Below are 56,714 nucleotides of genomic sequence, written 5' to 3'. Positions count from 1 at the left end.
CGGGTATCCACAACGGCGTCGTGCGCCAGGAGCTGAAGGTCTACCGGCTTGAGCTGCAGCGGCCGCTGTTCATCAAGCCGGGCCAGCAGGAGCAGGTCTTCCACCATGGAACCCATCCGCTTGGCTTCGCTCTCGATCCTCCCCATGGCCATGGCGACGTCTTCTTCGGTGGAGAGGGCGCCATGCCGGTAGAGCTCGGAGAAGCCTCGGATCGTCACCAGGGGAGTGCGGAGTTCGTGGGAAGCGTCAGCTGCGAAGCGGCGCATCCTGCCTTCGGATGCAGCGCGCGCAGCAAAGGAGGCTTCAATGTGGGCGAGCATGGCGTTGAGGGAACCGCCGAGGCGCCCGACCTCGGTGTGGGGGTTGTCCACTTCCACGCGACGGGACAGATCACCGGCCGCAATGGCCGCTGCGGTCTTTTCCACTTTCGCCAGGGGCCGGAAGGATCGCGCCACCGTCCAGGTGGCGATGAAGAAGGCCAGGACCAGGGTCAGGAGGCCAACGCCCACCACCACCAGAACAGCATGCTCCATGACTTTGTCCACGGGTGTCAGGGGCAGCCCGATGATGACCACGCCGTTTTGCCCGTTGGCAACAACGCCCACGGCGACAACCCGCCAGTTTGTCCCGGCAGTGCCCTTGACCTGGAACGGCGCATTGGCGCGCTGCTTTGCCTCCAGCGGGGTGATGTTGGCGATAGCGGGCCGGTCGCTCTGGCTGCCGCCGAACGGATACGGCGCGAGGTCCGGGACGTACAGCGTCAGTGAATAGTCCGTGGGAACAGCAGTGTCCGCAGGCGCAGCGCTGTTGGGTTCGGTCAGCCTGTCAAAGGACTGGCGGTCCTGGGCCAGGGCCACGGCGGCCTTGAGCTTGTCATCGACCTGGCCCTGCAGATAGCTCTTAACGAGCGTCAGGGTGCCCGCACCGGTTGCCGCCAGGGCAAGCAGGAGCAGGCACATGATGATGGCAACCAGCTGCGACCGCAGTGATGCCGACTTCCAGCGTTGCAGCAAGGTCAGCGCTTCTCTGCCGTCCGCAGCACGTAGCCCACGCCGCGCTTGGTCTGGATGAGGGCTGCGGCATCGGGGTCGATGTCCACCTTGCGTCGGAGATAGGAAATGTAGGACTCCACGATCGAGGCATCGCCGTTGAAGTCGTACTCCCACACGTGGTCCAGGATCTGGGCTTTGGACAACACACGGTTGGGGTTGAGCATGAGGTAACGGAGGAGCTTGAACTCCGTGGGGGAGAGCTCGATGACCGTGCCGGCACGGCGTACTTCGTGTGCGTCGTCGTCGAGTTCGAGGTCGTCAACGCGGATCACCGCGTCGTCGTCCTCAAGTGGCTGGGTGCGTCGAAGAACGGCCCGGATGCGTGCCACGACCTCGTCCAGGCTGAACGGCTTGGTGACGTAGTCATCGCCGCCCACTGTGAGGCCCGTGACCTTGTCCTCGGTATCGTCCTTGGCGGTCAGGAAGAGGACGGGGAAATGCTTGCCGGCTGCACGGAGGCGTCGCGTGACGGTGAAACCGTCCATGTCGGGAAGCATGACGTCCAGGACTGCCAGGTCCGGAGCATGAAGGTCGGCTGCTGCGAGGGCTTCGCGACCGTTGGCTGCGGCCACCACCTCGAAACCGGCGAAACGCAGCGACGTGGACAGAAGCTCGCGGATGTTGGGTTCGTCGTCAACCACGAGGAGCTTGGCTTCAGGACCGTTCTTTTTCATGACACCCATAGTGCTCCCAGAAACTGTGAGTTATCTGGATGCTGCATGTGAGGCTACTGCGTGCCGCCGCTACGCCGGACCTGCTTAAGCCCCCAGGACCAAGCCGAGTCCCAGCGCAACCATGGTCACGGCGATTCCACCGTCCAAAAACCGCCAGGACAATGGACGGGCAAAGAATCCGCGAAGGAAACGGGCACCGAACCCCAACGAACAGAACCACAGGATGCTGCCCACCATGGCTCCGGCTCCGAACCACCACTGCAACGGGCTCCCTTGGGCGCTGGCCAGGGAACCGAGGAGCGCGATGTCCAGGTAGACATGCGGGTTGAGCCAGGTGAGAGCCAGCACCGTGGTGACCGCTGCGGCAACACCTCCTTTGCCGCGGGGAGTCTCCGGCCCATTACCTTCCGTCAAGGACTGCGGGCGCATGGCGCGCCTGGCCGCCATGAGGCCGTAGGTCACCAAAAACGCGGCGCCCACATAGCGGAGGACGACGACGGCGGCAGGGGCTGCCGTAATGAGGGCACCGGTGCCAAGGACTCCGGCAGCGATGAGGACGGCGTCGGAGAGTGCGCACACCGCGACGATGGGCACAATGTGTTCGCCGCGGATGCCCTGACGGAGGACGAAAGCGTTCTGCGCACCGATGGCAACGATGAGGGCCAAGCCTGTAGCCAGGCCGAGGCCTGCTGAATGAAGGAAATCAAGGGAAGTCACTCTTCGAAATTACGGAGCCCCGCAGCTTTAGGCCAGCTAAAGATTTTCATCCCGCGTAAGCTGAGCTAATGGCACAATTCTCTTCCGAGCAGTTGCAGACGTTCGCCTCCGTCCTCTCCGAAGGCACTCTTGAGGCCGCCGCGCGCTTGCTGCACATCACGCCGTCGGCTGTGTCCCAACGGCTCAAAGCGCTGGAACAATCAACGGGCCGTGTCCTCCTGCAACGCAGCAACCCGGCACTGGCGACCGAGGCAGGAGAAGTGGTGCTTCGGCTGGCCAGGCAGATGGCCCAACTGGAAGCTGATGCTGCCAAAGAACTGGGCTTGCACGGGGACAGGCCCAGGCTGGCCGTGCCGATCGTGGTCAACGCCGACTCCTTGGCAGTGTGGTTCCTCAAGGCCCTGGCACAGGTTCCCGGCAACCTCAACGTGACGTTCGACCTCCACCGCGACGACGAACAACACTCCACGTCCCTGTTGCGGTCCGGAACCGTCATGGCGGCCGTCACAGCAACCCCGGACCCTGTCCAGGGTTGCCGGGTGGAAAGCCTTGGCACCATGCGGTATCTCCCGGTTGCGGCACCACACTTTGTGGACCGTTGGTTCCCTGACTTCCCCGAAGGGCTCGTTGGCGCGGCGCTCAATGCTGCTCCTACCGTGGACTTCGACCGCAAAGACACCTACCAATGGGCGTTCGTGCGGTCCCGCCTCCAAGCCGAGGGGAAATCCCTCCCTGAGAGGAAAGGCCCGCGCCACTATGTGCCGGCGTCTCAGGACTTTGGCGACGCCATCCGGCTGGGACTTGGCTGGGGCCTCATCCCCGAAGTTCAGTGCGGTCCGGACATCGCAGACGGACGACTTATCGAGTTGGCCCCGGCGCAGCCTTTCGACGTGCCGCTTTATTGGCAGCGCTGGCGTACAGCATCGTCGGTACTGGACACGCTCAGTGAGACCGTCCGTGAGGTGTCCGCGCAGTATCTGAGGGCACCGTGACGGGCTGAAAACCGAACACGCCCACCGATGCTTCCAAAAATGTCAGTGCCCGGTTCCACACTTAAACCATGGCAAACACAGCAGCTCCCGTCAGCATGTACCAGCACCAGAACTCCGAGGTCGAGTTCCATGTCACCTATCTGGACACGGACACAGGCCGGGTTCGCCGCGAAGACTTCCACGACCTCGCGTCGGCCGAACGTTTCGCCAGCGCCCAGCTCCGCGACGCCGACGCCTGGGCGGTGGTGGACCAGGTGAGCTCCACGTCCACGGACCGGATGGTTGCCTGATTCCAGGCCTATTCCGGTCGATTTCCCGCGTGGCCGCCGTGAACGAACGGGGATGACACGCCTTCGTATTTGAGCATCATCATCATGCCCTCCGCTGCATGATCGAGGTTGTGGCAATGATCCATCCAGATGCCCGGGTTGTCGGCGTGGAGCAGCACTTCCCAGACTTCGCCGGGCAGCACGTCCACGGTGTCAAGGACCAACGGTGACCCGTGCGGAGCCACGCCGTTCCTGCTGAGAACTTGAACGTGGTGGCCGTGTGGATGCATGGGATGGGGCTCGGCGGTCCGGTTCACCACTGTCATTTTCACCGTATCGCCCTCCGCCACCTCGATTGACGGAACAAGCGGGTAGGCGGCCCCGTTCACGGTGAATGCGTAGCGGGGCACTCCATCCACAAAACGGAACTGCCGGTCCAGCACCACTACCTCCTCCCTCGTGACAGGCATCGAGGCCGGCAGGGTTTCCCCTGAGGGCGCCTTGCCAATGGACCCAGCGGACGTTGGTTCGCCGTAGTCCAGCACGTCCAGCACAGGCATGGAGGCAAAAACGCCGGAGCTTGCCTTGCCGCCGGCCCCCGGGGTGGATCCCGGCGGCGCGATGACCACCACGGCATCGGCGGCGGCGTCCGAGCGCAGGGTCACAGGGGCGTCCGGCATGGTGAACGCGAGGTCCATCCGCCCGCCGGCTCCCAGCCGCACGAGCTTCCCCAAGACGTCCTGAGGTTCGTTGACGTCCGTGCCGTCCACGGCCACAGCTCTAAAGGAGGTACCTTCCAGCAAGTAACGCTGCGGCAAGGAGTCAGTGTTGACCAGCCGCACCCGCACGCTGGTGCCTGGGGCGTCCTGGTATCCACTGCTGCGGTCTGAGGAGCCCAGCAACCCCAGACCGCCGAGGTCGTGCCCCGCCACCACAAGGTCCGTGCCTGCACGGACTTCAACGGGATGGTGCACGACGAATGCGCCGTAGAGGCCCTTGCGGACCCCTTCGGCCGAATCCTGATGCGTGTGGTACCAGTAAGTACCAGTTTGTGCCGCCGTGAAGCGGTACGTCACGGACTGCCCCGGCATCACAGCGTCCTGCGTGGCCCCGGCGACTCCGTCCATGGCGTTGGGAACGTCGTATCCATGCCAATGCAGCGTCACGCCGGCGGCCACGTCCCGGTTCTTGAGAACCACCTCCACTACGTCGCCCAGCGTTGCTTCGATCGTTGGCCCGGGAAGGCTCCCGAAGGTCCACGCTTCCGTGGTCCGGCCGGACGGCAACGTTACTTGTTCAACGCGGGCGGTCAGTTCATAGTGCCGGACCACAGCGTCGGCGGGGGTGCTCCCCACCAGGCTGGTCACCGGCGTCGTGTCCGTCACCGTGCCGGTGCCGGCACCGTGGTGCCGTCCGACGGCGGCCGCGATCACCGCGCCGTTTCCGGAGCGGCTCCCAAGCCAGGCAAAAACCCCGGAACCGACTACCGTGCACACCATAAGCGCCGCCACGGCAGCAGCCGGTCGCCTGGCGCGGGGGCGGCCGGAAGCTGCAGGCTGTGCAAGGACGATCCCAGCAATCAGGACCGTCCCGGCCACCATGAACAGAAGCACTGCGACGCTCCAGGGCGTAGGGAACGGGCCCAGGACCAGGACCAATGCCAGTGAGGCCACGGCCGCCGCGGCTGCGGCCACCAGAGACATCACCGCCGTCCGTCGGGTTCGGCCAAGAGGCCATGGGGAGGTCCAGGAAAGTTTGGCGCCGGTGTTCCGCCTCCTCAGCAAGAACGGAACACCGGCCATCGCGGCCCAAGCCGCGGGGATGGCGGTCAGAGGCAGGTTGATGGTGATGCGTTCGCTGGCAAACCACCAACTGCCGGCCACCAAAGCGGGAAGCAGGGCATAGCGTGCCGCCGTCAAGGCGACGGCGGCACCCACCAACAACAACGCCAGATCGGTTCCGCGGCGCGGTCCTGGCTTGCGGTCAGTGCTCGAAACTACGGTCATCCATGCGGCAGCGATCCACGCTGCTGCCGCCAGGACGGACAACACCAAATCCAGCGCAAGCAGCTGCGAGGTATTCACAGCTGCCCGTGTTCAGGCTGTCCTGGGCGTGGCAGAAGCATCCGAAGCCTTGGGCGGTAGCGGCTGGGGATTGAGGGCCGCGGCGCGGGTACGGGTAAAGAGCCAATAGGACATGAAGATGATCAACAGCCCGGTCAGGGGGTGGATGGAAGCTACCCACGAACCAGAAGGCGTGATGAAGTCTTCCGAAGAGCCGGTTAGCATGCCGCCAATGATGAAGATGAACAACTGGACCCAGGAGAGCAGGAAGATTCCGGCGGCCAGCCAGATCGTCCGGGCACCCATCCTGGCAATGGCGGCCACAATGGCGGCGAGCAGTGCCGAGTAGCGCAGGACATACTGGCCGTTCATCACGTGGAAGACGCCCGCTTCACGCTGGGCTTCAATGGTGTTCTGGAAGTGGAAGTATCCTGCGAAAAACAGCTGTGCGAGTGCTGACAACAGGACGATTGCGGAAATGACCAAGAGGGCTTTGCGCATGGGGAATCCTCTGGGAAATAATCTCGGATTCTTCTAGGCCTGTGAACCGTCGGCGCCCTGGCTGCGGGCTTCCCCCACGGCCGGCGGCTGGCCGCCGGACTGCCTGGACCAGGGGCAGCCGCATCGGGCGGAGAGCTTCACTAGGAATCGTAAATTCGTTGGAGGGCAATAGCAAGGGTCCGCAGGTGCATTCCCCCGGCCAATCTACTGCTCCTGCCCTACGTCCTTGCCGATGTCCTTGGCATCCATGATGCGGTAGGCGTAACCCTGTTCGGCCAGGAACCGCTGGCGCTTGGCGGCAAAGTCCTGATCCAGGGTGTCCCTGGCGACCAAGGAGTAGAACCTGGCCGCGCGGCCGTCCTGCTTTGGCCTGAGCAGTCGGCCCAGCCGCTGGGCCTCTTCCTGGCGAGAGCCGAAGGAACCTGACACCTGGATGGCTACGGATGCTTCGGGGAGGTCGATGGAAAAGTTGGCCACCTTGGACACCACGAGAGTCTGGATCTCGCCTTTGCGGAACGCGTCAAAGAGCTTCTGCCGGGCCTTGACGCTGGTTTCGCCCTTGATGAGGGGTGCGTCCAAGCGCTCTGCAATTTCGTCCAGCTGGTCAATGTACTGTCCGATCACCAGCAATTGCTCGCCTTTGTGGACGGCAACCAGCTCTTCCACCAGCTTGGTCTTGGTCTCGGACGTTGCACAGAGGCGGTACTTGTCGGCGTCATCGGCCATCGCGTACGCCACGCGTTCGTCCCGGGGCAGGTCCACGCGGACTTCGACGCAGTCCGCGGGCGCGATGTAGCCCTGGGCTTCGATGTCCTTCCAGGGAGCGTCGTAGCGCTTGGGTCCAATGAGGCTGAAGACCTCGCCCTCCCGGCCGTCCTCACGGACAAGCGTTGCGGTGAGGCCAAGCCTGCGCCGGGCCTGCAGATCCGCTGTCATGCGGAAGATCGGGGCAGGCAACAGATGGACTTCGTCATAGATGATAAGTCCCCAGTCGTGCCCGTCCACGAGTTCCAGGTGCGGATACAGGCCGCCACGCTTGGTTGTCAGGACCTGGTAGGTGGCGATGGTGACCGGCCGGACTTCCTTGACGGAACCGGAGTACTCGCCGATTTCATCCTCCGTCAGGGAGGTCCTCTTGAGGAGCTCGTCCTTCCACTGCCGGGCGGAAACAGTGTTGGTCACCAGGATCAGGGTGGTGGTGGAGGACGTCGCCATTGCCGCCGCCCCCACCAGCGTTTTGCCCGCACCGCAAGGAAGGACGACGACGCCGCTGCCGCCGGCCCAGAAGTTCTCCGTGGCCAGCTTCTGGTACGGCCGCAGTTGCCAGCCGCTTTCGTCAAGCATGATGAGGTGCGGTTGCCCATCGACGTACCCGGCCAGGTCTTCTGCAGGCCAGCCGAGCTTGAGCAGCAGTTGCTTCAGTTGCCCCCGCTGGGAGGAGTGCACCACCACGGTTTCGCCGTCGATCCGCGGCCCGAGCAGGGGAGCAATCTTCTTTGCCCTGATGACTTCCTCCAGCACGGGGTAGTCATCGGTGCGCATCACCAGGCCGTGCTGGGGGTCCTTCTCCAACCGCAGGCGTCCGTAGCGGGACATGGTCTCTTCGATGTCGATCAGCAGGGCGTGCGGCACGGGGAACCGTGAGTACTTCAGAAGGGTGTCCAGCACTTGCTCGGCGTCCAGCCCCGCGGCGCGGGCATTCCATAAGCCCAACGGCGTGAGCCGGTAGCTGTGCATGTGTTCGGGGGCGCGCTCCAGTTCGGCGAAGGCGGCAATGGCATGCCGGGCTTCGGTGGCGAGCTCGTGGTCGACTTCCAACAGTATGGTCTTGTCACTTTGTACGATCAGCGGACCGTCGTTCACAGCCTGATCCTCACGTTCACAGTTGAATCCTCACTTGGGCACCCAGTGGGCGCGGTTTGGCGACCAGCGCTGTTGTCATGAACGCAGTTCTCCGGCGGGTTCCACATCGATGATCCGATGGATGGACAACACCCGTTCAGTGTCCTTGGCGGGGTCGAACACCCGTACGCGTCCACCGGAGACGGATACAGGAACAACCGTTTCGGTGTTCGCATTCCCCAGGCTGTCCACCACGTTCATGGTGACGGCCTGCTTGAGCCGGATGGCAGTCTGCAGGGTCTCAAGCCCCAGCTGAGTGGATGCTTCGCCCGTTGCCTCGGCCGGGACGGCACGATGCTGCCGAAGAACCACAAGCTGCGCCTCGACGTCGTCGTCCGGCGGAGCCGTCCGGGGCGCCGTATAGACAGGCCGCGCGCTCCCCGGCACCGCTGTGGTCCGTTTGAAACGAACGACGGCGGGTTCGGCGTCCTGCACGGCGGGTGAGAGGCCCAGCTCGCGCAGGACACGGGCCGTTTCCCGGGGGCTGGCCGATGACGTGAGCACGGTAGGGGCAATGCGCACCAGGCTCAAAACGGAGGTCCGGGCTTCCTCCAGGAGCTCGGAAATGGCAGATTCATCGTCGCTTTGAATGAAGCTGGCACTGGTCCCGACGCGTAGCCGGCCATGCCGGGACGCAGTGTCCTGGATGAGGTACGCCAGAGGCTGGGGCACGTCCGTCGCCGAGTGCTCACGGAGGAAGGCCAGCAGCGATTCCGCATCCTGTCCGGCGTCGAGGGCCCTGCGGATGGTGGTGGCGGAGAACCGGTAGATCGACGCCGGACCCTGCCCTTCGGCGTCGGCCATCAGCTGCAGCGTCCCGCTCAGCTCCGGCGCCAGGTAACCTGGGGCGACGGCTGTCAGGTCAGCCTGCAGCAGGATGTGGTTCACAGCGGCCGGGAGGTGTTCGCCAAGGATGGTCATGGCTGTTTCCGGCTGGGAAGCGGCGATGGCAGAGCCCAGCTGGGTCAGTGCGCCGGAACCCATCAGGCCCAGCAATGCTGCCTCTTCGAGAATGCCGCGCACCAGGGAGCTGAAGCGCCGCGACATCCTCGGCTGGGCCCATTCGGCCCGCTGCAGGACTGCCCTGGCATCGAGCACAGGAGCCTTGCCGTCCGGAGCTGCCGCCTCGACTGTCAGCTCGTTAAGAATCTCAAGGACTCTTCGCCGGACCACCGGGGCATCGGGCCGCTGCGCCTCGGCAGACAAAGCGTTGATGGTGGTGCCGGCAGCGCCATGATGGGCAGCAGAGGACGAAGGACCCGTGAGCGGCTGCCCTACCAACGACGGGGCGCGCTCGCTGGCCAGCCAGGCATTGACCAGCCACAACCACTGCTCCTGCCGGGGCAAGGTGAGCCATTCCAGGGATGGCGGCTGGATCCAGGTGGAACTGTCCACATCGAGCCGCAGGAGACCGGACAAAGCACAAATCTCGAGCAGGACCGCGGTCTCGTGCACTCCCAGGCGGACCGACTCAGCAAGGCGCCTCAGCTCCCTCACGCCGACCCCGCCGCTCCTGAGCGTGGACAGGGGCTGCTCGCGAACCGCGAACAGGAGCTCATTGGTCAAGCGCAACGTTTCGGCGATGGCGCCCATGGCGGCATTGCGGCGTAGCGCCGCGCTGGTGTGGCCCAGTTCCGGTACCGGCGGCGACAAAGTGAAATCGTCAATGATCGCACCGCCGCGCAACGCAAGACCCACGCTGTGGGGCAGCTCCACGTGGCCGGCATCCAGGGGCACCAGCAGGCCGCGAGCCAACAGCCAATCGATAGGCCCGACGTCGTGGCTTTCGTGACTCACGGACGCCCGCCGTTGGGCCTGGGGTACTGCGCCCATGGCCCAGCTGCCGAACTTGTCCAACAGACCAACCGTCCGCTCCGGAGCGGTGGACAGGATGGCGCGGAGGTTCTCCGGAGTGGAGGTCCAGCGTTGGAGTGCCAGTGCGGCATCCATGGGCGTGCTGGCCGGATGGATTCCGGCACCGCTCTGGTGCAGTTCGGCCACCAGGTGGACTACCCGCTGGGCGAATGCCGGCTGCGTGCGGACAAGTTCCGTGTAGCTCCTGCCCAGCCCAGCCGGGTAGATACCGATCACGTCCTTGAGGCTGCCCACCGGGAGATAGAAGCGTTGTCGCGAGGTGGCTGGTGGCGAGCCTTGGGGTGGGTCCGCCCGGTGGATCAGGGCCAGCTCCTGCAGCTTGGCGAGGATCGGGTCCAGGGCAGAAAGAGTGGACCCGGCAATGACCTTCTTCAAACCGGCCGCCGAGATGCTGTGCCCGGTGTCTGCATTCGTGCACAGGTGCAGGGTTTCGAGAACCTGCATTTCCGGCTTGTTCAGCCGTTCCAGCGCCCGCTGGACGCTGACCCGGGCGCTTGCCCGTGCAGCCAACGCGGCGAAGTCCGGCGCCATGGGGGAGATGAGGTCCGGTCGCGCGGCAAACAAAGCCCGCAGCGAGTTGTCGCTGCGCGCTTCCAGTTCCTTGCTGAGCGCGCGAATAAGGGACATCAATCCAACGTTACCGCCCCCGGGCCGCTCCTGCCCGTCCCCGGCAGGATGGTGCTACTGCCGGCGGCGTTGACGGACGGAGTCGAGCACCAGGACCACCGCGAGCAGGAAGGCCACAGGCAAGCCGTAGAGGGCAGCGGACGTAACCCAGACGGGCGCGGCGCCGCCGTTGTAGGCCACCGCGATGACTGCGGCCACAGCGGCCAGGGAAAGGACGGTGATGGCAGCGGCGACCATGATGAGGGGGCGGCGGTAACCCGGGGAAGTCATGGCATCAACGCTAGCAGCAGCCTGACGGGAGTGGACGGGTCGCGCACATGACGCAGTACGTTGCCGGTGCAGGGCGGGACAAAGCGGGAATAGGGGGTCCGGCAGGATAACCTTGAAGGAACAGACCAACACGGACCGGGTTGTCACCCTCGATCCCGCAGCTATCTGCGGATGCGGTAGCGGCCCGGCGTGTCTCCCACGCAAGAACGAAGAAGGTTGATTACGTGCCTACCGGCAAGGTCAAGTGGTATGACAAGGAAAAGGGCTTCGGCTTCCTCGCGGCTGAAGACGGCCAGGAAGTCTTCCTGCCCAAGACGTCCCTGCCCGCGGGTGTAACCGAGCTGAAGGCCGGTACCCGGGTGGAGTTCGGCGTGGCGGACGGTCGCCGCGGTGCACAGGCACTGGGCCTTCGCGTGCTGGAAAAGACCCCGTCCATCGCCAAGGCCAAGCGCATGAACGCCAAGGACCTTGCCCCGATGGTGCAGGACCTGGTCACCGTCCTGGACAACCTGTCCGGTTCCCTGTCTTCGGGCAAGTACCCCGATGGCAACAAGGCCAAGGCCATCAGCATGGCGCTGCGCAAGGTTGCCGACGAGCTGGAAGCCTAGGACTGCCATGACCTCGGAATCCGCACAGGAAACTACGCCGGCCACGGATGCCCTGGGTAACACCGGGGCTGGTCCTCGTGGTGCCCGCACTCCTGCCACCGGCGAAGCTTCCTCGCGGAAGCCTGCGGCCGCCAAGCCACGCGCCGGTCTGCCCATCTGGCGCACCGGCAAGCCGGATGCATTCCTGGCTGCCGCCGTCGATACTGCCCGAAAGGCAGTAGAGGGCATCGCAAATCCGGGGGAGGTGGGGGCACACCTGGGCGCCAAGTCGGAAGGCGACCGGATAGTCACCCACCTGTTCGAGTCCAAACTCGCTGGCTATGGTGGCTGGCAGTGGTATGCCGTGGTGACGCGTAACTCGCGCTCCAAGATCGTCACGGTGAGCGAGCTCGGCCTGCTGCCGTCCGAGGATTCCATCCTGGCTCCGGAATGGGTGCCGTGGGCCAAGCGCGTCCGCCCCGAGGACGAAACTCCGTTGGTTGAGGAAACCGAGGGTGACGTCTCAGAGGAGTCCGTGCAGGCTGCCGAGGACGAGGCCATCGGCCCCTCCGAAAACGAGGACGACGACGAACCGGAAGACTCCGAGGCAGAGGACGCGGCCGGGGACACTGACGAAGCCGGGGCTGAATAGGCACTGCGGAAACACTTCGCCGCCGCCGGAAGTTTCGGCGTCGAAAGCGGCTTGGCCGCGCCGGCATTAAACGAGGGAGCCGCCCGGGAATAACCCGGGCGGCTCCGTCCAACTCAGCGGGTTACTTCTTCAGTTCACCCACGACGTAGTCGATGCTGGCCAGGAGGGCGGACACATCGTCCGGTTCGATGGCCACAAACGTGGCGATGCGCAGCTGGTTGCGGCCGAGCTTGCGGTAGGGCTCGGTGTCCACCACGCCGTTGGCCCGCAGGACCTTGGCGATGGTGGCGGCGTCGATCGAGTCGTCGAAGTCGATGGTCGCAATGACGTTGGAACGGTCCTCAGCCTTGGCGACGAACGGCGTGGCGTACTCGGATGCTTCGGCCCAGGAGTAGATGCGGCTGGCTGAATCGGCCGTGCGCTTGCTGGCGAAGTCCAAACCACCGTTGCTGTTCAGCCACTGCACCTGCGCGTCCAGGGTCACCAGAGTGGACAGGGACGGGGTGTTGTACGTCTGGTTCAGCTTGGAGTTGTCGATGGCGGTCTGCAGGTTCAGGAAGTCCGGAATCCAGCGGTCGCTTGCGTTGATGCGGGCGGCGCGCTCCAGCGCGGCGGGGGAGAACAGACCAAGCCACAGTCCGCCGTCGGACGCGAAGTTCTTCTGCGGTGCGAAGTAGTAAACGTCCGCCTCCGCTACATCCACGTCCAGGCCGCCGGCGGCGGAGGTCGCGTCCACCAGGACGAGCGAACCTTCGTCGGCGCCCGCGACGCGCTTTACGGGAGCGGCGACGCCGGTGGAGGTTTCGTTCTGCGGCCAGGCGTAGGTGTCGACTCCTGCTTCTGCCTGTGCCACGGGGCGGGTGCCCGGTTCTGCCTTGAGGACGGACGAGGCATCAAGGAACGGAGCCTTGTTGGTGGCGGCAGCAAACTTGGAACCGAATTCGCCGAAGGAGAGGTGCTGGGCCTTCTTCTCCACCAGGCCGAATGCGGCGACGTCCCAGAATGCGGTGGAACCGCCGACGCCGAGCACGACTTCATAGCCCTCAGGAGCACGGAAGAACTGGCTCAGGCCCTCGCGGACGGAACCCACCAGGTTCTTGACCGGGGCCTGGCGGTGGGAGGTGCCAAGGATGGTCCTGGAAGCAGCAGACAAGGCCTCGACTTGCTCCGGGCGGACCTTGGACGGTCCGGCACCGAAGCGGCCGTCCTTGGGCAGCAGGTCGGCGGGAATGGTGATGCTGTTGTCGCTCACGGTGGCTCCAATGTGTATCGGTCAAAGATGGGAGGTGGCAGGTGGCATCAACTGCCCCTTCGACTCCCCAATTCTGCCTGACGAGGCGTGCGCGCAGGAACCTGCGGTTGTCATAGTCCGCCACGTGGAACGCGGACCGACCGGATGCGACTGGAATGCGACAGGGACACCGCGGAAAATTATCCGGAGTAATTCCAAATAAGCTAAGCTGGGAGCTGGCGTTCATGGGCGGCGGTGGCACCGCTTGCCCCGGCATGGGACGCGGTACGGTGGAGATTACGCAAGAAAACTGCGTTCGAGGAGAGCTGAGCTGGATGACGGATCTGATCGATACCACTGAGATGTATCTTCGGACCATTTTGGAGCTTGAAGAAGAAAACATTGTGGCGCTCAGGGCCCGTATTGCCGAACGGCTGCGGCACTCCGGCCCCACAGTCTCGCAGACCATCGGCCGCATGGAGCGCGATGGCCTGGTGATCGTCTCGAACGACCGCCACCTGGAACTGACCGAGGTTGGACGTAAACGCGCCACCGAAGTCATGCGCAAGCACCGTTTGGCCGAGCGTCTCCTGGCCGATGTCATCGGTCTCGACTGGGCCTACGTGCACGATGAAGCGTGCCGCTGGGAGCACGTGATGAGCGAACGCGTCGAACGCCGCCTCTACGAACTCCTTGAACACCCCACCGAGTCTCCTTATGGCAATCCGATTCCCGGACTGGAAGCGCTGGGCGGCCTGACCGGCCAGCAGTTCCCCAGGATCGACGTCAACCTCCTCCAGGCCATGGACGGTTACGCTTCGGATTCACGCGTGGTCATCACGAGGCTGGCCGAGCCCATCCAGGTTGAGCCCGAACTCCTGACCCAGTTGGACGAGGGCGGGATCCGTCCCGGAGCGCCGGTGTCCCTTGAGCGGGTTGGCGAATACATCTCGGTCCGTGTGCCCGGTATCGAAGGCGCCTTGGAGCTTCCGCCGGAAGTTGCCGCGCACGTCTTCGTCTCCCTCAACTGACCAGCCGCCTCCCGGCGTCGAAAATTCACGTGTCAAACCTCACTTTCGCGCTGCCCGCGCGCGTGTGACCTGCACTTTTTTGGAAAGAGTGATAAGGGGCCGCCGCCGCGGGCGCGTTTTCTGTTGATAACGAATTTATTACCGAGGGTCTTAATCCCCTATAGTTATCTACTAGCGCTGATACCAAAGCGTTACCTGATCCGGAGCCGAGCTCTGCCAGCGGATTGGGTGAACCACCACCACTGGCAGAGGCGGGGGAACCACAAGCGGCTGTCTAAAGAAGCAGCCTTGGGGTGAAGTCCGCAGCAGAAGTGCCCACTTACGCAAGTCTCCCTTGGGATACCTGTGTGCCGTGAGTGCTTTGTGCGGACCGGGTCTTTGAACTCTCTGACCCGAATCCGACAGCTAACTTCGCAGGCTTTTGAGAGAGGAACAGAGTTTGACATCGCAGAACGTCAGGGGCCGCCGCCGCGCGTCCGGCCCCGCTACTGAGCTGCGGCCAGCCCGCGTTGTATCGGAGATCCGGCCGCGCGACACCGAACGCCAGGTGCGCCGCCGTAAGAGCCCGATGCGCCAGGTTGCCGACTTTGCCGCAGCAAGTGGCGTCGGGCAGAAGGCCGGAGTTGCGCTTGCCGCCACCGGCCTTGTCCTGACTGTCGGGCTGCCGGCTACCAGCCCCGTCATGGCCACCTCGGAATCGGGCCAGACCGAATCCGCCCTCGCCGTTGGCGGGCCCGTGGGAAGCCAGCCCGAGGTTTCCGCGGCCGCATCGGCCAAAATCGACTTCAGCCGCGCGGCCGTCGCCACCGCCGCCGACCCCGATGGAAAGCTGAAGCAACTACTCAGCGCCCAGTCCGCCGGCAGCATCCAGCGGGCTTCTTCCCTGGGAACCCTGGGCAGCCCCCTTGACTCCCTGGTCACGGCATCGCCCTTCGGTTACCGCGTCAGCCCCCTGACCGGTGGCACGGGTGACTTCCACCGCGGGCAGGACTTCGTGGCCCAGTGCGGCACGGCCGTTCATGCTGCAGCCGCAGGCAAAGTGACCTTTGCCGGATGGCACGAATACGGCGGAGGCAACCGCGTTGTGGTGGACCACGGGAATGGCCTGGAGACCACGTACAACCACCTGTCCTCGTTCAACGTCCAGGTGGGCCAGACGGTCAACCGTGGCGACACCGTCGCCCTCAGCGGCACCACAGGCGCCTCCACCGGCTGCCACCTCCACTTCGAGGTCCAGGTCAACGGCGAAGTCGTCGACCCCATGGGCTGGCTCTAAGCCACCTGATGGTCTTCTCTCGCATTGATGACACCTCTCGTGACCTGAATGTGACATTCGCTTTCAATTGTTATAACGTTCAGAGCGCATCGGCTTTTTAGGGGGCCGATGCACTTGAGTGGATTGCCTAGCTCTGCCACCACTCGGGGTCCGTTCGCAAAAATCGTCTGGCAGGGGCGGGGGAACCACTTTTGGTCTTCGAATGAAGGCCTTGGGGTTAAGTCGCAAAGCTTCCCAGGAAGCAAAGCGGCCGGATGACTCCCATCCGAATCCGACAGCTCACCTCGCAGGCATTGGGAGAGGCTACCTACGTGTCATCACGCACTACCCCTGCGCGCCACCGCGCTGAAACGGTTCGTTCGAACCCGTTGAACACTCTTTCGAAGGCTGTTTCATCCAACGCCGGTACCGTAGGCCGCCAGGCCGCCGTGCTGGCAGCAGCCTCAGGCCTCGTCCTTACTGTCGGGCTGCCGGCCAATGCCGCTGACACCGACGTCACCACCTCGGAAGTTTCCAGCACCCAGCAGCTGGCTGCCACCGCAGTGGTCACTGCAGAGCCGACAGCCACCGTTTCCTTCGAGAGCCCGGTCGTGGCCACCAAGGAAGCCCCCAAGGTCGTCCAGCGGGCAGCCCAGGTAACCGAGCGCACCACCGAGGACGCCACGGCAGTCACGGCCAAGTCCTCCGAAACCAAGGATTCTGCTGCAAGCGCGGCCGCTTCAGGGCTTGCCGCCATCGCCTACACCGGAATCGGCTCCCCGTACGTGTGGGGCGGCACCACCCCCAACGGTTGGGACTGCTCCGGCTTCACCCAGTGGGTCTACGCGCAGGCCGGCATCAGCATTCCCCGCGTGAACGCGTGGACGGCAATGAAGCCCACCAGCACGCCCCAGCCCGGTGACCTCGTCATGCAGAACGGCGGAGCCCACGTGGGCATCTACGTCGGCAACGGCATGATGATCAGCGCTTTGAACCCCAGCCAGGGCACCCTGCTGCATTCCGTGGCTTCCACGGGCACGTCTTCGTTCTTCACCCTCCGCTAAAGAAACCGATTCGGGGCTGGCTGACGTACCCCTGCCAGCCGGCCCACTACCCGCAGGTACCCCAACTGCCTGCGGATACGAAAGAGAAAAACAATGACCAGTGCAAACAAAGTTGCACGGCACCGCGCTGAGGCCCCCAAGACCAGCTCGCTTGCCGTGATCGCCAAGGCCGTCAGCGTCAACGCCGGTGGCGTCGGCCGCCAGGCGGCAGTCATCGCCGCAGCTTCAGGTTTGGTCCTGACCAGCGGTATCGCTGCCAACGCTGCAGAATCGAACGTGGACCGCGAGTCGACGGCGACCGCCGCGCTCGACGTCCAGTCGGTAGCCCAGGCCACGATTGCCGCAGACTCCACGGTCGCCATTTCCTATGAGCGCCCTGTTGTCACCACTGTTGAAGCTCCCGCTCCCGTAGTGGAAGAGGCTCCGGCAAAGGTTGAGGCCAAGGCGTCCACGGCCACGGCCACCAACGCCACGCTGGCAGTCAACGCCGCAACCCCGGCCCCTGCCGCTCCAGCAGCCTCCAGCGGACTTGGCGCAGCCATTGCTGCCGCCGCTTACGCGCAGCTCGGTGTGACGCAGGACTGCACCATGCTGGTCACCAACTCCCTTGCTGCTGTTGGCATCCACTTCCACGACTGGCCGGCCGGCTACCTCTCCCTGGGCCGCACCGTCAGCGCAGCGGAAGCACAGCCAGGCGACCTCGCCTACTACGCCAACGGCGGTCTGGCCGGACAGGCCCACATCGCTGTTTACGTCGGCAACGGCATGGCAGTCCACGGTGGATGGAACGGATCCACCACGGCACTGTTCAGCGTCAACGTCGGCTCCGGACCGGTTTTCATCCGCGTCAACGGCTAGTCATTGACTTCCAGAAACACCCCGCAGGCAGTTGCCGGCGGGGTGTTCTGCTTTAACCGCGCATGAATTTTTGCAGACACTGTGAGCGAATCGACAAATAAATTCGTTGATACGGCATATAAGTGCTTACCCTTGTGTTGTCGATCCACAGCCCGTACATGCAGAGGGCAGCCGGCCCTCGTGCCCCTGACGGGTGCGGCCGTGAAGAGGTACGTGCATGCGCACACTCGTTCTGAATGCTGGATATGAACCGCTGGCGGTTATTACCTTCCGCCGGGCGCTGGTCCTTGTGCTCACTGGGAAAGCTAGCGTAGTGGCCGAAGGCGACGAGCCTGTCGTCGGGCCACAGGAGATTCTTGGACGCCCCTCCGTGATCCTCCTTAACCGCTACATCCGTCCCAAGTACAACAGGATCACTGCCGTGAGCCGCCGTGGGGTTCTTCGCCGCGACGGCCACCGTTGCGCCTATTGCGGGAAAACAGCCCACACCATAGACCACGTCCACCCCAAATCCAGGGGAGGCGCGGATTCCTGGGAAAACCTGGTTGCGGCGTGCTTGAAATGCAATAACGCCAAGAGCGACCACACACTGGCCGAAATGGGATGGAAACTCCGTTTCAAACCCGGTGTGCCCCAGGGGACCATGTGGCAGATCAAAGAACTCGAGAAACCTGCGCCGGACTGGGACCCGTTCCTGTTGCCGGAATCCGCTGCCTGATCGATTTCTGCTGAGCTACGGCCGTCCGGGTACTCTGGGCGGATGGAGTTCAACGCCGTGATTCTGGCGGGTGGCAGGGCCACCCGCCTCGGCGGCGTGCCCAAGCCGTCATTGAAGTACGACGGCGGCACCCTCCTCTCGCGTGCCCTCCAGACAGTGCGGGGTGCCACCGCCGTGGTTGTGGTGGGCCCCGACGTTGACGGTGACCCCCTGCCGGAACCGGTCTTGGTCGCGCGCGAGGAGCCCGCCTTTGCCGGGCCGGCGGCGGCGATTGCTGCAGGATTGGCCGCCTTGAAAACAAGGCCGCCCTCTGAATGGACACTGGTTCTGGCCTGCGACATGCCCAAAGCCTCGGAGGGGCTCGCCCGGCTATTCGAGGCACTTGAAGCGAATTCCTCGGTAGAAGGGGTGATGGCGGTATCCGTTGATGGCCGAAAGCAGCCCCTGTTGGGGGTCTACAGTACGGCTGCCCTGGAACGGGAAGTGGACGCGGCCTCGCACGGTCCGGGGTTAACGGACTCACCAGTGTTCAAGCTGCTTGCTAGGCTGAACCTGCTGGACGTCGGCGTCCCGGCAGGGTCCACGGATGACGTGGATACGTGGGAAGACGCGGCGGCCCTGGGTATTGACTATGAGTTGGAGGCGAACGTGAAGAGCCAGGAAGAGACCCTCGAGGATTGGTGCCGCACGTTGCTGCAGGCTTTTGAGCTCGAGGGCGTGGAAGTGGACATCAACGAGGTACTGGCTGTGGCCGGAGTGGCCGCGCATTCCGTGGTCCGCCCGGCAGCCCCGCTCACTACCTTCATCGCCGGTTATGCCGCCGGCATGGCCCGTGGCATCGGCCAGGCCAGCGACGACGCCTCCATGAACGCAGCCTTGGACTTGGCCCGGAAAATAGCCAAGGAGTACTCGGAGACCGGGACTGACGCAGAATGACGGAGGCCCCGCGCGAGGGCCATCATGCGGCACACACATGGCAGGAAGCCCGGCAGCGCGCGTTCGACGTTGCCACGCCCATACCGGCGGGTCCGGTCCCGCTGAAGGCCGCGCTTGGCCGGACCTTGGCTGCAGACGCCTTGGCCGTTCAGGACATGCCGCATTACGCTTCCTCTGCCATGGACGGCTGGGCAGTCAACGGAAGCGGCCCATGGATCCTCAGCGGGCCCGGCCAGCGACTGGCGCCCCATCAGGCGAGCCCGATCTTCACCGGCGGCCTGATACCTCCCGGCGCCAAGGCTGTGCTGCGCAGCGAAAGTGGCGTCATCACCACGGACGACGACGGCCTGCCGCTTCTCGCGCTCGGCGGAACCGCCAAGCCGGGTGAGCCGCGCAACGGCCAACATATCCGTAAAGCGGCGGAAGAGGCCGCAGTGGGGGAGGTCCTGCTTAAGGCCGGAACCGTGGTAAATCCGGCACACATTGCCCTGGCTGCCCTCGCAGGCCTGGACCACCTGGACGCTGTGGGCAAACCCCTGGTCCGGTTCCTCTTGACCGGATCCGAGGTAGTGGAGCGCGGGGTTCCACAGGCTGGGCAAGTACGTGACACCTTCGGACCGCAATTGGGCCCAGTGGTTGAACTCCTGGGCGGCATAGCGGGGGAGCAGCTCCGGGTAGGCGACAGCTACGAGGAGTGGCTGGCCGCGCTCCAAGACACGGAACCGGCGCCTGGCGAACCGGACGCAGAAGCGGAGCCGCCTGCCGACGTCGTTATTACCACCGGGGGGACCGGCCGCTCCGGTACGGACCATTTCCGGAAGGCGGTGGCCGAACTTGGCGGCCGGCTGCTGATCGACGGCATCGCGATGCGGCCGGGGCACCCAGCCGTATTGGCAGAGTTGCCGGATGGCCGTTTCGTGGTGGGACTGCCGGGCAACCCGTTGGCGGCCATGATGGCCTTGTTCACCATCGGGGCACCTTTGCTTGCGGCGCTGGGGCACCGGCAGCTGGGCGAGGTGGGAGAGGTTCCCTGTGGCACCACCATCGACACGGAGCCCGGACGGACGCGGCTGATGCCGTTCAAGCTGGTGTACGGCCTGGCATCGCCGGCCCAGCATACGGGACCGGGCATGATGCGTGGGCTCGCCGGTGCGGACGGAGTGATGGTGGTTCCGCCGCATGGAGTCCAGCTGGGTGAACCTGTCCAGGCTTTCCCCTTGCCCTGGGGGAGGGCGTTGCCCGTGCCCAAATCCCCCGAGGACAAGCCCCGGAAAACGGCCGCGCGCCCGCAGCGGAAGCCGTCGTCGGGACCTGTGGACTGGAGCGGACTGGACGCCTGAGCGCGAGGCGGCTGCAGTGTTACTTGTGGCGAAAACCAGCGGCTGCAAGGTGCAATGATGGACTCATGAACAGGCATGCTCCCGAACAGGACATCAATGAAGATGACCTGCAGATCCACCCGCCCAAACGAGCCGCGGCAGGAGTCAAAGCCGTCACAGTGGCCCTCGAACGCGGATACGCCCAAGCCGGAGTAGCCCGCACTGTCCGTTCCATGCTGAGGGTCAACCAGCGTGATGGTTTCGACTGCCCGGGCTGCGCGTGGCCGGAGTCCATCACCGGACGGCGGAGCCCCGCGGAGTTCTGCGAGAACGGTGCCAAGGCCATCGCCGAAGAAAGCACTACGCGCACTGTTGGCTCACAATTTTGGGCCGACCACTCCATCGCCGAGCTTGAAGGCAAAACTGAATACTGGCTGGGAAGCCAGGGCCGCATCTCGGAGCCCGTGGTGATCCGGCCCGGGGACACGCACTATTCACCGATCAGCTGGACGGAAGCTTTCGCGCTGATCGGGGAACACATCAACGCCTCCACCCCGGATAAGTGCGTGTTCTACACCTCGGGCCGGACAGCCAACGAGACCGCCTTCATGTACCAGCTGTTCGCGCGCAGCCTGGGCACCAACAACCTGCCGGACTGTTCCAACATGTGCCATGAGTCCTCGGGAAGTGCGCTGAACCCCACCATCGGAATCGGCAAGGGCACCGTTTCCCTTGAGGACATCCACCACTCCCAGCTGGTGCTGGTGGTAGGCCAGAACCCGGGAACCAACCATCCGCGCATGTTGTCCGCCCTGCGCGACTGCAAAAACAACGGCGGCAAGGTGGTGGCCGTCAATCCTCTCCCTGAAGCGGGACTGCTGAACTTCAAGGACCCCCAGTCGCTCAATGGCGTGATCGGTGGCGGGACCACCATCGCCGACGAGTTCCTGCAGATCAAGGTCGGAGGTGACCTGGCGCTGTTCCAGGCACTTGGCCACCTGCTCCTGGAGGAAGAGAAACTCAACCCGGGGACCGTCGTCGACCATTCCTTTATCGAAAGCCAGACCGAAGGCTTTGACGCCTACCGGCAAGCGCGTTCGGTGCTGGACTGGGAGCAAACGGAACGGGCAACGGGCCTGTCGCGTGCAGAGATCACCAAGGTGGGCTCCATGATGGCGGCCTCCAAGGCCACCATCATCTGCTGGGCTCTCGGATTGACGCAGCAGCCGCACTCGGTGGACACACTCCGGGAGATCATCAACCTGCTGTTGCTGCAGGGCAACTTCGGCAAGCGCGGCGCCGGGGCTTGTCCGGTCCGGGGCCACTCGAATGTCCAGGGTGACCGGACCATGGGTATCTGGGAAAAGCCCAAGGAATCCTTCCTTGCCGCACTGGACAGGGAATTCGGCTTCTCCATGCCGCGGGACCACGGCTACGACTCAGTGGAAACCCAGCACGCCCTGGAAAAGGGCGAGGTGGATGTCTTTGTCTCCATGGGCGGAAACTTCGCAGCCGCAGGCTCGGATACTGCGGCGTTGGAAGAAGGCCTGAAAAAAGCGGGCCTGACCGTTCACATCTCCACCAAACCCAACCGTGCCCACATTGTCCATGGCAAGACCTCGCTGATCCTGCCAACCCTTGGCCGCACGGACATGGACGACAAACACCCCAAGGGCAAGCAGTTCCTCTCCGTGGAAGACTCCATGTCCGTCATCCACAAGACGCAGGGCCGGTTGGAACCGGTGTCCGAGCACCTGCTCAGTGAACCGGTGATCGTGGCCCGCATGGCGCAGGCAACCTTGGGCGGGAACCACAGCGTGGATTGGCGTGCCATGGCCGAGGATTATGACGTGATCCGGGACCACATTTCGCGCGTGATCCCCGGCTTTGAGGACTTCAACGCCCGCATCCGTACCAAGAACGGGTTCGTGCTGCCCAACCCGCCCCGGGATACCCGGACATTCGCCACGGACATCGGCAAGGGCCGCTTCTCCGTGCGGCCGCTGGAGTACCTGGAGGCTCCCGAGGGGCACCTGATCCTGCAGACGATGCGCAGCCATGACCAGTACAACACCACGTTCTACGGCTTGGATGACCGGTACCGGGGGGTCTCGGACGGACGTCGCGTCATTCTGGTCCACCCAGAGGACCTGACGGAACTCGGATTCCAGGATCGCGAACTGGTGGACGTTGTTTCCACGTTCTCCGGGTCGGAGCGGCGGGCCAACAAGTTCCGGCTTATCGGGTATCCAACGGCCAAGGGATGCGCCGCGGCGTACTTCCCCGAGGCAAATGCGTTGGTGCACCGGGAGCTCGTGGCCCGGGAGTCCAACACCCCCGGGTATAAGGCCATGACTGTTCGATTTGTGAGGCACGAGGAGGTCGGTTCCTGACATGGGACGTGTGACGCAGCGCCGCAAGGTGCACAAGTTTGTCCTGGATGGCTCGCCCCAGGCATTGGAGCATCCAGTCCGCTTCAAGGAAGACGTCCTGGCGGTGGAGGAGCCCCTGGAAATCCGGCTCGGCGACATGTCGTTTTCGGTGACCATGAGGACCCCGGGGGACGACTTTGACCTGGTGGCGGGGTTCCTTGTCTCTGAGGGCATCATCTGGGAGCCTTCCCAGCTGATTTCAGAGCGTTTTTGCTCGGGGGAGGACGAGAATGGGGTACAGACTTTCAACGTCGTGGATGCCCAGCTCCGCCCCGATGTCGTTCGCCCTGACACGGGCAGGAATGTCTACACCTCCAGTTCGTGCGGCATCTGTGGCACGGATTCCATCGAGGCCGTCCGTAAGTCGTCACACCACAGCCCCAACGAAGACGACGTCACCCTTCCCGTGGCTGCCCTCGCCGCGCTGCCTGACCGCCTCCGTGAGGCGCAGGCCGTCTTCGACAAGACCGGCGGTGTCCATGCTGCCGGACTTTTCAAAATTCACGACGACGGCAGCACCGAACTGCTCTGCCTCCGGGAAGACGTCGGCCGGCATAACGCGGTGGACAAGGTGGTGGGCTGGGCCTTGCGCTCCGGCAAGCTGCCCCTGCGCGGTACGGTACTCCAGGTTTCGGGGCGGGCATCTTTTGAGCTGGTGCAGAAAGCTGCCATGGCCGGAATCCCGGTGCTGGCTGCCGTCAGCGCGCCCTCCAGCCTGGCGGCAGAGCTGGCTGCGGAATCCGGCATCACGCTGGTTGGCTTCAGCCGGGGCGCGAGCCTGAATGTGTACGCCGGCCGCGAAAGGATCGTGGAGCAGGGGGCATAGTGTTGCTCGTGCAAGCGATATCCTCAGGTCACTTGGCTATTGACCGTGAACGCCGTAGATTTTATCCATCGATTGGAAACGCGGCGACAACCACGACGCCGTCCTCGCCCGGCACGCCGGCGCCCGGTCATCAAGCCTTGCCACCCAGTCACCGCCAAAAGGGGAATTAATTGCACGACGACCGCCGGATCACTGAACAGCGTCTCGATCGATTCGTTCGGGACCGCATTCTTCCGGCCATTTACGGCAGGGCAATACCGCTGCAACTGAGCAGTTGGGATGCTCCGGGCGAGCCCGTCCCTGCCGCAGAAGCGATGCGCCAGCTGTTCACTCCGCAGGAGCCGGGCGCGCCATGGGGCAAGGCATGGAGCACCAAGTGGTTGCGCCTGCAGGGTGAGGTTCCGCAGGACTGGGGCATGTCCGATTCCACGGCCGTGGAGATCATCGTGGACCTCGGTTTCAACAGCGACGTCCCCGGGTTCCAGTGCGAGGGAACCGCCTGGCGGGCCGATGGCAGCATCATCAAGGCTATTTCTCCCCGGAACTACCACGTCCCCCTCAAGCTTCTGGGTGGCGGGCTCTCGGTCGATTTCTATGTGGAGGCCGCGGCCAACCCGGATGTCGCGCAGGGCTGGTCCTTTGCCCCAACGCCGCTGGGGGACAAGGCTACTTCGGGAGACGAGCCGCGCTATCGCCTTGGCCGCATAGCCATTGCCGAACTGAACGAAACCGTCTGGGAGCTCAACCAGGACATCTGGACCCTCAGCGGCTTGATGCATGAACTGCCCATGGAACTGCCGCGGCGCCACGAGATTCTCCGTTCACTCGAGCGCATGCTGGACATCATGGACCCGGACGACGTCGCGGGAACCGCCGCCGCCGGCCGCGAAGCACTGCGGGAGGTCCTGGCCCGACCCGCGTACGCCTCCGCCCACGAACTCCTGGCTACAGGCCATGCCCACATCGATTCCGCCTGGCTCTGGCCGGTCCGTGAAACCATCCGCAAGTGCGCCAGGACCTTCTCCAACGTGGTGGCACTCATGGATGAGGACCCGGAGTTTGTCTTTTCTTGCTCTTCCGCGCAGCAAATGGCGTGGATGAAGGAATTCTTCCCGGAGCTTTTCGTCCGCATCCGGGAAAAGGTCAAGGCCGGCCAGTTCGTGCCCGTCGGCGGTATGTGGGTGGAATCGGACACCAACATGCCCGGCGGGGAAGCCATGGCACGCCAGTTCGTGGAAGGCAAGAGCTTCTTCCTCAAAGAGTTCGACATCGAATGCGAGGAAGCCTGGCTCCCGGATTCCTTCGGCTACTCGGGGGCCATCCCGCAGATCGTCAAGGAAGCCGGTTCGCGATGGTTCCTGACCCAGAAAATCTCGTGGAACAAAGTCAATCGCATGCCCCATCACACGTTCACGTGGGAGGGCATCGACGGCACCCGCTTGTTCACGCACTTCCCGCCGGTGGATACGTACAACGCTGAGCTTCACGGCCGGGAACTGGCGCATGCGGAGCGAAACTACCGCGATCACGGCCGGGGCACGATGTCGTTGGTGCCGTTCGGATATGGCGACGGCGGTGGCGGACCCACGCGCGAAATGGTGGCTGCCGCACACCGAACCGCAGACCTGGAAGGCTCGCCGAAGGTCCGTATGGGCACAGCCAGGGACTTTTTCACCAAGGCTGAGGCCGAGTACAGCAACCTTCCTGTCTGGGTGGGGGAGATGTACTTGGAGATGCACCGAGGGACATACACCAGCCAAGCCAAGACCAAGCAGGGAAACCGGCGCAGCGAGCACCTGCTGCGTGAGGCAGAGTTGTGGTGCTCCACTGCGGCGGTCCGCCTTGGCAGCGACTACACGTATCCCCGGGACGAATTGAAGCGGTTGTGGCAGCTGGTGCTCCTGCAGCAGTTCCATGACATCCTTCCGGGCAGTTCCATCGCGTGGGTCCACCAGGATGCCGAGCGGAACTACGAGGCAATCTCCCGCGAGCTCGAGCAGATCATTGCGCAGGCAGCACACGCGCTGGTGGGGGAGGGCAGTACCGAATTCCTCCTGAACGCCGCTCCGCATCAGCGCAGCGGGGTTCCTGCCTTGGGCGTCGCCGAGACCAGCCAGCCCGGGTCCGGCGTCCAGGTGGAGCACTCCGAAGGCGGTTTCGTGGTGGACAACGGACTGATCCGGGTTGTGGTGAATGCGAACGGCCTCCTGACCTCCGTTATGGACCACGCCAGCGGCAGGGAGGCTATCGCCCCCGGGCAGGCCGGCAACCTGCTTGAGCTGTTCCGTGACACTCCCAACGAGTGGGATGCCTGGGACATCGAGGAGTTCTACCGCCGCAACGTCACCCCGTTGACCGAAGCGGAAGCCATCGATCTCGAGCGGACCGCGGCCGGCGTCGTCGTGCTGATTAAGCGCACGGTGGGCGCATCGACCATCACCCAGCGCCTGACGCTCGACGCCGGAGCAACCTCCCTGGGGATCGCCACCACGGTCGATTGGCAGGAACGCGAGAAGATGCTCAAGATCGCCTTCCCGCTGGATGTCCGCGCCGACCGCTCCGCCTCGGAGACGCAGTTCGGCCACGTGTTCCGGCCCACCCACACCAATACGTCCTGGGAAGCGGCGAAGTTCGAAATCTGTGCCCACCGGTGGATCCACGTTGCTGAACCGGGCTACGGCGTAGCCATCAGCAACGCCTCCAGCTACGGACACGACGTCACCAGGGCGGTCCGCCAGGACGGTGGAACGACGACGACGGTCCGCACCTCGCTGCTGCGCTCGGCCCGTTTCCCGGATCCGGAAGCGGATCGGGGCGAACACACCCTGGAGTTGTCCATCAGGCCGGGGGCGGCGATAGCCGACGCCGTGGAGGAGGGGTACCGGACCAACCTCAAGCCGCGTTTTGTCTCCGGCGGGCACGGTGTCGATCCGTTGGTTTCGGTGTCCAACCCGGGAATTGTGGTGGAGGCTGTGAAACTGGCCGGAGACGGCTCCGGTGATGTTGTGGTGAGGCTCTACGAATCCCTGGGAGAGCGCTCAGCTGCCCTGGTGAAGCCCGGCTTTGACGCTACGGGTGCCACTGCTACGGACCTGTTGGAACGCGTCACGGAGACTCCCGGGGTCACCGTGCAGGACGATTCCACCGTCAGCCTGGTGCTCCGCCCGTTCCAGTTGGTTACGCTGCGCTTCGCGCGATAGCGCCAGGATACGGGCGGACGTCACCAGCTCAGACGTCGTGCTGGAGCCGCTTCACGAAGAGCTTGGTCCGCTCCTGCCGGGGCGCCCGCAGCACCTCGGCAGCCGGGCCCCGTTCGACCACAACGCCGCCATCCATGAAGATGACCTCGTCCGCCACGTGCTGGGCGAACGCGAGCTCGTGGGTCACGATCACCATGGTCCAGCCTTCTTCCGCCAGCTCCTTGATGACACCCAGGACATCGCCCACCAGCTCGGGATCCAGGGCTGATGTGGGCTCGTCGAACAACAGGAGCTGGGGTTTCAGGGCCAGCGCCCGGACGATGCCCACGCGCTGCTGTTGGCCGCCGGAGAGCTCGAAGGGATAAGCGTCGCGTTTGTCAGCCAGACCCACACGCTCCAGCAGGCGCTCGGCCTCGGCGATGGCTTCGGCCTTGGGGCGCTTCTGGACCTGAACAGGCCCCTCGATGATGTTCTTGAGCACCGTCATGTGCGGGAACAGGTTGTAGTGCTGGAAAACCATGGCGCTGCGGTCGCGCAGTGCGGCGATGTCCCTCTTGCCCACCTTGGTCCCGAAATTGATGGCAAGACCGCGTGAGGTATCGCTGCCCCCGAAGGTGACCGTACCGCCGTCGGGAATTTCCAAGCCGTTGAGCGAGCGCAGGACCGTGGTTTTTCCTGAGCCGGAGGGCCCGATCAGGGCCACTACTTGTCCACGGCGGATATCGATGTCGATGTCCCGCAAAACGGTGTTGCTGCCGAAGGACTTGGCGAGGTTCCGTGCCTCCAGGACCATGTTCGACGGATCAGTGGGCGACATAGCGGTCCAATCTCCTTTCCACCGCGGACTGCGCTGTGGAAAGGACCAGGCAGATGACCCAGTAGACCAGGGCTGCCTGCAGGTACAGGGCCATGAACTCCTGGCTGAAAGCAGCGATCTGCTGGGCATTCCGGAACAGTTCGGTGACCAGGATCAGTGATGCAAGGGACGTGTCCTTCACCAGTGAGATGAAGGTGTTGGACAACGGAGGAACGGAGACCCGGGCAGCCTGCGGGAGGATGATCCGCACCAGGGTCTGCCGGTTGGACATGCCGATGGTGTGCCCGGCTTCCCACTGCCCCTTGGGCACGGACAGGATGGCGGCCCGGATGATCTCAGCCGCGTAACCGCCCACGTTCAAGGAGAACGCGATGACCGCACTGGGCCAGGGATCAAGCTTTACTCCAACGCTGGGCAGGCCGTAGAAGATCACGAAAAGCTGCACCAACAGGGGAGTTCCGCGAATGATTGACACATAGAAACGGCCGATTCCCGAGAGCACGACGTTGGGACTCAACCGCAGCAAGGCCACGAACAAGGCAAGCACCAGCCCGAAGGCGAAGGACATCAGAGTGAGCGGAATGGTTCCGGTCACGGCCCCGGTGATGAGCGGCCCGAAGGAACTCCAGACGAGGTCCCAGTTCATCTATTTGGTGACGTCCGCGCCGAAGTACTTGTCCGAGATCTTCGCCAGCGTTCCGTCCGCACGGAGGTCTTCCAAAGCCTTGTCCACGGCCTTGGTGAGCTCAGTGGAGCCCTTGCGGAAGACCAACGCGCTTTCTGTCTTGTCCGGCGCCTCTGCCGCGACCTTCAGGCCCGAGTCGGGAGTGGTCTTGGCATAGTCCAGGTAGGTGAGTTTGTCGTTCACCGTGGCGTCGACGCGTCCCTGCTGGACCAAGGTGACGGACTGCGCCCAGCCTTCAACGGCCTGGACATTGGCGCCGGCTTCAACGGCCATCTTGTAGAAGTTGCTGGTCAGGGACTGCGCGGTGGTCTTGCCCTTGAGGTCGGCGAAGCTGTTGATGCTGGAGTTGTCCGACTTGGTGACCACTACGCCGGTGGAGATGGTGTAGGGGCTGGAGAACTCGTACTTGGCCTTGCGCTCATCGTTGATGGAGATCTGGTTGGCGATGGTGTCGAAGCGCTTGGAATCGAGGCCCGCGAAGATGCCGTCGAACTGGGTCTCCTGGAAGGACGCTTTGACGCCGAGCTTTTCGGCCACAGCCTTGGCGATCTCGACGTCGAATCCGGTGAGGTCGCCTGCGCCCTCGGCATGGAAGCTGAACGGGCGGTAGGTACCCTCGGTGGCGATGACCAATTCGCCCTTGGACTTCACGTCGGACAGGGACGTGTCCCCGCCGGACTGCGCCGGTGCTGATCCTCCGCCGCAGGCCGAAAGGGCAAGGGCAGCGGAAGCCAGGGTGGCGGCAAGGACGGATCGACGGGTGCGGAGGCTGTTCATGGAGCCATCTTAGTCACGCGAGGGGAACGGTTCTGCGGTGGACACCTATGCCGGGCGAATGTGGCGTTAAAAAGGCTGAGTGGGGGCGGTCCCCAACAGCCCGCCACCACTCATCCCCCCAATTGTGCTCACGTGGGCGCCACATCCACCGGAAACCCGTTCTCTGATTCCGGTGTCAGGCTGCAGCCGCATTCACACATTCATGATTGTGCCACGATCTAATGGTTTTGTGAAAGTCTTACGCCGAGAGACGTCGTTTGCGACGTGCGAAGGCCTTCGAGAACCAGATTCCGGCCAATCCGATGCACGTAGACAGAGCTGCAGAGTAGTTGATCAAGACGCGCAACCAGGCCTCCGAAAAGGGGATGAGCGGAAAGAGCTGGGACAGCAAAAGGAGCGACAAACCCAGGAGCAGCAAGCCCGAAGCCACGCGCAGAAGCACCGGGGCCTGGCTCACCACCGTGCGCCAAATGGCCGGTAGCAGGCAGGCGGCGACGAACCCCGGATAAAAGCGGCCCATGAACGCGTAGGCCTCCAAGGACGGTCCCCACACCAGCCCGCTCATTCCCGCCGACGAGCCACGCGTGTCCGTAATGAGGAAAAAGTAGATGGTCAGGGCACCCACAATCGCGGCCACGGTGATGCCAATCGGGCCACGGATGGCCCGCAGAGCGGACTCCGACCCGAAAGCCGTGGCGATCTTGATGCCCATGAAGAAGAACGTGGCATACAGCAGGAAGCGCAGGATCAGGTTGCCGATGTTCATCCCGCCCAACCAACCATCAATCACCAGGTAGGGAGCTTCGATGCTGATGAAGATACTGAGAGAGATCAACGAAAAAATGTAGAACACCACACGGTTCTCCCCGCGCAGCGCGCTGGGTATCCGTGCGACAGTGATCGCAAGGCAAACTACCAGCGTGACCCAGGGCAGGACAGCCGTCATCCGAGGTTCTCCCAAATTCTTTCAGTACGTTCGTGGTCTTGTTCCTGTCGGCGAAGAGTCTTGCCCAACGCCATAAGCCGTTCACCGGCAAGGGTCACCAGTGCACTTTGGCTCATCCGGTCCAAAGCGTCGCGGCGGGCATTGGGAGCCCATCCGGCCTCGGCTTCCGTGATGAGTCCCCCTGCCACCAAGCCTCCCGCCGGGCCGACGCCGGCCGCACGCGAGGTGGCGATCGCCAGTTCCGGTGGAAGCCGGTTGGCTGTCAGATGGGCGGAGAAATTCTGGGGAGCGATGCCCGTGGTGCCGCTGACCCGGTGCCGCAGCTCGCCGTCGTCGATCGCGTCCACCCAGTTGCGCACCGACGTAGGGTGCGGCGGTTCCGAAAGGGGAGCGGCGGGACCGGAACCGGGCTCGCTGCGTTCGACCACAGCGCGCAAAAGGTCGATGGTGGCGACCTGGCTCACCAGCTCGCAGGGGGTGGGTGGCACGGGGTCGCCGCGGAGATCGGAGTACAGGTCAAAGGTGGACAGTGCCTGCACGGGGTTGATGTTGAAGCCCCGGCTGATGCTCACCAGCGTGGATTCGGCCACCTTGCCGCGGACCAGTTGCTGGGCCAAGGTTGTCCTCTTGATGCCGGCGATCCTGCAAACGTCCGCCGTGCTGGCATCGGGCGCAACGCCATGAAGCCAGCGCTGGAACGCCTTGGACTGTAGGGGCATGGGGAACTCTCTGTGATGTAACGCGAAGCAAACCCGGCAAAGGCTGAAGTGGGAGTACAGATCGATTTTACGCGGTCGCCACATTGAATTATGCTGGTGATTGAACCCGCTGGTCCGAACACCCCCCAAGTCCGGACCGGCGGGTTTTTCCATGCCCGCGGGAATCGCGGCCGGATGATCCGCGTTCCTTTTGCTGGAGGATAGACAAATGACTGCAACCTTGGTGGCCAAGGAACTTGCCGGTGGTCATGGCCACCGCACACTCTTTTCCAAGCTGTCACTCACCGTGGCGCCGGGCGATGTGGTGGGCGTGGTGGGCGCGAACGGTGCAGGCAAATCAACGCTGCTTCGTCTCCTGGCCGGTGTGGACCAGCCGCAGGAAGGCAGCATCAGCCTGGCGCCCGCGGATGCTTTTGTGGGCTGGCTGCCGCAGGAACACGAGCGCACGGAGGGCGAGTCGATCGCGGGCTACATCGCACGCCGCACCGGCTGCGCCCAAGCCACCCTGGAGATGGAAACCACGGCCGAAGCGCTTGGCTCGGGGGCTCCCGGCGCTGATGACGCCTACTCCCTTGCCTTCGACCGCTGGATGGCCTCCGGTGCGGCGGACCTGGAGGACCGCATCCCCGCTGTCCTGGCGGACCTCGGGCTCGAGGTCGGCCCCGACGCCTTGATGACCGGCCTCTCGGGCGGGCAGGCGGCCCGGGTGGCACTCGCCGCGCTGCTGCTGAGCCGCTTCGATGTGGTGCTCCTTGATGAGCCCACCAACGACTTGGACCTCGATGGGCTGGCACGCCTCGAAGCCTTCGTCCAGGGTTTGCGTGGTGGGGTGGTCCTGGTGTCCCACGACCGCGAATTCCTGGCCCGCTGTGTCACGACAGTCGTGGAACTGGACCTCGCCCAAAACTCGGTGGCAGTCTACGACGGCGGATATGAATCCTTCCTCGAAGAGCGCACCGTGGCCAAGCGGCACGCCCGCGAGCGCTACGAAGAATACGCGAACACCAAGGCCGACCTCGTCTCCCGCGCCCGCACCCAGCGCGAGTGGAGCTCACAAGGTGTCCGAAACGCGATGAAGAAGAACCCGGACAACGACAAGATCCGTCGCGCCGCCAGTACCGAATCCTCCGAGAAGCAGGCGCAGAAGGTCCGCCAGATGGAGTCCCGCATCGCCCGGCTCACAGAGGTCGAAGAGCCCCGCAAGGAGTGGCAGCTCCAGTTCAGCATCGGCCAGGCACCCCGCTCAAGTGCCGTCGTCGCCACCTTGCGCGACGTCGTCGCCCGCCAAGGCGACTTCACGCTGGGGCCGGTCAACCTCCAACTCAACGGCGGGGAACGGATCGGCATCACCGGACCGAACGGCGCGGGCAAGTCCACGCTGCTGCGCCTGCTGCTGGGGACACAACAACCTGACGACGGCGAGGCCTCCATGGGTGCGTCCGTCGCCATCGGCGAAATCGACCAGGCACGCGGACTGCTCGACGGCGACCGGCAGCTCGGTGACGCCGTGGAGGCTGTCTTGGTTGACTGGAACAGCGCCGACGTCCGCACCCTGCTGGCCAAATTCGGCCTCAAGGCGGACCACACCTCCCGCACCGTGGATTCGCTGTCCCCGGGGGAGCGGACCCGTGCTGCGCTCGCCTTGCTGCAGGCCCGGGGCGTGAACCTGCTGGTCCTGGATGAGCCCACCAACCACTTGGACCTGCCCGCGATCGAACAGCTTGAAGAAGCGTTGGAGAGCTATGAAGGGGCGCTGCTGCTGGTCACCCACGACCGCCGCCTGCTGGAAAATGTCCGACTCGATTCACGGTGGCCTCTGGACAACGGACAAGTCCGGGAACTCCACCACACCCCAAGCCAGGAGAAGTAACGCATGAGCATGGACGGCGTGGCCTGGAGCTCGCTTTACAAAATCACCCGGGCACAGAGCGGCTCCAAGCCGTTCTCGAAGGAAACCCTGAAAAGGGTCCTGGCTTTTGCCGCCCCGCATAAGGGCAAACTCATTGCCTTCGTGATCGCGTCCATTGCCGGGGCTGTGCTGGCCGTGGCCACCCCGGTACTCGCCGGGCAGGTGGTGGATGCCATCATCGCCAATGCGGGTGTGGGACCGGTGGTCTGGTTGGCCGTGCTCATCGCCATTGTTGCCGTGGGTGAGGCCGGAGTGGGGCTGCTGACGCGCTGGCTCTCCTCCACGATCGGCGAGGGCGTCATCGTGGACTTGCGCACCCGCGTGTTCGACCACGTACAGCGCATGCCCATCGCGTTCTTCACCCGGACACGGACCGGTGCCTTGGTGAGCCGTTTGAACAATGACGTTATTGGCGCCCAGTCCGCGTTTGCCGGAACGCTGTCCGGGGTGGTCAGCAACGTTGTGGCCTTGGCGTTGACCCTTGCCGTGATGCTCAATACTTCCTGGCTGGTCACCGTGCTCGCCATGGTGTTGCTGCCCATCTTCCTGATCCCGGCACGGCGCATGGGTTCAAAACTGGCCGATCTTCGACGCGAGGCCGCCGCCCACAATGCGGCCATGGGAACCCAGATGACGGAGCGATTCTCCGCTCCCGGCGCCACCTTGGTGAAGCTGTTCGGCCGGCCGGACGAGGAATCGCGGGAGTTCGCTGACCGGGCCGGACGCGTGCGTGACATCGGCATCCGGACTGCCATGCTCCAGTTCACGTTTGTCACGGCCCTGACCTTGGTTTCCGCCTTGGCGCTGGCACTCGTGTATGGCCTGGGCGGTTGGTTGGCCCTCAGCGGCCAGCTCGCCCCGGGCGACGTGGTGGTCCTGGCACTTCTGCTGACCCGCCTCTACGCTCCCTTGACCGCCCTGTCCAACGCGCGGGTGGAGGTCATGAGCGCGCTGGTCAGCTTCGAGCGCGTCTTCGAGATCCTGGACCTGAAGCCACTGATCACGCAGAAGCCGGACGCGGTTGAGGTTGCCCCCGGCCCTGTCGCGGTGGAGTTTGACGACGTTCGCTTCTCCTACCCCTCAGCGGACAAGGTCTCCCTGGCCTCCTTGGAGGACGTGTCCACCCTTGACACCCGCGGTGGCGAGGAAGTGCTGCACGGTGTCAGCTTCCGGGTTGAACCAGGCCAGACCGTGGCGTTGGTAGGGTCCTCCGGTGCCGGCAAGTCGACCATCGCCCAACTGTTGTCCCGCCTTTACGACGTCGATTCCGGAGCCGTGCGCCTCGGCGGCCACGGACCACGGACGGGCACCGACGTCCGGGACATCACCTTCGATTCGCTGCGTGACACCTTGGGCATGGTGACCCAGGACGGCCACCTTTTTCACGAAACCATCGCTTCGAACCTGCGCCTCGCCCGGCCGGATGCCACGGACGAGGACATGTGGGACGTGCTGCGCCGTGCACGCCTGGAGCCCATGATCCGGTCATTGCCCGACGGTCTGGAGACCGTGGTGGGCGAGCGCGGCTACCGGCTCTCCGGTGGCGAGCGCCAACGGCTCACCATCGCGCGTTTGCTCATCAAGCAGCCGCGCGTCGTGATCCTGGACGAGGCTACGGCAGCACTGGACTCCACCAACGAAGCCGCCGTGCAGGCGGCCTTGGGTGAGGCGCTCGAGGGGCGTACCGCCGTCGTGATTGCACACCGCTTGTCCACCGTCCGGGCCGCTGACGCGATCCTTGTGGTGGAGGATGGGCGGATCGTGGAGCGCGGCACCCATACGGCGCTGCTGGCGGCGGACGGCCGTTATGCGGAGCTGTACCGGACCCAGTTCGCCGAGGCTGCAGCTGTGGCCCAGGAAGCGGTCCCCGAGCTCTGACCCAACTGGGGGACAGCAAACGTTCCACTGGCACCTCAGTGGAGCGTTTGCTGTCCCCTAGTTGGGGGCCGCGAGTGCGGGGAGGACGTGGTCCGTGAGGAGCGGGGCCAAGTCGTCGGGCAGGGGAGCGCCGAGGTCGAGCCAGCGGATTTCGGCGATTTCCGCAGAGGGGTGCGCTTCCCACGTGCCCGGGGCCGTGAACACAGTGGCCTCGATGGTGGTCTCGTCCTCGTTGGCGGCAACGGCATGCCAGACGCCCAAGGGTTCCAGGTCCTGTGCGGCCACCTCGATGCCGACTTCCTCCAGCAACTCCCGGGACGCCGCCTCCGCAGCAGTCTCTCCGGTCTCGGGCTTTCCGCCGGGGTGCATGAACTTCTCCGTGCCGCGTTTTCGGACGGTGAGGAGCTGGCCGTCCTGGTTGTAGACGCAAACGGCGCTGACCACGATCACGTTCATGCATTTCTCCTCAGGTGCGATTCAAGCAGCAGGTCCTTCGCCGGCCCGCGGACGTCCCACGTGAAGCTGAACGCATCCGGGCCTTCCCACAGATAGTTGACGCGGTAATCGTCCGGATCGCACCAGTGCTTGTCCTGGTGGCCCTGCTCCGCGAAACTCATGACGTGGAATGGGCGGCCGTCGGGAAAGAACACGTCCATGGATTCCGGACTGCTGCCCGGCTTCAAGAGGTATTCGCGGAACGCAGGTCCAGAGTGGGTGGGCCAGTGCATGGTTCCGTCTTCGCGGTAGCCCAGCCCGCCGTCGGGGTTCTCTTGATAGCGCACGACGCCGGTGAAGGAACCTTTGGTGCCCGATGCGCGGTCCAGGAGGCTCCGCTCCACCACCCAGCTGCCTGCCAGGTAGGCCCGCAGGTCCGGGGTGGGCTGCTGAAGGTTCAAGTGCCCTCGATTGGAATCGAACCAACGACACCGGCTTTAGGAGAGCCGTGCTCTATCCACTGAGCTACGAGGGCCTGTGTCCACGGCTTGGAATCCCACTGCTGGAGCTCGAGGGCCCGGACACGACTACAAGCATACAAGCTGCCGGGCCGCCGCCCGAACACCGCTAGGCTGACGGTCATGAATGGCCACCAGATTGCACCCGTACAGGCCGGGGCCTTCCTCCCGGACCTGCGCAGCACCAGGGCGAACATCGGCGGATGGGCCCAGCTGAGCGTGGTTCAGTATTTCGTGGCGGAAGCTGCGGTGATCGAGGCCTGGGCCGGTCCGGAGCCCTACAGCAGGGCCACCGGATTCATCAGCGATCTGGGGGCTGTTTCCTGCGGTGTGTATGAGGACCGCGCCGTCTGTTCGCCCTTGAATTGGCTGATGAATGCCTCCTTTGTGGTCCAGGGCCTGGCCTTGGTCCTCGGCGCCCTTTTCCTGACGGCAGGGCTTTTGTGCGTCGCGGCGAGGCCGGGGATCCAGGCAAGGCGTTTCCGTGCGGCCGGGGACAGCTTGGCCCAGGCACGTGTGCTGACGGTGCCCTGGATTCTGGCTGTCGCTGTCCGGATCCTGACGGGAGTGGCGGGGCTGGGAACGGTGATTGTTGGCTTGGTACCCGAAGATGCGGGCTCTCCGTGGCATTTCGCCGGTGCCCTCATGTTCTTCATTGGCGGAGGGTTTGCCCTGCTGCTGCTGGCCATACTGTGGTTCCGGCAGACGCCGGTCAGCTGGTTCCTCGCTGCCTGCGCCGTGGTCTGCCTGGGCGCGTTGGTGATTGGCGGCGTCACCGGAATGGAAGTGCCGCAGCCGGGGACCCTGGAACGGCTCATGGGCTATCCCGTGACCATAGGCCTGGCTGCCGCGGGCCTGGTGATCGCCCAACGCTTGCGGACGGAACGGAAAGCGCTCAGGGCCGGTTGAGGAAGTACTCCCGGAATTCCTCCAGCGAGGAATCACCGGTGTAGCCGAGGGCGCGGGAGCCCACCGACACAGAGTCATCCGGTGAAAAGATACTGATCGCGAAGGATCCGTTGTTCAGTGCCGTCGTTTTTTCGAGCATCGCCGGCAACGCTTTATCCAAAGCCTCGGCAAGTGAGGCCTGGTCCGAGCCTGTCCCTGTCAGCTTTGCGGTGATGAAGTTTCCGGACGTGTTCATGATCACGTGCACATCGGCTTGCTGCATCCCGGCTACGGACATCGCCGCATCCTGCATTTCCTTGCTGAGCTGCTCCGCTTTGGACGGGCCACCCACGCCGCACGCCGTGATGCCGAGCAGGAACAGCCCAAGGATCAGTACTGCTGCCAGCGGTCTGGGAAGTTTGCTCAAGGTCACTGCTTTCGGGAAATGTTGGACACGGTTGAAGACACCTGGCTGGCGTCGTTGGTCAGGAACTGCTGGGTGGAGTCGTTTTGACTGTACTGGTTGATGGGACCGCCACCTTCCAACCGGGTGACTGAATCCACGTAGCGGTTTGAATCGTGGTAGCCGATCCCTGCGAATCCGGGGTCGATATCCGGATTGGGCAAAGTGACCACCATGGCGTTGTTGTCCCGGCTCACGGTGATTCCGCCGCCAGGCAGCATGGTGGCGTCGGCCAGGTCCACCTTGGGAACGGGATCGCCGGAGTGTTGCAAGGCCAGCACATCGATGGACGACGGGATAGAGGCCGAGTCCACGGGTGACCCATACGTGAGTACGTTGGTCACGTTGAACCTGTCCGTGAAGCCGCTGTCCGAGGCCAATGCAGTGGCGATCATCCCACCCTGGGAGTGTCCCGACAGCATGACCGGCGCACCCGGAGGAATGCCGGCTTTCTCCATGGCCAGACTGACGGCCTGCGCGGCCGTCGACAGATTCCCGCCAGCGAGTTCAAGGTTCCCGGTGAGGTCCGTGGGGTTGGCCGCGCCATCGGGCATCCACCGCGTGGTGCCCGGAATACTGACGATGTAGGCTGGCGGGCTGCCTGGCTTTTCAACCGTGGTGATCCTGATGCCAGTATCCTCCGTCCCCTTTATTCCGGCGTCGGAGTAGGCGGCGTCAGTGGCCGCAAGGATGGCACTGACGCTTGACGGAACCGGCGTGACAGCTCTGCCGTTGGCATCTGTTTCGCCGGGCGTTCCGACCGTCAGCGGAACGGGATTCCCCGCCACCGGCCGGCCATCATCCATCAAATGCGGGTTCTGGAAACCAAAGCTCGTCACCGTCGCGGCGGTGTTCAACGTCGCAGAGACGAAAAGCACGCCGTTGGACACCATCTGCGTGATCGATGGTGGCTCGCCTGACGTCAGCCACCCCCAGCCCAAGTTCACCATGTCGCCGAAACGGGTGAAACGGTTCTCTTCGGCATCCATCAGGTTTCCGACAGGGAGCGGTGCCAGGTCCTGGGCGAGGTACCACATGGTCGCCCCGGTGCCGGCCAGCACGCGGTTGACCTTGCCGAACGTGCTCCACAGCCCGCCCGCATCGTCAGCGGCCGCGTCCAGCAGCCGGTCCAGTGCGGACGTTCCAGCGGAGCGGACCGATGGGGCGCTGGCTGCCAGCTGCTCGTCAACGTTCCGTTGCACGGCGCGTGAGGCGGCTTCGAGCGCATGCCCGGCGGCGACAAGTTGGCTGCGGTAGGCCTTCCAAGCGTGGGTGAACCGTTGCCCGTCGTCGCCGTGCCACTCGACGTCGGTGATGAGCGGAGTGAGACTGCCGCTCAGGTCCAGCAACCGTTGGCCGCTCCGGGCAAACTCCTTGCTGAGGCGCCGGCCGCCCTCCACGTCCATTCCATACAGGCTCATGCGCGCACGCCCCCGGTACCGGCACCGACGCGGGCGCTGGCAAGGTATTCGCGACCGCCCAGCACGGACCAGGCGAACTCGCTTGCAATTTCGGTGGCGGCGACGGGGACCAAAGAGGCCGTGGCGGCCTCCCCGCGGCTTGCCTCCACGGAGTAAAGGCGTTCGGCGACACCCCAGCTGTGCCGGCGTTGGTATGGCTGGGAACCATGCCTCCCTGGGGGAACCGCCGTCACCTCAAGGTGGATAGTGCAGCCGACGTCGACGGCCTTGGGCTGCGGAAGGTTGTCGGGGGAGTCAACGAGCTGGGTCAGGTCCGGAAAATGACGGCTGAGGGACGCCCAAGCGTCCTCCTCCTGGAAGAAGGAAACCTCGACGGCGTTACGGACTTCCGTCACGTCCGCACCTCCCGCATCGGTGCTGACGCGGCGGCGATAGGAGACGCCAACGCCCCGCCCGCGCGCCATGCCGATGTCAGCGTGGACCGATTCCAGCGTCCCCCCAAACTGAGCTGTCCCCCCAAACTGAGCTGTCCCCCCAAACTGAACGACGGTGGACGCTTTCAGGGGTGCCGACGCCGCAAGGAAGACTGCCAGCACCCACTGCTGTGACATCACCCCACGGGCATCGAGAATGCCGGCGCGGAGGAGTTCCTCTGCAACTTCGGGTGTAACGTCACCCTGCGCCTGCAAGGACGCCTGATACGCGGCAAGTTCCGCGTCCTGGCCGCTGTCCGTCGATTCGGCGGCCTTGCGGACAGTTGCTGCCCACGCCAGACCGGTGATCTCAACGACGTTGAGCCTGGAACCGGCTCGAATTTCTCCCACGAATTTCCCCCAATACACTCCGCGCGCCGAAGCTGGCGCCAAGGCTCACGGTATCGGCGTGGGGCTGGCGGCGGAATGGGGAGAAGTGCCCGGACAGGCCGGGCGCGGGAGACGGCTCAAACAGCCGTGATCAGGCGGCGCGCTTCTTCCCCAGGAACACGGCAACCACACCGCATACCAAGCTGACCAGGAAAAGTACCCAGGAAGCGACGGTGACCGCCGACGCCACCGCGACCGAACCGGCGTCGGGCGTTTCTGCCGCCAGCACCGAATCGATGGCCACGTTGGACCACAAGTGCGCCACCGCGAAAAGGAGCGGAGCGGCCCACATGGCCCAACGCCAGGACTTGCGCGCCACGTTGGTGCCGATGAGCAGGAGCCAGCTGAAGCCGAAGATCAAGGGGAACAGTGTGCCTGCGGTCTTGTGGACGTAGTTGAGCTGGCCCCGGGCGGAGTCGTCCATGGCGGTGCGCAACTGGGCGATGTAGTCCTGCGAGAAGCCGCCGATCAGGGAGTCGGGCATTGCCAGGCCATTGGAGAGCTGCGTCATCTGGTTCAGCGTCAGCAAGTGCAGGTACCAGAAAAGGAACAAGCTGGCCACGACGCCCGCGATCACGATCAACTTGGAGTTGCTCTGTGCCTTCTGCGGCGTGCGCTGCGTGGTGGGGTTGATCACGGGAGGCAGGGAGTGATCGGGCACTACTGCCTTTGCTCCGTGCTTCTTGATGCGCTGCGCTGGTGTCTTGGCCATGTCATTCATTATCCCGCCACATAAGCTGGACACATGACCACCGGCAGGCACACCGCAACTGAACTCGATCCTTCACTTGATGACTACCAGCTGGCCAGTGCCCTGGTCCGGGAAGCAGGGCAACTGGCGTTGCTCATGCGGATGGGCGGGCTGCAAGGCGAACGCAAGACGTCCATTTCCGACGTCGTCACCGCCGCTGACCACGCCGCCGAGGCTTACGTCCTGGACCAGCTGCGGCGCTGCAGGCCCGACGACGGCATCCTCGGCGAGGAGGGCGCCTCGGTAGCAGGGACCAGCGGTCGGACCTGGGTGATCGACCCCGTGGACGGCACCTACAACTTCCTGCACGGCTCCACATACTGGTGTTCCGCCATCGCCTTGAAGCGGGACGACGCCGACCATGGAGGAAACCCTGTAGCGGATCCGTCTGTCCTGCTCGGTGCCATCTACCAGCCCGAGCTCGACAAGCTGTGGCTGGGCGGCGAAGACCAGCCGGCAACGCTCAACGGCGAGCCGATCTCCGGTTCCGGCGATGTGTCCGTCGCCGAAATCTCTGCCGCCACCTACATCCACCCCACGTGGCTCGCTGACCCCCGTACAGCCATGCCCTGGCACGCTGCCGCCATCACCGCTGCGTCCCTTCGGATGTTCGGCTCCGGTTCGTGCGACCTCGGCCGGGTGGCGGACGGCGAACTTGGTTGCTGGTTCCAGCACAGCTGCCCTGAATGGGACTGGCTCCCCGGCAAGGCGATCGTGCGTGCAGCCGGCGGGGACACCGCCGTCGTCAAGGTCAACGGCATGAACTGGTTCGTAGCGGGAAGCCCGACGGCGGTCCGCGAGTTGGGTGCCGCACTCACCTCGGTTCCCCAGTTCGCTTAGTGGCTGAACAGTTTGCTTAGTACCTGAAGGAGGCGTTAACCCCTTCGGGTACCCTCACGGCTGTGCCCCCGATCTGCTTGTTATTTTGCAGCGGGGGGCGCCTGCCCCCAGAGTCTCAGCTGCAGAACAGCCCTGTCCTGCAGCGTTCGCAAGGGGGAATACTTGAACAGCAAGAGCAAGCTGTGGCCCACTGCCGTGGGCGTCACAGCGGTATCGGCCTTGGCAATCGGCCTCGTGGCCGCACCGGCCGCAAACGCAGCACCCACCGACGTCATTTCGGTGGGCAGCGGACAGATCATCGACGGGTCCGTCCTGACACTTCCGAACTTTGCCAGCCTGGCATCCAACGGAGCAGCAACTGCCCAGCAGATCGGCACCCCGCCGTCCGGCCCGGCGGTCATTGAGAACAACACTCCGCTGGACCTCAGCGCCGTGTTCGGCGTCGTCAACGTGGGCGCGGGCAACATCCCGCTGCTCCAGAACAACGGCATCATCCAGGTAGGCGCCGTCAGCCAGTACGGCAAGGCAGTCAACGACGGTTCCTCGGAAGCATTCTCCGGCACCGTGAGCGGTGCTCCTGGCCTGGTGACGCTGCCCGGCGGACTTCCGACGAATGGCGATCCTTCCATTCCTGCGGCCCGCATCAGCCTCGGCACTGCCGGCATCCTGGGCGGCACCGACCTGGTCAACGTGAACCTCCAGGTGGCTACCCTCGCAGCAGCCGCGAAGAAAGACCAGGGTGCAGCACCCCAGGGTGCCTACTCGGTAGCCGGCGTTTCCGCTGAAGTTGGCGGCACGGTCATCGGCGGTGTCGCCGGCACCATCAGCACCGCCATCAACACGGCCAACGCCGTCCTGACCCCCTTGGGCGTCACGGTGGCCAACCCGGTGGCCGGTGGAACCATCGCCATCACGGAGGCCGACCTCCTGGCCGTCGCCGGGGTAGCGGACCTGAACTCCCTGCCGGCCGGAACCGACCTGATCTCGTTCCTGCCGCAGGCTGTTGCCAACAAACTGACCTCCGTTGTGAGCAGCACCCTGGCAACCGCCACCACCGCCGTGAATGGCCTCGGCCCGATCGCCCAGCTCGTTGCTCAGCCGGCCTTGGCCGTTCTGACCTCCACGCTGAACGGCGTGACCGGTGCCCTCGCGAGCAGCATCGTGGCTCCTTTGGGTACCGCACTGACGGCCCTGGTTTCGGCAAAGGTCAACGTCCAGGAAACCGCACCGTCGGGCGCCTTCACCCAGCGCGCCCTGCAGGTTGCAGTCGCCGGCGGCTCCATCGCCACCGTCAACCTGGCTAACGCGACCGTTGGACCCAACCTTGACGCTGCGGCGATCCCGCTGGTCAACACCGACACCATGGCGATCACCGGCGGCGTGGCCCTCCTGGCACTGCTCAGCTGGCTGTTCGTCCGCTCACGCCGCCGCACTGCGGCAGCCGCTGCCTGATCGCTCCGGCGACCACGCAACGGCGAAAGGAGAACTGTCAATGTACGGCAATAACTGGACTGCTGGCGGCACGGCCGCCGGTGGTACCACGCTGGCTGTCACCGGTGCCCCAACCCTCGGTTGGGTCATCCTGGTGGGGGTCGCCCTGCTGATCACCGGTTTTGTGGTCCTGCGCAACAGCAGGCTCAAAGCGGCAAAGCGGGGAACGGATCCCCACGCGTAATACCATCGGCGGGGCGGCTCTTTCCGGGCCGTCCCGCCACCCCCATTTTTCCCGGGCCTTCCCGCCCTCGCCCAAGCATCGGAAGTAAATGTCGGTACTCGAATCCGCACAGGCGCTGGCTTTTGTGCTCCTGGTGGTTTTTCTGTCGTACATCCTGGTGATTCTGGTGCCCTTCCTCCGGCGCAAACCCGATCCCGAAGGAGATCCCGACTCTTTCTCGTGGCACGTGTTCATTCCGTGCCGGGACGAAGAGGTGGTGATCGGCGAGACCTTGGGATTACTGCGGAAGCAATTTCCCGAAGCTCACGTCTGGGTTGTCGATGACGACAGCGACGACGCTACTGCCGACATCGTGGACGCCGCCTCGTTGCGCGACTCCATGATCCACCTGGTGCGCCGGCGTCGCCCCCTGGCCCGCACCGGCAAAGGCGACGCTCTCAACGCGGCCTACCGGACTCTGGACGATTGGCTCCCGGCCGGCGTCGACCGGTCTTCGGTGATCGTCCTGGTGGTTGACGCCGATGGCCACCTGGCCGACAACGCCTTCCGCCAGGCGGCCGGCCCCCTCGCCTTCGGCGACCCCGAAGTCGGTGCCGCCCAAACCGCCGTCTGGATGTCCAACCTGGAGGACCCTTCCCTCGAGGGTGGCACCGGGCTGCAGCGCCTCAAGAAGTCCTTTGGCCGCTACTTGGTCCTCATGCAGGACATGGAATTCCGTACCACCATCGCTGCCATGCAGTCGCTCAGGCGCCACACGCTGACGGTCGGTCTGGGAGGAAACGGCCAGTTCACGCGTCTTTCCGCCCTGGACGTCATTGCCAAAACGTCCGGACAACCGTGGCATGGGGCGCTCCTGGAAGACTACGAACTCGCCATCCACATCATGCTTGGCGGCTACAAGACCGTCTACATGCACGACACGCACGTTGCCCAGGAAGCGCTCCCTGATCTGCGTCGCCTCCTGACCCAGCGCACCCGGTGGTGCCACGGCGGCATGCAGTGCAGCGTGTACCTGAAGCGGATCTTCGAATCGCCCTACTTCAGCAACGTCGGAGCCATCGAATCCAGCTACTTCCTGGTCCAGCCCTTCATCCAGATTCTTGGCCTGGTCCTGTGGCCTACGCTCTTCATCACCATGGTGGCGCAGGGTTCGCTGACCATGGGCAGCTTCGGCGCCTGGATCAGCGCGGCATGGTTCATCATTCCCCTGATTTTTGCAACGGGCGTGCTGCCCTTCGCGTTGTGGGGACTGGTGTACCGGAAGCAGGTCACGCCGGAGAAGAACTTCATGCTCGGCGTGCTCTGGGGCTTCGGATACTGGCTCTACATGTACCAGAACTACGTCACGGTGCTGAGGGCAACTTACCGCCTCATCACCGGCCGGCAGGGGTGGGCCAAGACCCGTCGCAACCAGGAAGCTGACGTCAAACTCCTAGCGAAGGAAGCGTAGTGGCCATGAGCGCCGAAGCCGGCAACATCAGCATCCCCTCAGGACCCCGGGCAATCCCCGTACGGAAGGCGCGCGGCGGTGGCCTCATCGGGTTGGTCTTCCTTGCCGCTGCAGCAGCAGCGATGCTGCAGCAGGAACACATCAGGTCCGCCGAAGCGTGGCTCATGTCCGTAATTTTCGACGGCGTACTCGGCGGCGCGTCATACAGCGTGGACGACATCATTTTCCACAACGTGGGTGGCGGCCAGCCGTTTGCCCTGCAAGTGACAGGACTGTGCTCCAGCGCGGTCCTGCTGGCCCCGGTCGCGGGCCTGGCCGGGATCTTCTTCCTGATGGGACGCATCCCGGTGTCCAGGCTCATGCCCGCCACGATCATCGCTCTGGTCATCGTGTGCATCAGCAATGCAACCCGCTATTTCATGATCGCAGCCGCGCAGCAAAGCTGGGGTCAGCAGGGTTTTGACCTCATGCACCACTTCCTGGGTTCCTTCGTGGTGATTTTCGGGTTCGTGGCCGCCATCATCGTCCTGGTCCGGGCCGCCGTTGTCCGCAAGAGCCGGCCGGCTGCGCAGGGCAAGGGCCGGCGTGCGTCGTCGTAGCCCGTTCCGCGCAGGGGTCATGGTGGCCGCTGCGGTTTTGATCTCAACACTGTCAGCATGTGAGCAGCCGCAGCCAGGTGTGGACACGGCCAATCCGGAAGCCGGGCTGTGCCATGCGGTGTTGTCGCCGGAGGAATTCGATGCGGGCAGCGAACCCAGGCCGCCCGTGCCCTGCAGCGAACCCCACACCACCCAGACGTTCCTGGTCACAAAATTCCCCGAACCCCTGGCCAACCAGGCAGCACGCCCCAACCAGCAGCAACTTAAAGCCGCCGGCAGGAGAGTGTGCACAATTGAGGACCTGCGTACCTATCTTTCGGCGTCCACCAGGGATGCAACTACCGGGCTGACGGTCACCAGCTACTTCCCAAGCCGCGACGCATGGGCAGCGGGCGCCCGAACGGTTCGCTGCGACGTCGCTCTGACGGACCAACACGGAACGCCCCAGGAAACGGGCCTTGACCTCAAGGGTGCGCTGGCTGGGCCGAACTCCGCCGTTGTACGGCTCTGCTACCGGCAGGAACTCAAGGATGGCGTCCTTTCCGAGGATGGGGCGGATGTTCCGTGCTCGGAACCCCACACTGCTGAAGACATCAGCGCCTGGGTTGCCCAGGACGCCTCGCTGGCATCACCCGAGGCGAGGGAATCCCGCTGTCTTCCGTACGCACTGGAGTTCCTCAAGAGTGACAAGATGCCCGCAGACGTAGCGGTCCACCCCATCATCCGTACCGTGGGCACCGCACGAACCATCCGGTGCGCGGTGGCCCCTGCGGACCTTCAAGCGCCCGGCCAGCCGCTGGCATTGACGACCGGTAGCCTGTCTCCCGTGCGCGTTCCTGGGGCCGGGGGGGGGTGACAAGCAATGATTGAGAACCCAACTGGAAATGCGGCAGGACTTCGCGAGCGCACCGCCGAGACCCAGGAAGTGTTCGCCCCCGCGCCTGTTCGTGGCCGCGACCGGACCAAGGCCCGGCCCGTCAGCAGTGTGGCCCGCTACCTGGCCAGAACCTTCGGGCCCGGGGCATTGACTCTGGGATCCGTTCCTGGGGTGGCCCTGATGGCGGGGCTGGTGTCGGCGGCCCTCATGATGGTCCGGCTGCTGATTCCTGAACCTGTGGGCATGGGCGACCAAGGGGATGGGCACGGTTTGGTGTGCTCCTTGGGAGTGATGAACCAGCGGCCCTGGGACTACGCCGAGTTCACAAAATACCTTCACCCAAGCTGGGTTCCGCACCAGTTTTACGGGGAAGGCTGCGGAGCCAGCGGCAGTGGAGAGCCATACTTTTCCTCCCAGCTGCTGTTCCTGTGGCTGGGGAAGCTGTTGACCCCGTTGCTGGGCTGGGGGGAGGGGCTCGATACCCGTGCTGTGGGCATCGTCTGCTGTGCCGTGTTCGGGCTGTTGATCGCGGCCCTGGTCAACGTGCTGCCCGGCCGGGCCTGGTTCCGCGTCCTGATCGCAGGACTCGTGACGGCCGTGATGGCGGACGGAATCTTTGCTGACTTCTTCATCTCGCCGTACAGCGAGGCTGCAGCCTTCCTGGGAATCCTGGCGGTGTCCGTGGCACTGCTCCATTACTGGAATGGGCGTGGCCCGCGGTGGCTGGCTGTGCTGCTGGTTGTCGTTGCCACCGCGTTCACCGTTTCTGCCAAGACGCAGACTGTTTCGTGGTTGCCCGTCATAGCCTTGGCATTGCTCTGGCAGCCGTGGCGTCCCGGCACAGCGGAAGGTGACGCGACCGTCGTCGAACCTTCTCCGGCACCGACCCAGCGTCCGCGCTGGTGGACGTGGTTGCTGCCCGCGACGGCGATCCTGGTGATCGCTGCGTTCTCGGTAGGTTTCACCAACGCCCAGCCCAAGAGGTTCTCCGAGGTGAACCTCTACAACGCTGTTTTCGTGGAGCTTCTTCCGTACAGCCCCACCCCCGAGGCGGACCTGGAATGGCTGGGGCTGGACGGCAGTTTCATCAACGCCATGGACACCACAGTGGACTCTTCCCGCTCGGCCGTGCACAACCCGCTGTACCACCAGTTCCAGGAGAAGATCAGCCTGGGCACCATCGCCGGCTTTTACGCCACGCATCCCGAACGGCTCATCACCATGGGTGAACGGGGGATCACCGCCATGCTGACACCGGAACTGGGCTACGTCGGCTCCTACCTTGAGGGCTCGGGGCACGGACCGTACGAGAAGGAACGGCGTTTCCCTGTAGTTCTGGGTCTGTTCAGCGCTCTGAAAGCCGCACCGGTGGCCTTTGTCGGGATGCAACTGGTGACCCTGCTGCTGGGCCTGGCTGTGGCTTTCCGGAAGCGGAGCGCCGTGGGTCGGTTGGCTGTGGTCATGGTGCTGGGATGCTGGTTGCAGTTCTGGGCGGTCATGCTCAACGGCGGTCAATCCGAGATCTACAAACACATGATCATCGCCGGCTTCATGGCAGCCCTGTGCGGCCCACTGCTGGTCGCGTTGATCAGCGTCCTCGCCTCCGGGCCACTGAAGGAGCCGGCGCGAAAGCGCAGGGGCCGGCGGGCCAAACCCGCAACAGCGGTCAGCTGATCCAGCCGTCAGTGGTTAGCTGCTTGCGCAGGCTGATCACATTGCCCACTTTGACGCCCGCGGTGGCATAGCGCTGCCGGATCCTGTGCAGATGAGCCTTGACGGTCTGTTCGCTGATGCCCATGGCGTCGGCCACCCCGCGCACGGGCAGCGGATCGCTGCCGAGATACAGCTCGGCGAGACGTTGCTCGCGCGGTGACAGCTTGACGCGTTCCGGCGTGGTGTCCTCCATGTGGCCCATGGCATCAGGATGCACGTATTCCTGTCCGGCGGCGGCCGCACGGAGGGCCGACTCCGTGTGCTCAGGCCCCGCCGCCTTGGGAACGTAGCCCAGGGCTCCGGCCGAGCGGACGGCTTCGGCATCCCACGGGTCCAGGGCCGTTGCCAGGACCACAACGCGCAGGCCCGTCCGGACCAGGTGACCGACTGCGGGGACAAGATCCCCGCGGTGGTCAAGGGTTCCGAGGACCGCCACGGTCGCGGTCAGGCTGGTCCAGGTGTCCTCCTGGAGATGGGTGGGAACAGCGGTGAAGCTTGCCGCGACCACCAGGTCAGGCGCATTTCGGCGTAGCCACGCGTCCAAGGTGTCGATCATCAGTTGGTGCCGGTCCACCACCACCAGTCGCGTCACCATAGCTTGGGTGCCTTGACATGGACCATCACGCTTGCTCCTCCGGGGTCCGTGTGGACACGCGGAACACCCAGCGATTCGATCTCACTCCACAGGGCAGGGGTGCAGCGCGCGGGATCGAGGTTCGTCACTCTCCACGTGATCAACAACAATTCGCCCATGCCAGGCTCCACGTAGACGTGCAGCCCGAGAGGTTCCTCGGCGACATCGTGCCCCGGACGGGGAACGGGTGTTGCGAGAAGCATGGTCACCGATAGAAATGCCGGGCGCTGCGCCTGGGGAATGCGTTGCAGGAGGTCCGGCTGTGCTGCCACTGACACCCTGGAATCAAGACCTGCCAGCACCAGGGACTCCTTGAACCAGTTGCTGCTTTGAACCACCATCAATTGTGCACGCAGGCGCGAAGCCAGCGCTTGGGCTTCCGCAGCCAGGTCCGGCGCCAGAGCGCGGCCTTCGCTTTGAGAGGCCCGGGCAAAAAGCTCCTGGATCTGACGGTGCGTGGCCGACAACTCCTCCGTGCGGGCCGAATCGAGGGTATCGGCCTGCCGGGTAAGTGTGGCCAGAGACTGGGAGACATGCCGGGCCATCTGCTCCTCCATGCGGCTGCGGATACCCACCACGATCAGGACTCCCAAAAGCCCGGGGATGAGGGTAATGAAGAAAATCAACAGGCCCTCCCCGGAACCGAACCGGGGGGTAATGGCGTAATAGGCACTGCTCAAGAGGGAGTTTGCAGCGGAAAGAAGCATGAATCCCAGCAGGTCCCATCGCAGGCAGACCAAGAAGACCAGGGCCGTCCCCAGCATGACGTTGAACGCGAGCGCGAGGTAGCCCGACGACAACGTCACCACCTGGGCGGTCATGACGCCCGAACCAATGGAGGTGGCAAGCCACAGCAGGCGTAACAGCGGAAGATGCCGCCGGGCGGTTGTGGGGGCCGATGCCAGGATGGCGACAACGCAGCCTGCGAGGTCGAAGGCGACCGCCGCAACCCGGGAGTCATCGAGGCTGGTCCCGTCCAAGGACCCCGCTTGTGTCATGGCTGAGAAGATCCACAAAGTTGAACTGGCCGTCACCAGCACGCCCCGGGACAGGAACAGTGGTCCGGTTGCAGTGCCGGCATCCTCCGGAAAGATCCGGCTCATACTGCCTCTACTTCGAGGACCACAGTGGTTCCACGACCAGGCGTCGACAACAGTCTGACCCTTCCACCTACTTGCGCCATTCGCTCAATCACCGAATGGCGCACACCAAAACTCTCCGGCGGCAGGGACCCGGCATCGAAACCGCAGCCCGTATCACTGACAAGAATCGACACTACGGGACCCGTTCGGGAGATGAGCACGTCCACGTGGTCGCTCCCGGCGTGCCGCGCTGCGTTGACCATGCATTCCCCGGCTGCGTCGGCCACAGCCTGCCCGACATCCGGGGGCAACGACCCGCCCTCACCGAAGACGTCCACGGAGAAACCGTCCCGGCTGTGTTCGCGGGCACGAGCCTTCAGCAATGATGTCACCTCGGTGTCTGTGGAAGGCTCGACGACGGCGAGGCGGCTGCCCGCGCGGACGGTCACCTGCCTGGCGTCCCCCACTGGAGTTGTCCCAACGGTGCCGACGTTTCGCGCGACCGGTCCGCCGTCGTCGTAAGCTCCCGGGGAGATCAAGCCGCGGAAGTCCTCGGGCGAAACACCGGCACCGCCCCTGGCCAGGAGGGTCAATCCCCTGAGTACGGTGTCGTGGATATGCCGGGCGTCCTGGGACGCGGCGCTGATTCGGTCCCGGGCCACTGCCTGGGCAGCCAGGGATTCAGCCCTGACGGCTTGGTCGCGCAGATAGACATCCAAGGCCCTGGGGGCCGAATGACGGATGGCAAGCATGATGAGCCAGAATCCCGTAAGTATCAGGAAAGTGGTGGGACCGAGGCGGTGTTGGATTGAAGTCGTCACTGTGTGCCCAAAAACCACGATGCCCAGCAGGGCCGTAAAGACACCCGATTGCCATGTACCACGCAAGGACAATGCCACCGTGGAGCTGGCACCGATCAGCAGACTGTGCGCCAGGAGCAGCGAGTCGGAATCCTGGCGGTAACCAACACCGGCAAGGAGCTCCGACAAAGCGATCAGCCCCGCCACAATCATCAACCGAAGCGGCCAGACGTCGCTCAGCAGCATCGCCACGAAGCACAGCACCAGTATGGTCACTATTGCCCAGGCCAGGGCCCGGTGCCACAAAGGCCCACCCATGATGGGGAACAGGTAAAGCCACGTGGCCGCTACGAAAACAAAGCTCATTACAGTCCCGGATCGGGCCAGCAGGTCCGAGCGCTCCACCGCAATCCGGTACGCTGCCAGTCGCGCTATCCATGCCCCCATGAATGTCTCCCCAAAACCTGTCATCGGAATAAGATGACCACTTAGGCAGCATCATATGCACGGAGGACCGATTTAAATGCGATACCCGGTGTCCCAACCCACCATCGAGGTGGACATCGTGGAAGACCATGCGGTCCTTCTGGAGGGGCTTTCCCAGTGGCTTCAGGACAACACCACTGGTATTCGCGTGGTTGGCCGCTACACGTCGTGGGCCGACGCCGCCGCCCGCCTGGGTGCCTTGTCCGACGTCGTGATCCTCGATGTCCTCCTTGGCGACCAAGTGCCGCTGCGGGCCAAAATCCAGGCGATCCTTTCGTCGGGTCCGCAGGTGGTGGTCTGCAGTTCCGTCGTGGACCCGGCTGTCATGCGGCAGGCGATGGCGGCCGGCGCGCTGGCCTACATCCCCAAAACTGCCCCGGCGAGCGTGGTGGAGACCGCGCTCAGATGTGCGGCGCAGGGTACGCAATACATCACCCCTGAAGTCTCTGATGCCATGGACGCCGGGCTGGGAGAACCACAACTTTCCGCAAGGGAACATCAAGTGGTGTCGGTGTATCTCGGAGGAGCTGCGGGGACCATGGCCGAGACCGCGCAATTGCTGGGCATTTCAGTGGACGGCGTGAAGAAACATCTCGCCTCGGTGCGGCGGAAGTTCCAAGACGGTCCGGAGCCGCTGACGAGGCTGGGACTGCGGGAGCGTCTCACCGCGGGCGGTTGGTTGCTGGAGGACGCGCAGCAGTAACTTCGGGCTGGTGGGCAGGGTGTTGGGCCGGGCTGTCGGGCGCGGCTGGGAGGCCGGGCTGTGGACGCAAGGCTCTATAGTGTCGGGGGCACCGCCTAGACTGGTAGGCACCATGGATATGTTGTTTGACCCCTACGCAGACGGACCCTTCAAAGCTGGAACCAAAGCCGCAGTCAAGGCTGCACCGGAGCTTTCGCGCTCAGGCGGTGGTGCAACGGGCGCCCGCTTGCAGGAGGGCGACTCTCCTGCCTCCGGCGGATGGGGCAATTCGGGCGCATCCGGGCTTCCTTCCGCGGATGCCTTGCTTCAGGGGCTGAACCCGCAGCAGGAAGAGGCAGTCAAGCACGCCGGAAGCCCGCTGCTCATTGTTGCAGGCGCGGGCTCAGGCAAAACCCGCGTGCTCAGTAACCGGATCGCGTACCTGATAGCCACCAAGCGTGCCCATCACGGCGAAATCCTGGCCATTACCTTCACCAACAAAGCGGCAGCCGAGATGCGGGAGCGCATCGAAGCCTTGGTAGGGGCACGGGCCAAGGGCATGTGGATCTCAACCTTCCACTCCTCCTGTGTCCGCATCCTGCGGCGCGAGGCTGCCAACGTGGGGTTGAACTCCAACTTCTCCATCTACGACTCCGCGGACTCCCTGCGCTTGATCACGCTCGTGGCGAAGAACCTGGACCTCGACCCCAAGAAGTTCGCCCCGAAGGCCATCCAGCACAAAATCTCGGCGCTCAAGAACGAGCTCATCGACGCCGATTCCTACTCTTCCTCGGCGAACTACAATGATCCTTTTGAGCAGGCCGTGGCCGAGGTCTTCAAGGGCTACGCCCAGCGGCTGCGCCAAGCCAACGCCATGGACTTCGATGACCTCATCGCCGAAACCGTCTACATGTTCCGGGCCTTCCCTGCGCTCGCGGAGTCCTACCGCCGGCGCTTCCGCCATGTCCTGGTGGACGAGTACCAGGACACCAACCACGCACAGTACGCGCTGGTCCGGGAAATCGTAGGGCTCGGAACCGACACGGACGTCCAGCCCAGCGAACTCACGGTGGTGGGCGACTCCGATCAGTCCATTTACGCCTTCCGTGGCGCGGACATCCGGAACATCGTGGAGTTCGAGGCCGACTACCCCAACGCGCGGACCATCAAGCTGGAGCAGAACTACCGCTCCACCCAGAACATCCTCAGCGCGGCCAACTCGGTGATCTCCCGCAATCCCAACCGCCAGGAAAAGCGGTTGTGGACGGCTGAAGGCGATGGCGAAAAGATCATCGGCTACGTCGGGGAGAACGAGCACGACGAAGCCCAGTTCATCGCCAAGGAAATCGACCGCCTCCAGGACGAGGAAGGGCTTCGTCCCGGCGACGTTGCCATCTTCTACCGGACCAATGCGCAGTCGCGGTCCATCGAAGACGTCCTGGTCCGGGTCGGCCTGCCATACAAAGTGGTGGGTGGCACCCGCTTCTACGAACGCAAGGAAATCAAGGACGCTTTGGCGTATCTGCGCGTCCTGGTGAACCCGGATGACGACGTCAACCTCCGCCGCGTGCTGAACGAACCCAAACGCGGAATCGGTGACCGTGCCGAGGGCGCCGTTGCCGCCCTTGCCGAGCGCGAGCGCACGTCCTTCATGGCCGCTGCCCGCCGCGCAGACCAAGCACCGGGCATGGCCACACGCTCGGTCAACGCCGTCCTGGGCTTTGTGAAGCTGTTGGATGACCTCGCCGAAGTTGCCGCAGGTTCCGGTGCCGCTGCGGCACTCGAAGCCGTCCTGGAGCAGACGGGATACCTTGCGGGGCTGCGCGCGAGCACGGATCCGCAGGACGAGTCCCGTGTGGAGAACCTCGCCGAACTGGTGGCAGTGGTCCGTGAGTACGAACGCGACAACCCCGACGGTTCGCTGGGCGAATTCCTGGAACAGGTTTCCTTGGTGGCAGATGCCGACCAAATTCCGGACGCCCCGGGTGCCGACATTGATGCGGCTGTGGCAGAGGCCAAGCGCATGGGAGTTGTCACCCTCATGACGCTGCACACGGCCAAGGGCCTGGAGTTCCCGGTGGTGTTCCTTACTGGCATGGAACACGGAATCTTTCCGCACCAGCGTTCGGCCACCGATCCCAAGGAACTCGCCGAAGAACGGCGCCTGGCCTATGTGGGACTCACCCGCGCCCGCAAGCGGCTCTACGTGACGCGATCAGAGGTCCGGAGCATGTGGGGCCAGAGCCAGTACAACCCTGCCAGCCAGTTCCTGGAAGAGATTCCGTCGGAGCTGGTGGAGTGGAAGCGCGAAGGAATGAGCCGGCAAGCGGGCGGATGGGGGAGCGCACCCATCGGTTCCAACCGCTACGGCGGTTCATTCTGGGGAGCCGGAACCTCCCGCGGTCAGGCCGCAAGCCCGACCGCAGGGTTCGACGCCGACGTCCCTGCCGCCGTCGCACGCAACAGGGTGCAGCCGCAAAAGGAAGTCATTTCCGTCTCGGTGGGGGACAAGGTCAACCACACGAGTTTCGGCAACGGCGTGGTGCTGGGCGTCGAAGGCGCGGGAGACAAGACGGTCGCCAAGGTGAAGTTCGACGTCGGCGAGAAGCGGCTGCTGTTGCGCTACGCGCCGCTGACAAAACTGGATGCGTGAAGCAGCACGGCATAATTGGTGGCATGCGACGCACAGTGTGGGGGCTCCTGGCCGCTTTGCTCCTGATTTTGGTGTCGGGTTGTTCCTTCGCCACGAAGGACCCCGACTACGTTCCGCCTGCGCCGTTGCCGCCCCTGGAGCAACTGCAGCAGGTTCCGGTCTTTGAACAGACCACCTTGTCCGCCGGCGAGGACGTTACGGCCTTCATCGCCGCGGACCGGAACATCGTGTGTGCCATGACGTCGTCACGGGGCGGACACCTGAACCTGCCCTACGAGGCCAACTCCTACTCGGATGCAGCCAACAACAAGTTCGCGATCGTGCCAGTGGTGCACTGCGAACTTGCCGCGTATGCCAAGCCTGAGCTTGATGACGTGACGGACGATTGTGCCGGGACGGGGCTGGGCTACCTCGGCGGTACCGCGCTCCTGACGCCGGAGAAGGCGGTGTACGGCTCGTGTCGTTCCGGCGTAACACAAATGGAGTCGGAGTTCGGGCCCAAAGGAAGCCGCAACGGTCCCATCTCCAAGTTGCGCGAGTTGGCCGACGGGCAGAACGTTGAGCGCAACGGCCTGCGGTGCTCGGCGTACAACGGCGGCGTTGCCTGCGGAAATGTCTCAGGGGGCGTGGCATTCTTCGTCAGCCGCAAGGGCTACCAGCTGGTTTCCGACGGCGGCAAGACGGTCCGCGGGAGCCTCAAGGAAGGCTTCTGAGCGCCCTGCAGTGGGCGCCGGAGAGGCCAAAATCCGCGTCATCATGCGGTTTTTCTACATGAGATAGAAGTGTAAGGTTACTCACTTAACAGGTAGTGTGTAGCTGGCGGGACTCCTCAAAGGGCTAAAGTTCCGAGAGGACCTTACGCAATGTGACCGGCTTGAATCCTGGTTGTTACCGCGTACTTTCCGCAGCTGGCTATCGCGGTCATCGCGGTTCCCGGCTGAACAGAAAACTACTTCGACGTAGAAGGACACTAAACCGTGGACCTGTTTGAATATCAGGCGCGCGATATGTTCGAAGCGCACGGTGTACCCGTGCTCGCCGGCATCGTGGCGCACACTCCTGAAGAAGCGAAGGCAGCTGCCGAGAAGATCGGTGGCGTTACTGTCGTCAAGGCACAGGTTAAGGTCGGTGGCCGCGGCAAGGCTGGCGGCGTGAAGGTTGCCAAGTCCGCTGATGAGGCGCTTGAGCACGCAACCAACATCCTGGGCATGGACATCAAGGGCCACACCGTCAACAAGGTGATGATCGCCCAGGGTGCCGATATCGCTGAAGAATTCTACTTCTCGGTCCTCCTCGACCGTGCGAACCGCAACTACCTGGCCATGTGCTCGGTTGAAGGTGGCATGGAAATCGAGCAGCTGGCTGTGGAGCGCCCCGAGGCCCTGGCCAAGATCGCCATCGACCCCGCCGTGGGCATCGACCAGGCCAAGGCTGACGAGATCGTTGAAGCCGCAGGCTTCGCTGAAGAACTGCGCGGCAAAGTCGCCGACGTCATTCTGAAGCTCTGGGACGTCTTCAAGAAGGAAGACGCCACGCTCGTTGAGGTCAACCCGCTGGTCCGTACCGGTGCCGGTGACATCGTGGCCCTGGACGGCAAGGTTTCCCTGGACGAAAACGCTGACTTCCGCCACGTTCACCACGGTGAGCTGGAGGACAAGGACGCAGCTGACCCGCTCGAGGCCAAGGCCAAGGCGCAGGACCTCAACTACGTCAAGCTGGACGGCGAAGTTGGCATCATCGGCAATGGCGCCGGTCTTGTGATGTCCACGCTCGACGTTGTTGCTTACGCTGGCGAAAACCACGGCAACGTGAAGCCCGCCAACTTCCTGGACATCGGTGGTGGAGCTTCCGCCGAGGTCATGGCCAACGGCCTGGACGTCATCCTGGGCGACTCCCAGGTCAAGAGCGTCTTCGTCAACGTCTTCGGTGGCATCACCGCTTGTGACGCTGTGGCGAAGGGCATCGTGGGTGCACTGGCCGAGCTTGGTTCCTCCGCGAACAAGCCGCTGGTAGTTCGCCTCGACGGCAACAACGTCGAGGAAGGCCGCCGCATCCTGACCGAGGCCAACCACCCGCTGGTTACCCTGGCCGCCACCATGGACGAGGGCGCCGACAAGGCCGCCGAGCTCGCCAACGCAGCTAAGTAAAGGGACGCGAGAATGTCTATCTACCTCAACAAAGACTCCAAGGTCATCGTTCAGGGCATCACGGGCGGCGAAGGCACCAAGCACACCGCGCTGATGCTCAAAGCCGGCACCAACATTGTTGGTGGCGTGAACGCCCGCAAGGCCGGTACCACGGTCCTGCACGGCGACAAGGAAATCAACGTCTTCGGCACCGTCAAGGAAGCCATCGCTGAGACCGGCGCAGACGTCTCCATCGTCTTCGTTCCGCCGGCATTCACCAAGGACGCCGTTGTTGAAGCAATCGAAGCCGGCATCGGCCTCGTTGTTGTCATCACCGAAGGTGTTCCGGTTCAGGACTCCGCCGAATTCTGGGCACTGGCCCAGTCGAAGGTGGACGCTGACGGCAAGCAGATCACCCGCATCATCGGCCCGAACTGCCCCGGCATCATCACCCCGGGCGAAGCCCTGGTTGGCATCACCCCGGCAAACATCACGGGCAAGGGCCCCATCGGCCTCGTGTCCAAGTCCGGTACCTTGACCTACCAGATGATGTACGAACTCCGCGACCTCGGTTTCTCCACCGCGATCGGCATCGGTGGCGACCCCATCATCGGCACCACGCACATCGACGCCCTGGCTGCGTTCGAAGCCGACCCGGAGACCAAGGCAATCGTCATGATCGGTGAGATCGGTGGTGACGCTGAAGAGCGTGCAGCCGACTTCATCAAGGCCAACGTCACCAAGCCGGTTGTCGGCTACGTGGCGGGCTTCACCGCTCCTGAAGGCAAGACCATGGGCCACGCCGGCGCCATCGTCTCCGGCTCCGCTGGAACCGCGCAGGCCAAGAAAGAAGCCCTTGAAGCTGCTGGCGTGAAGGTCGGTAAGACGCCTTCCGAGACCGCGACGCTGCTGCGCGAGGTTTTCGCAGCGCTCTAAAGCTTCACAAAGCAGTACGACGGCGGCCCGGTGCCTTCCC

The 56,714-nt window shown here is 64.2% G+C and carries 52 protein-coding genes, 1 tRNA gene and 2 riboswitches (1 of these 55 running past the window's edge); of the genes, 29 read left to right on the top strand and 24 right to left on the bottom strand.

Annotation, left to right across the window (positions count from 1 at the left end):
* The 3 genes from ACFVSI_RS18645 to ACFVSI_RS18635 all read right to left on the bottom strand — a co-directional run.
* Positions 1 to 1,013 carry the 5' portion of a cell wall metabolism sensor histidine kinase WalK gene (locus ACFVSI_RS18645; protein WP_274262659.1) on the bottom strand. It extends 451 nt beyond the left edge of the window, so 1,013 of the gene's 1,464 nt are visible here — the first part of the coding sequence; the start codon lies at positions 1,011 to 1,013; its stop codon lies beyond the left edge, outside the window.
* A gap of 2 nt (positions 1,014 to 1,015) precedes the next feature.
* Positions 1,016 to 1,726 (bottom strand): response regulator transcription factor, encoded by a 711-nt coding sequence (locus tag ACFVSI_RS18640; RefSeq protein ID WP_144662703.1) that lies wholly within the window; start codon positions 1,724 to 1,726, stop codon positions 1,016 to 1,018.
* Positions 1,727 to 1,810: 84 nt separating this feature from the next.
* Entirely contained in the window at positions 1,811 to 2,443 is a 633-nt protein-coding gene (locus ACFVSI_RS18635; protein WP_387826922.1) for a LysE/ArgO family amino acid transporter, read from the bottom strand.
* Positions 2,444 to 2,511: 68 nt separating this feature from the next.
* Between ACFVSI_RS18635 and ACFVSI_RS18630 the strand changes: the two genes are divergently transcribed.
* Together ACFVSI_RS18630 and ACFVSI_RS18625 are read left to right on the top strand one after the other, a co-directional pair.
* Entirely contained in the window at positions 2,512 to 3,435 is a 924-nt protein-coding gene (locus ACFVSI_RS18630; RefSeq protein WP_387826919.1) for a LysR family transcriptional regulator ArgP, read from the top strand.
* A gap of 68 nt (positions 3,436 to 3,503) precedes the next feature.
* The gene (locus tag ACFVSI_RS18625; RefSeq protein ID WP_144662700.1) at positions 3,504 to 3,725 is read left to right on the top strand and encodes a hypothetical protein; all 222 of its coding nucleotides are present in this window, start codon (positions 3,504 to 3,506) and stop codon (positions 3,723 to 3,725) included.
* An 8-nt stretch (positions 3,726 to 3,733) separates the two neighbouring features.
* On the opposite strand, the gene ACFVSI_RS18620 is transcribed toward ACFVSI_RS18625, so the two are convergent.
* The 5 genes from ACFVSI_RS18620 to ACFVSI_RS18600 all read right to left on the bottom strand — a co-directional run bounded on the left by ACFVSI_RS18620 (position 3,734) and on the right by ACFVSI_RS18600 (position 10,942).
* Entirely contained in the window at positions 3,734 to 5,788 is a 2,055-nt protein-coding gene (locus ACFVSI_RS18620) for a multicopper oxidase family protein (protein WP_387826915.1), read from the bottom strand.
* A gap of 12 nt (positions 5,789 to 5,800) precedes the next feature.
* Positions 5,801 to 6,268, bottom strand: coding sequence for a hypothetical protein (locus ACFVSI_RS18615; protein WP_387826913.1), 468 nt, complete (start codon positions 6,266 to 6,268; stop codon positions 5,801 to 5,803).
* 204 nt (positions 6,269 to 6,472) lie between these two features.
* On the bottom strand, positions 6,473 to 8,131 hold the full coding sequence (locus ACFVSI_RS18610; RefSeq protein ID WP_306842142.1) for a DNA repair helicase XPB: 1,659 nt from the start codon (positions 8,129 to 8,131) through the stop codon (positions 6,473 to 6,475).
* Positions 8,132 to 8,206: 75 nt separating this feature from the next.
* Positions 8,207 to 10,672: a helicase-associated domain-containing protein gene (locus ACFVSI_RS18605; protein ID WP_387826909.1), complete on the bottom strand. Its 2,466-nt coding sequence runs from the start codon at positions 10,670 to 10,672 to the stop codon at positions 8,207 to 8,209.
* A 54-nt stretch (positions 10,673 to 10,726) separates the two neighbouring features.
* A complete protein-coding gene (locus ACFVSI_RS18600; RefSeq protein WP_387826907.1) occupies positions 10,727 to 10,942 on the bottom strand; it encodes a hypothetical protein in 216 nt (71 codons plus the stop codon).
* A 224-nt stretch (positions 10,943 to 11,166) separates the two neighbouring features.
* Between ACFVSI_RS18600 and ACFVSI_RS18595 the strand changes: the two genes are divergently transcribed.
* Together ACFVSI_RS18595 and ACFVSI_RS18590 are read left to right on the top strand one after the other, a co-directional pair.
* Complete coding sequence (locus ACFVSI_RS18595) at positions 11,167 to 11,550, top strand: cold-shock protein (RefSeq protein ID WP_090820714.1); 384 nt, start codon at positions 11,167 to 11,169, stop codon at positions 11,548 to 11,550.
* A 7-nt stretch (positions 11,551 to 11,557) separates the two neighbouring features.
* Positions 11,558 to 12,181 carry a DUF3027 domain-containing protein gene (locus tag ACFVSI_RS18590; RefSeq protein WP_387826903.1) on the top strand — a complete coding sequence of 208 codons (624 nt, stop codon included), beginning with the start codon at positions 11,558 to 11,560 and terminating at the stop codon, positions 12,179 to 12,181.
* Between the two features lie 121 nt (positions 12,182 to 12,302).
* On the opposite strand, the gene serC is transcribed toward ACFVSI_RS18590, so the two are convergent.
* On the bottom strand, positions 12,303 to 13,433 hold the full coding sequence (gene serC / locus ACFVSI_RS18585) for a phosphoserine transaminase (protein WP_262277567.1): 1,131 nt from the start codon (positions 13,431 to 13,433) through the stop codon (positions 12,303 to 12,305).
* A gap of 314 nt (positions 13,434 to 13,747) precedes the next feature.
* On the opposite strand from serC, the gene ACFVSI_RS18580 reads away from it, so the two are divergent.
* The 10 genes from ACFVSI_RS18580 to ACFVSI_RS18535 all read left to right on the top strand — a co-directional run bounded on the left by ACFVSI_RS18580 (position 13,748) and on the right by ACFVSI_RS18535 (position 27,051).
* A complete protein-coding gene (locus tag ACFVSI_RS18580) occupies positions 13,748 to 14,443 on the top strand; it encodes a metal-dependent transcriptional regulator (protein WP_274262668.1) in 696 nt (231 codons plus the stop codon).
* A 194-nt stretch (positions 14,444 to 14,637) separates the two neighbouring features.
* Positions 14,638 to 14,878, top strand: a riboswitch (cyclic di-AMP (ydaO/yuaA leader).
* A gap of 4 nt (positions 14,879 to 14,882) precedes the next feature.
* On the top strand, positions 14,883 to 15,719 hold the full coding sequence (locus ACFVSI_RS18575; protein WP_144662691.1) for a M23 family metallopeptidase: 837 nt from the start codon (positions 14,883 to 14,885) through the stop codon (positions 15,717 to 15,719).
* A 124-nt stretch (positions 15,720 to 15,843) separates the two neighbouring features.
* Positions 15,844 to 16,026: riboswitch (cyclic di-AMP (ydaO/yuaA leader) on the top strand.
* Between the two features lie 4 nt (positions 16,027 to 16,030).
* Entirely contained in the window at positions 16,031 to 16,762 is a 732-nt protein-coding gene (locus ACFVSI_RS18570) for a C40 family peptidase (protein ID WP_387826898.1), read from the top strand.
* 93 nt (positions 16,763 to 16,855) lie between these two features.
* Entirely contained in the window at positions 16,856 to 17,620 is a 765-nt protein-coding gene (locus ACFVSI_RS18565; RefSeq protein WP_387826895.1) for an NlpC/P60 family protein, read from the top strand.
* 217 nt (positions 17,621 to 17,837) lie between these two features.
* Entirely contained in the window at positions 17,838 to 18,338 is a 501-nt protein-coding gene (locus ACFVSI_RS18560) for an HNH endonuclease (protein ID WP_144662688.1), read from the top strand.
* Between the two features lie 42 nt (positions 18,339 to 18,380).
* Positions 18,381 to 19,274: an NTP transferase domain-containing protein gene (locus tag ACFVSI_RS18555; protein WP_387826892.1), complete on the top strand. Its 894-nt coding sequence runs from the start codon at positions 18,381 to 18,383 to the stop codon at positions 19,272 to 19,274.
* Complete coding sequence (locus ACFVSI_RS18550; RefSeq protein WP_387826889.1) at positions 19,271 to 20,614, top strand: molybdopterin molybdotransferase MoeA; 1,344 nt, start codon at positions 19,271 to 19,273, stop codon at positions 20,612 to 20,614. Before ACFVSI_RS18555 ends, ACFVSI_RS18550 begins: the two co-directional genes overlap by 4 nt.
* Before the next feature lie 65 nt (positions 20,615 to 20,679).
* Positions 20,680 to 22,986, top strand: a complete 2,307-nt coding sequence (locus tag ACFVSI_RS18545) for an FdhF/YdeP family oxidoreductase (protein ID WP_387826886.1) — start codon at positions 20,680 to 20,682, stop codon at positions 22,984 to 22,986.
* A 1-nt stretch (position 22,987) separates the two neighbouring features.
* Positions 22,988 to 23,851, top strand: a complete 864-nt coding sequence (gene fdhD, locus ACFVSI_RS18540; RefSeq protein WP_387826883.1) for a formate dehydrogenase accessory sulfurtransferase FdhD — start codon at positions 22,988 to 22,990, stop codon at positions 23,849 to 23,851.
* Positions 23,852 to 24,021: 170 nt separating this feature from the next.
* Positions 24,022 to 27,051 carry an alpha-mannosidase gene (locus ACFVSI_RS18535; protein ID WP_387826878.1) on the top strand — a complete coding sequence of 1,010 codons (3,030 nt, stop codon included), beginning with the start codon at positions 24,022 to 24,024 and terminating at the stop codon, positions 27,049 to 27,051.
* A 28-nt stretch (positions 27,052 to 27,079) separates the two neighbouring features.
* Here the strand turns inward: ACFVSI_RS18535 and ACFVSI_RS18530 are convergent, their stop codons facing one another.
* The 5 genes from ACFVSI_RS18530 to ACFVSI_RS18510 all read right to left on the bottom strand — a co-directional run bounded on the left by ACFVSI_RS18530 (position 27,080) and on the right by ACFVSI_RS18510 (position 30,995).
* Complete coding sequence (locus ACFVSI_RS18530; protein ID WP_387826875.1) at positions 27,080 to 27,868, bottom strand: amino acid ABC transporter ATP-binding protein; 789 nt, start codon at positions 27,866 to 27,868, stop codon at positions 27,080 to 27,082.
* Positions 27,855 to 28,514, bottom strand: a complete 660-nt coding sequence (locus ACFVSI_RS18525) for an amino acid ABC transporter permease (protein ID WP_387826872.1) — start codon at positions 28,512 to 28,514, stop codon at positions 27,855 to 27,857. Before ACFVSI_RS18525 ends, ACFVSI_RS18530 begins: the two co-directional genes overlap by 14 nt.
* Positions 28,515 to 29,330 carry an amino acid ABC transporter substrate-binding protein gene (locus tag ACFVSI_RS18520; RefSeq protein WP_144662678.1) on the bottom strand — a complete coding sequence of 272 codons (816 nt, stop codon included), beginning with the start codon at positions 29,328 to 29,330 and terminating at the stop codon, positions 28,515 to 28,517.
* Positions 29,331 to 29,568: 238 nt separating this feature from the next.
* A complete protein-coding gene (locus ACFVSI_RS18515) occupies positions 29,569 to 30,276 on the bottom strand; it encodes a hypothetical protein (RefSeq protein WP_387826869.1) in 708 nt (235 codons plus the stop codon).
* A complete protein-coding gene (locus ACFVSI_RS18510; RefSeq protein WP_387826866.1) occupies positions 30,273 to 30,995 on the bottom strand; it encodes a hypothetical protein in 723 nt (240 codons plus the stop codon). The genes ACFVSI_RS18515 and ACFVSI_RS18510 overlap by 4 nt, the downstream gene beginning before the upstream one ends.
* 208 nt (positions 30,996 to 31,203) lie before the next feature.
* On the opposite strand from ACFVSI_RS18510, the gene ACFVSI_RS18505 reads away from it, so the two are divergent.
* Positions 31,204 to 32,865 (top strand): ABC-F family ATP-binding cassette domain-containing protein, encoded by a 1,662-nt coding sequence (locus tag ACFVSI_RS18505; RefSeq protein ID WP_387826863.1) that lies wholly within the window; start codon positions 31,204 to 31,206, stop codon positions 32,863 to 32,865.
* A 3-nt stretch (positions 32,866 to 32,868) separates the two neighbouring features.
* Positions 32,869 to 34,782: an ABC transporter ATP-binding protein gene (locus ACFVSI_RS18500; protein ID WP_387826860.1), complete on the top strand. Its 1,914-nt coding sequence runs from the start codon at positions 32,869 to 32,871 to the stop codon at positions 34,780 to 34,782.
* Positions 34,783 to 34,839: 57 nt separating this feature from the next.
* On the opposite strand, the gene ACFVSI_RS18495 is transcribed toward ACFVSI_RS18500, so the two are convergent.
* From ACFVSI_RS18495 to ACFVSI_RS18485, 3 genes are all read right to left on the bottom strand, one after another.
* A complete protein-coding gene (locus ACFVSI_RS18495) occupies positions 34,840 to 35,238 on the bottom strand; it encodes an NUDIX domain-containing protein (protein WP_387826857.1) in 399 nt (132 codons plus the stop codon).
* Positions 35,235 to 35,678: a DUF6314 family protein gene (locus ACFVSI_RS18490; protein WP_387826854.1), complete on the bottom strand. Its 444-nt coding sequence runs from the start codon at positions 35,676 to 35,678 to the stop codon at positions 35,235 to 35,237. Before ACFVSI_RS18490 ends, ACFVSI_RS18495 begins: the two co-directional genes overlap by 4 nt.
* A 1-nt stretch (position 35,679) precedes the next feature.
* Positions 35,680 to 35,752 (bottom strand) — tRNA-Arg (locus ACFVSI_RS18485).
* A gap of 106 nt (positions 35,753 to 35,858) precedes the next feature.
* On the opposite strand from ACFVSI_RS18485, the gene ACFVSI_RS18480 reads away from it, so the two are divergent.
* On the top strand, positions 35,859 to 36,644 hold the full coding sequence (locus ACFVSI_RS18480) for a DUF998 domain-containing protein (RefSeq protein WP_387826851.1): 786 nt from the start codon (positions 35,859 to 35,861) through the stop codon (positions 36,642 to 36,644).
* Here the strand turns inward: ACFVSI_RS18480 and ACFVSI_RS18475 are convergent.
* From ACFVSI_RS18475 to ACFVSI_RS18460, 4 genes are all read right to left on the bottom strand, one after another.
* Positions 36,631 to 37,056 (bottom strand): hypothetical protein, encoded by a 426-nt coding sequence (locus tag ACFVSI_RS18475; RefSeq protein WP_387826848.1) that lies wholly within the window; start codon positions 37,054 to 37,056, stop codon positions 36,631 to 36,633. The two genes, ACFVSI_RS18480 and ACFVSI_RS18475, sit on opposite strands and share 14 nt — an antisense overlap.
* Positions 37,053 to 38,507 (bottom strand): hypothetical protein, encoded by a 1,455-nt coding sequence (locus ACFVSI_RS18470; protein ID WP_387826845.1) that lies wholly within the window; start codon positions 38,505 to 38,507, stop codon positions 37,053 to 37,055. Before ACFVSI_RS18470 ends, ACFVSI_RS18475 begins: the two co-directional genes overlap by 4 nt.
* Positions 38,504 to 39,331, bottom strand: a complete 828-nt coding sequence (locus tag ACFVSI_RS18465; protein ID WP_387826842.1) for a hypothetical protein — start codon at positions 39,329 to 39,331, stop codon at positions 38,504 to 38,506. The genes ACFVSI_RS18470 and ACFVSI_RS18465 overlap by 4 nt, the downstream gene beginning before the upstream one ends.
* Positions 39,332 to 39,461: 130 nt before the next feature.
* Positions 39,462 to 40,082: a hypothetical protein gene (locus tag ACFVSI_RS18460; protein WP_387826839.1), complete on the bottom strand. Its 621-nt coding sequence runs from the start codon at positions 40,080 to 40,082 to the stop codon at positions 39,462 to 39,464.
* A gap of 33 nt (positions 40,083 to 40,115) precedes the next feature.
* Between ACFVSI_RS18460 and ACFVSI_RS18455 the strand changes: the two genes are divergently transcribed.
* From ACFVSI_RS18455 to ACFVSI_RS18425, 7 genes are all read left to right on the top strand, one after another.
* Positions 40,116 to 40,961, top strand: a complete 846-nt coding sequence (locus tag ACFVSI_RS18455; protein ID WP_387826836.1) for an inositol monophosphatase family protein — start codon at positions 40,116 to 40,118, stop codon at positions 40,959 to 40,961.
* 162 nt (positions 40,962 to 41,123) lie between these two features.
* Entirely contained in the window at positions 41,124 to 42,413 is a 1,290-nt protein-coding gene (locus tag ACFVSI_RS18450; protein ID WP_387826833.1) for a choice-of-anchor G family protein, read from the top strand.
* A 40-nt stretch (positions 42,414 to 42,453) separates the two neighbouring features.
* Complete coding sequence (locus tag ACFVSI_RS18445) at positions 42,454 to 42,636, top strand: hypothetical protein (protein ID WP_387826831.1); 183 nt, start codon at positions 42,454 to 42,456, stop codon at positions 42,634 to 42,636.
* 88 nt (positions 42,637 to 42,724) lie between these two features.
* Positions 42,725 to 44,086: a glycosyltransferase gene (locus tag ACFVSI_RS18440; RefSeq protein ID WP_387826829.1), complete on the top strand. Its 1,362-nt coding sequence runs from the start codon at positions 42,725 to 42,727 to the stop codon at positions 44,084 to 44,086.
* A 5-nt stretch (positions 44,087 to 44,091) separates the two neighbouring features.
* Entirely contained in the window at positions 44,092 to 44,685 is a 594-nt protein-coding gene (gene xrtS / locus ACFVSI_RS18435) for an exosortase S (RefSeq protein ID WP_387826826.1), read from the top strand.
* Complete coding sequence (locus ACFVSI_RS18430; protein WP_387826823.1) at positions 44,672 to 45,541, top strand: septum formation family protein; 870 nt, start codon at positions 44,672 to 44,674, stop codon at positions 45,539 to 45,541. Before xrtS ends, ACFVSI_RS18430 begins: the two co-directional genes overlap by 14 nt.
* 6 nt (positions 45,542 to 45,547) lie before the next feature.
* Positions 45,548 to 47,236 carry a hypothetical protein gene (locus ACFVSI_RS18425; protein ID WP_387826820.1) on the top strand — a complete coding sequence of 563 codons (1,689 nt, stop codon included), beginning with the start codon at positions 45,548 to 45,550 and terminating at the stop codon, positions 47,234 to 47,236.
* Here ACFVSI_RS18425 and ACFVSI_RS18420 read toward each other — a convergent pair.
* Genes ACFVSI_RS18420 through ACFVSI_RS18410 form a run of 3 tightly spaced genes read right to left on the bottom strand, consistent with a single transcriptional unit; the run spans position 47,229 to position 50,238 of the window.
* The gene (locus ACFVSI_RS18420; RefSeq protein WP_387826817.1) at positions 47,229 to 47,870 is read right to left on the bottom strand and encodes a hypothetical protein; all 642 of its coding nucleotides are present in this window, start codon (positions 47,868 to 47,870) and stop codon (positions 47,229 to 47,231) included. The genes ACFVSI_RS18425 and ACFVSI_RS18420 overlap by 8 nt on opposite strands.
* Positions 47,864 to 49,012, bottom strand: coding sequence for a hypothetical protein (locus ACFVSI_RS18415; RefSeq protein WP_387826815.1), 1,149 nt, complete (start codon positions 49,010 to 49,012; stop codon positions 47,864 to 47,866). The genes ACFVSI_RS18420 and ACFVSI_RS18415 overlap by 7 nt, the downstream gene beginning before the upstream one ends.
* Positions 49,009 to 50,238: a sensor histidine kinase gene (locus tag ACFVSI_RS18410; protein WP_387826812.1), complete on the bottom strand. Its 1,230-nt coding sequence runs from the start codon at positions 50,236 to 50,238 to the stop codon at positions 49,009 to 49,011. The genes ACFVSI_RS18415 and ACFVSI_RS18410 overlap by 4 nt, the downstream gene beginning before the upstream one ends.
* A gap of 76 nt (positions 50,239 to 50,314) precedes the next feature.
* Here ACFVSI_RS18410 and ACFVSI_RS18405 point away from each other — a divergent pair, with 76 nt between their 5' ends.
* The 5 genes from ACFVSI_RS18405 (at position 50,315) to sucD (ending at position 56,674) form a co-directional block, all read left to right on the top strand.
* Positions 50,315 to 50,980 (top strand): response regulator, encoded by a 666-nt coding sequence (locus ACFVSI_RS18405; protein ID WP_387826809.1) that lies wholly within the window; start codon positions 50,315 to 50,317, stop codon positions 50,978 to 50,980.
* A 112-nt stretch (positions 50,981 to 51,092) separates the two neighbouring features.
* Entirely contained in the window at positions 51,093 to 53,612 is a 2,520-nt protein-coding gene (pcrA, locus tag ACFVSI_RS18400) for a DNA helicase PcrA (RefSeq protein ID WP_387826806.1), read from the top strand.
* A gap of 23 nt (positions 53,613 to 53,635) precedes the next feature.
* Complete coding sequence (locus ACFVSI_RS18395) at positions 53,636 to 54,325, top strand: hypothetical protein (RefSeq protein ID WP_387826803.1); 690 nt, start codon at positions 53,636 to 53,638, stop codon at positions 54,323 to 54,325.
* Positions 54,326 to 54,589: 264 nt separating this feature from the next.
* Positions 54,590 to 55,759 (top strand): ADP-forming succinate--CoA ligase subunit beta, encoded by a 1,170-nt coding sequence (gene sucC / locus ACFVSI_RS18390; protein WP_144662654.1) that lies wholly within the window; start codon positions 54,590 to 54,592, stop codon positions 55,757 to 55,759.
* Positions 55,760 to 55,771: 12 nt separating this feature from the next.
* On the top strand, positions 55,772 to 56,674 hold the full coding sequence (gene sucD / locus ACFVSI_RS18385) for a succinate--CoA ligase subunit alpha (protein WP_377546201.1): 903 nt from the start codon (positions 55,772 to 55,774) through the stop codon (positions 56,672 to 56,674).
* Positions 56,675 to 56,714: the final 40 nt, after the last annotated feature.

Source organism: Paenarthrobacter sp. NPDC057981, assembly GCF_042886835.1.
GTDB lineage: Bacteria > Actinomycetota > Actinomycetes > Actinomycetales > Micrococcaceae > Arthrobacter.
The sequence above is the reverse complement of the archived record's forward strand: the minus strand, read 5'-3'. Positions and strand labels throughout refer to the sequence as shown.

Excerpts from the sequence above, each read along its gene's own strand:
- ACFVSI_RS18640 (WP_144662703.1), bottom strand. The coding sequence starts at position 1,726 with ATGAAAAAGAACGGTCCTGAAGCCAAGCTCCTCGTGGTTGACGACGAA.
- ACFVSI_RS18630 (WP_387826919.1), top strand. The coding sequence starts at position 2,512 with ATGGCACAATTCTCTTCCGAGCAGTTGCAGACGTTCGCCTCCGTCCTC.
- ACFVSI_RS18625 (WP_144662700.1), top strand. The coding sequence starts at position 3,504 with ATGGCAAACACAGCAGCTCCCGTCAGCATGTACCAGCACCAGAACTCC.
- ACFVSI_RS18615 (WP_387826913.1), bottom strand. The coding sequence starts at position 6,268 with ATGCGCAAAGCCCTCTTGGTCATTTCCGCAATCGTCCTGTTGTCAGCA.
- ACFVSI_RS18605 (WP_387826909.1), bottom strand. The coding sequence starts at position 10,672 with ATGTCCCTTATTCGCGCGCTCAGCAAGGAACTGGAAGCGCGCAGCGAC.
- ACFVSI_RS18600 (WP_387826907.1), bottom strand. The coding sequence starts at position 10,942 with ATGACTTCCCCGGGTTACCGCCGCCCCCTCATCATGGTCGCCGCTGCC.
- ACFVSI_RS18590 (WP_387826903.1), top strand. The coding sequence starts at position 11,558 with ATGACCTCGGAATCCGCACAGGAAACTACGCCGGCCACGGATGCCCTG.
- ACFVSI_RS18580 (WP_274262668.1), top strand. The coding sequence starts at position 13,748 with ATGACGGATCTGATCGATACCACTGAGATGTATCTTCGGACCATTTTG.
- ACFVSI_RS18565 (WP_387826895.1), top strand. The coding sequence starts at position 16,856 with ATGACCAGTGCAAACAAAGTTGCACGGCACCGCGCTGAGGCCCCCAAG.
- ACFVSI_RS18560 (WP_144662688.1), top strand. The coding sequence starts at position 17,838 with ATGCGCACACTCGTTCTGAATGCTGGATATGAACCGCTGGCGGTTATT.
- ACFVSI_RS18555 (WP_387826892.1), top strand. The coding sequence starts at position 18,381 with ATGGAGTTCAACGCCGTGATTCTGGCGGGTGGCAGGGCCACCCGCCTC.
- ACFVSI_RS18550 (WP_387826889.1), top strand. The coding sequence starts at position 19,271 with ATGACGGAGGCCCCGCGCGAGGGCCATCATGCGGCACACACATGGCAG.
- ACFVSI_RS18545 (WP_387826886.1), top strand. The coding sequence starts at position 20,680 with ATGAACAGGCATGCTCCCGAACAGGACATCAATGAAGATGACCTGCAG.
- fdhD (WP_387826883.1), top strand. The coding sequence starts at position 22,988 with ATGGGACGTGTGACGCAGCGCCGCAAGGTGCACAAGTTTGTCCTGGAT.
- ACFVSI_RS18530 (WP_387826875.1), bottom strand. The coding sequence starts at position 27,868 with ATGTCGCCCACTGATCCGTCGAACATGGTCCTGGAGGCACGGAACCTC.
- ACFVSI_RS18525 (WP_387826872.1), bottom strand. The coding sequence starts at position 28,514 with ATGAACTGGGACCTCGTCTGGAGTTCCTTCGGGCCGCTCATCACCGGG.
- ACFVSI_RS18520 (WP_144662678.1), bottom strand. The coding sequence starts at position 29,330 with ATGAACAGCCTCCGCACCCGTCGATCCGTCCTTGCCGCCACCCTGGCT.
- ACFVSI_RS18515 (WP_387826869.1), bottom strand. The coding sequence starts at position 30,276 with ATGACGGCTGTCCTGCCCTGGGTCACGCTGGTAGTTTGCCTTGCGATC.
- ACFVSI_RS18510 (WP_387826866.1), bottom strand. The coding sequence starts at position 30,995 with ATGCCCCTACAGTCCAAGGCGTTCCAGCGCTGGCTTCATGGCGTTGCG.
- ACFVSI_RS18505 (WP_387826863.1), top strand. The coding sequence starts at position 31,204 with ATGACTGCAACCTTGGTGGCCAAGGAACTTGCCGGTGGTCATGGCCAC.
- ACFVSI_RS18500 (WP_387826860.1), top strand. The coding sequence starts at position 32,869 with ATGAGCATGGACGGCGTGGCCTGGAGCTCGCTTTACAAAATCACCCGG.
- ACFVSI_RS18495 (WP_387826857.1), bottom strand. The coding sequence starts at position 35,238 with ATGAACGTGATCGTGGTCAGCGCCGTTTGCGTCTACAACCAGGACGGC.
- ACFVSI_RS18480 (WP_387826851.1), top strand. The coding sequence starts at position 35,859 with ATGAATGGCCACCAGATTGCACCCGTACAGGCCGGGGCCTTCCTCCCG.
- ACFVSI_RS18470 (WP_387826845.1), bottom strand. The coding sequence starts at position 38,507 with ATGAGCCTGTATGGAATGGACGTGGAGGGCGGCCGGCGCCTCAGCAAG.
- ACFVSI_RS18460 (WP_387826839.1), bottom strand. The coding sequence starts at position 40,082 with ATGGCCAAGACACCAGCGCAGCGCATCAAGAAGCACGGAGCAAAGGCA.
- ACFVSI_RS18455 (WP_387826836.1), top strand. The coding sequence starts at position 40,116 with ATGACCACCGGCAGGCACACCGCAACTGAACTCGATCCTTCACTTGAT.
- ACFVSI_RS18445 (WP_387826831.1), top strand. The coding sequence starts at position 42,454 with ATGTACGGCAATAACTGGACTGCTGGCGGCACGGCCGCCGGTGGTACC.
- ACFVSI_RS18440 (WP_387826829.1), top strand. The coding sequence starts at position 42,725 with ATGTCGGTACTCGAATCCGCACAGGCGCTGGCTTTTGTGCTCCTGGTG.
- xrtS (WP_387826826.1), top strand. The coding sequence starts at position 44,092 with ATGAGCGCCGAAGCCGGCAACATCAGCATCCCCTCAGGACCCCGGGCA.
- ACFVSI_RS18425 (WP_387826820.1), top strand. The coding sequence starts at position 45,548 with ATGATTGAGAACCCAACTGGAAATGCGGCAGGACTTCGCGAGCGCACC.
- ACFVSI_RS18420 (WP_387826817.1), bottom strand. The coding sequence starts at position 47,870 with ATGGTGACGCGACTGGTGGTGGTGGACCGGCACCAACTGATGATCGAC.
- ACFVSI_RS18415 (WP_387826815.1), bottom strand. The coding sequence starts at position 49,012 with ATGAGCCGGATCTTTCCGGAGGATGCCGGCACTGCAACCGGACCACTG.
- ACFVSI_RS18410 (WP_387826812.1), bottom strand. The coding sequence starts at position 50,238 with ATGGGGGCATGGATAGCGCGACTGGCAGCGTACCGGATTGCGGTGGAG.
- ACFVSI_RS18405 (WP_387826809.1), top strand. The coding sequence starts at position 50,315 with ATGCGATACCCGGTGTCCCAACCCACCATCGAGGTGGACATCGTGGAA.
- pcrA (WP_387826806.1), top strand. The coding sequence starts at position 51,093 with ATGGATATGTTGTTTGACCCCTACGCAGACGGACCCTTCAAAGCTGGA.
- ACFVSI_RS18395 (WP_387826803.1), top strand. The coding sequence starts at position 53,636 with ATGCGACGCACAGTGTGGGGGCTCCTGGCCGCTTTGCTCCTGATTTTG.
- sucD (WP_377546201.1), top strand. The coding sequence starts at position 55,772 with ATGTCTATCTACCTCAACAAAGACTCCAAGGTCATCGTTCAGGGCATC.